The 54,989-nt window shown below is 56.4% G+C and carries 45 protein-coding genes and 1 pseudogene (1 of these 46 running past the window's edge); 6 read left to right on the top strand and 40 right to left on the bottom strand.

All coding sequences use genetic code 11. From position 1 onward, the window contains the following. Positions 1-204: 204 nt before the first annotated feature. A pseudogene (locus ACR0DG_RS19090) lies at positions 205-342 on the top strand (IS6 family transposase); the annotation flags it as partial. A gap of 39 nt (positions 343-381) precedes the next feature. Here the strand turns inward: ACR0DG_RS19090 and ACR0DG_RS19085 are convergent. The 8 genes from ACR0DG_RS19085 to ACR0DG_RS19050 all read right to left on the bottom strand — a co-directional run bounded on the left by ACR0DG_RS19085 (position 382) and on the right by ACR0DG_RS19050 (position 12,032). Then, positions 382-1,581, bottom strand: coding sequence for a pyridoxal phosphate-dependent aminotransferase (locus ACR0DG_RS19085; protein ID WP_480699861.1), 1,200 nt, complete (start codon positions 1,579-1,581; stop codon positions 382-384). Further along, complete coding sequence (locus ACR0DG_RS19080) at positions 1,578-3,212, bottom strand: 5-guanidino-2-oxopentanoate decarboxylase (RefSeq protein WP_480699862.1); 1,635 nt, start codon at positions 3,210-3,212, stop codon at positions 1,578-1,580. The genes ACR0DG_RS19085 and ACR0DG_RS19080 overlap by 4 nt, the downstream gene beginning before the upstream one ends. A gap of 16 nt (positions 3,213-3,228) precedes the next feature. Beyond that, complete coding sequence (locus ACR0DG_RS19075) at positions 3,229-5,262, bottom strand: oxidoreductase (RefSeq protein ID WP_480699863.1); 2,034 nt, start codon at positions 5,260-5,262, stop codon at positions 3,229-3,231. 5 nt (positions 5,263-5,267) lie between these two features. Beyond that, the gene (locus tag ACR0DG_RS19070) at positions 5,268-6,806 is read right to left on the bottom strand and encodes a trimethylamine methyltransferase family protein (RefSeq protein ID WP_480699864.1); all 1,539 of its coding nucleotides are present in this window, start codon (positions 6,804-6,806) and stop codon (positions 5,268-5,270) included. Positions 6,807-6,826: 20 nt separating this feature from the next. Further along, positions 6,827-8,524, bottom strand: coding sequence for an ABC transporter ATP-binding protein (locus ACR0DG_RS19065; protein WP_480699865.1), 1,698 nt, complete (start codon positions 8,522-8,524; stop codon positions 6,827-6,829). After that, on the bottom strand, positions 8,524-9,384 hold the full coding sequence (locus tag ACR0DG_RS19060) for an ABC transporter permease (RefSeq protein ID WP_480699866.1): 861 nt from the start codon (positions 9,382-9,384) through the stop codon (positions 8,524-8,526). Before ACR0DG_RS19060 ends, ACR0DG_RS19065 begins: the two co-directional genes overlap by 1 nt. A 12-nt stretch (positions 9,385-9,396) precedes the next feature. Then, a complete protein-coding gene (locus tag ACR0DG_RS19055; protein ID WP_480699867.1) occupies positions 9,397-10,347 on the bottom strand; it encodes an ABC transporter permease in 951 nt (316 codons plus the stop codon). Positions 10,348-10,412: 65 nt separating this feature from the next. Beyond that, a complete protein-coding gene (locus ACR0DG_RS19050) occupies positions 10,413-12,032 on the bottom strand; it encodes an ABC transporter substrate-binding protein (RefSeq protein ID WP_480699868.1) in 1,620 nt (539 codons plus the stop codon). Positions 12,033-12,135: 103 nt separating this feature from the next. On the opposite strand from ACR0DG_RS19050, the gene ACR0DG_RS19045 reads away from it, so the two are divergent. Further along, positions 12,136-13,050 carry a LysR family transcriptional regulator gene (locus tag ACR0DG_RS19045; protein ID WP_480699869.1) on the top strand — a complete coding sequence of 305 codons (915 nt, stop codon included), beginning with the start codon at positions 12,136-12,138 and terminating at the stop codon, positions 13,048-13,050. A gap of 406 nt (positions 13,051-13,456) precedes the next feature. Here the strand turns inward: ACR0DG_RS19045 and ACR0DG_RS19040 are convergent, their stop codons facing one another. From ACR0DG_RS19040 to ACR0DG_RS19015, 6 genes are all read right to left on the bottom strand, one after another. Further along, positions 13,457-14,797 (bottom strand): IS1182 family transposase, encoded by a 1,341-nt coding sequence (locus ACR0DG_RS19040; protein WP_480699870.1) that lies wholly within the window; start codon positions 14,795-14,797, stop codon positions 13,457-13,459. 107 nt (positions 14,798-14,904) lie between these two features. Next, positions 14,905-15,297, bottom strand: a complete 393-nt coding sequence (locus ACR0DG_RS19035) for a hypothetical protein (RefSeq protein WP_480707271.1) — start codon at positions 15,295-15,297, stop codon at positions 14,905-14,907. A gap of 210 nt (positions 15,298-15,507) precedes the next feature. Then, positions 15,508-16,850, bottom strand: a protein-coding gene (locus ACR0DG_RS19030) for an IS3 family transposase (RefSeq protein WP_480699953.1) whose coding sequence is annotated in 2 segments (ribosomal slippage) — positions 15,508-16,523 and positions 16,523-16,850 — 1,344 coding nt in all. Because the reading frame shifts where the segments join, the coding sequence is not laid out codon by codon here. A gap of 787 nt (positions 16,851-17,637) precedes the next feature. Further along, positions 17,638-17,838: a hypothetical protein gene (locus ACR0DG_RS19025; protein WP_480699872.1), complete on the bottom strand. Its 201-nt coding sequence runs from the start codon at positions 17,836-17,838 to the stop codon at positions 17,638-17,640. Next, positions 17,835-19,037 carry an IS91 family transposase gene (locus ACR0DG_RS19020; protein WP_480699873.1) on the bottom strand — a complete coding sequence of 401 codons (1,203 nt, stop codon included), beginning with the start codon at positions 19,035-19,037 and terminating at the stop codon, positions 17,835-17,837. Before ACR0DG_RS19020 ends, ACR0DG_RS19025 begins: the two co-directional genes overlap by 4 nt. Positions 19,038-19,047: 10 nt before the next feature. Continuing rightward, positions 19,048-19,920, bottom strand: coding sequence for a tyrosine-type recombinase/integrase (locus ACR0DG_RS19015; protein ID WP_480699874.1), 873 nt, complete (start codon positions 19,918-19,920; stop codon positions 19,048-19,050). A 220-nt stretch (positions 19,921-20,140) separates the two neighbouring features. Here ACR0DG_RS19015 and ACR0DG_RS19010 point away from each other — a divergent pair, with 220 nt between their 5' ends. After that, a complete protein-coding gene (locus tag ACR0DG_RS19010) occupies positions 20,141-21,040 on the top strand; it encodes a hypothetical protein (protein ID WP_480699875.1) in 900 nt (299 codons plus the stop codon). A 251-nt stretch (positions 21,041-21,291) separates the two neighbouring features. On the opposite strand, the gene ACR0DG_RS19005 is transcribed toward ACR0DG_RS19010, so the two are convergent. From ACR0DG_RS19005 to ACR0DG_RS18985, 5 genes are all read right to left on the bottom strand, one after another. Beyond that, positions 21,292-22,116 carry an EamA family transporter gene (locus ACR0DG_RS19005; RefSeq protein ID WP_480707269.1) on the bottom strand — a complete coding sequence of 275 codons (825 nt, stop codon included), beginning with the start codon at positions 22,114-22,116 and terminating at the stop codon, positions 21,292-21,294. Positions 22,117-22,127: 11 nt separating this feature from the next. Then, entirely contained in the window at positions 22,128-23,483 is a 1,356-nt protein-coding gene (gene pbfA, locus ACR0DG_RS19000; protein ID WP_480699877.1) for a (R)-1-hydroxy-2-aminoethylphosphonate ammonia-lyase, read from the bottom strand. A 100-nt stretch (positions 23,484-23,583) separates the two neighbouring features. Further along, positions 23,584-25,041 (bottom strand): phosphonoacetaldehyde dehydrogenase, encoded by a 1,458-nt coding sequence (gene phnY, locus ACR0DG_RS18995; RefSeq protein WP_480699878.1) that lies wholly within the window; start codon positions 25,039-25,041, stop codon positions 23,584-23,586. A 3-nt stretch (positions 25,042-25,044) separates the two neighbouring features. Beyond that, complete coding sequence (gene phnA, locus ACR0DG_RS18990) at positions 25,045-26,292, bottom strand: phosphonoacetate hydrolase (protein ID WP_480699879.1); 1,248 nt, start codon at positions 26,290-26,292, stop codon at positions 25,045-25,047. 20 nt (positions 26,293-26,312) lie between these two features. Next, the gene (locus ACR0DG_RS18985; RefSeq protein ID WP_480699880.1) at positions 26,313-27,500 is read right to left on the bottom strand and encodes a 2-aminoethylphosphonate--pyruvate transaminase; all 1,188 of its coding nucleotides are present in this window, start codon (positions 27,498-27,500) and stop codon (positions 26,313-26,315) included. Positions 27,501-27,616: 116 nt separating this feature from the next. On the opposite strand from ACR0DG_RS18985, the gene ACR0DG_RS18980 reads away from it, so the two are divergent. Continuing rightward, complete coding sequence (locus ACR0DG_RS18980) at positions 27,617-28,513, top strand: LysR substrate-binding domain-containing protein (RefSeq protein ID WP_480699881.1); 897 nt, start codon at positions 27,617-27,619, stop codon at positions 28,511-28,513. A gap of 24 nt (positions 28,514-28,537) precedes the next feature. Here ACR0DG_RS18980 and ACR0DG_RS18975 read toward each other — a convergent pair whose 3' ends face one another. The 5 genes from ACR0DG_RS18975 to ACR0DG_RS18955 all read right to left on the bottom strand — a co-directional run bounded on the left by ACR0DG_RS18975 (position 28,538) and on the right by ACR0DG_RS18955 (position 35,665). Beyond that, a complete protein-coding gene (locus tag ACR0DG_RS18975) occupies positions 28,538-30,547 on the bottom strand; it encodes a putative 2-aminoethylphosphonate ABC transporter permease subunit (protein WP_480699882.1) in 2,010 nt (669 codons plus the stop codon). Further along, on the bottom strand, positions 30,547-31,677 hold the full coding sequence (locus ACR0DG_RS18970) for a putative 2-aminoethylphosphonate ABC transporter ATP-binding protein (protein WP_480699883.1): 1,131 nt from the start codon (positions 31,675-31,677) through the stop codon (positions 30,547-30,549). Before ACR0DG_RS18970 ends, ACR0DG_RS18975 begins: the two co-directional genes overlap by 1 nt. A gap of 136 nt (positions 31,678-31,813) precedes the next feature. Continuing rightward, positions 31,814-32,836 (bottom strand): putative 2-aminoethylphosphonate ABC transporter substrate-binding protein, encoded by a 1,023-nt coding sequence (locus ACR0DG_RS18965; protein ID WP_480699884.1) that lies wholly within the window; start codon positions 32,834-32,836, stop codon positions 31,814-31,816. A gap of 281 nt (positions 32,837-33,117) precedes the next feature. Further along, positions 33,118-34,806: a Na/Pi cotransporter family protein gene (locus ACR0DG_RS18960; RefSeq protein ID WP_480699885.1), complete on the bottom strand. Its 1,689-nt coding sequence runs from the start codon at positions 34,804-34,806 to the stop codon at positions 33,118-33,120. 79 nt (positions 34,807-34,885) lie between these two features. Next, a complete protein-coding gene (locus tag ACR0DG_RS18955) occupies positions 34,886-35,665 on the bottom strand; it encodes a DeoR/GlpR family DNA-binding transcription regulator (RefSeq protein WP_480699886.1) in 780 nt (259 codons plus the stop codon). 255 nt (positions 35,666-35,920) lie between these two features. Here ACR0DG_RS18955 and ACR0DG_RS18950 point away from each other — a divergent pair, with 255 nt between their 5' ends. Further along, positions 35,921-36,403 carry an NUDIX hydrolase gene (locus ACR0DG_RS18950; RefSeq protein WP_480707267.1) on the top strand — a complete coding sequence of 161 codons (483 nt, stop codon included), beginning with the start codon at positions 35,921-35,923 and terminating at the stop codon, positions 36,401-36,403. Positions 36,404-36,700: 297 nt separating this feature from the next. Here ACR0DG_RS18950 and ACR0DG_RS18945 read toward each other — a convergent pair whose 3' ends face one another. Genes ACR0DG_RS18945 through ACR0DG_RS18920 form a run of 6 tightly spaced genes read right to left on the bottom strand, consistent with a single transcriptional unit; the run spans position 36,701 to position 43,668 of the window. Further along, positions 36,701-38,374, bottom strand: coding sequence for an amidohydrolase (locus tag ACR0DG_RS18945; protein ID WP_480699888.1), 1,674 nt, complete (start codon positions 38,372-38,374; stop codon positions 36,701-36,703). A gap of 15 nt (positions 38,375-38,389) precedes the next feature. Continuing rightward, positions 38,390-39,310 carry an oligopeptide/dipeptide ABC transporter ATP-binding protein gene (locus ACR0DG_RS18940; protein ID WP_480699889.1) on the bottom strand — a complete coding sequence of 307 codons (921 nt, stop codon included), beginning with the start codon at positions 39,308-39,310 and terminating at the stop codon, positions 38,390-38,392. Continuing rightward, on the bottom strand, positions 39,307-40,287 hold the full coding sequence (locus ACR0DG_RS18935; RefSeq protein ID WP_480699890.1) for an ABC transporter ATP-binding protein: 981 nt from the start codon (positions 40,285-40,287) through the stop codon (positions 39,307-39,309). Before ACR0DG_RS18935 ends, ACR0DG_RS18940 begins: the two co-directional genes overlap by 4 nt. Next, positions 40,284-41,141: an ABC transporter permease gene (locus ACR0DG_RS18930; protein WP_480699891.1), complete on the bottom strand. Its 858-nt coding sequence runs from the start codon at positions 41,139-41,141 to the stop codon at positions 40,284-40,286. Before ACR0DG_RS18930 ends, ACR0DG_RS18935 begins: the two co-directional genes overlap by 4 nt. A 10-nt stretch (positions 41,142-41,151) precedes the next feature. After that, positions 41,152-42,090 (bottom strand): ABC transporter permease, encoded by a 939-nt coding sequence (locus ACR0DG_RS18925; protein ID WP_480699892.1) that lies wholly within the window; start codon positions 42,088-42,090, stop codon positions 41,152-41,154. A gap of 15 nt (positions 42,091-42,105) precedes the next feature. Next, positions 42,106-43,668 carry an ABC transporter substrate-binding protein gene (locus tag ACR0DG_RS18920; protein WP_480699893.1) on the bottom strand — a complete coding sequence of 521 codons (1,563 nt, stop codon included), beginning with the start codon at positions 43,666-43,668 and terminating at the stop codon, positions 42,106-42,108. Positions 43,669-43,892: 224 nt separating this feature from the next. Between ACR0DG_RS18920 and ACR0DG_RS18915 the strand changes: the two genes are divergently transcribed. Next, entirely contained in the window at positions 43,893-44,672 is a 780-nt protein-coding gene (locus ACR0DG_RS18915; RefSeq protein ID WP_480699894.1) for a helix-turn-helix domain-containing protein, read from the top strand. A gap of 991 nt (positions 44,673-45,663) precedes the next feature. On the opposite strand, the gene ACR0DG_RS18910 is transcribed toward ACR0DG_RS18915, so the two are convergent. From ACR0DG_RS18910 to ACR0DG_RS18865, 10 genes are all read right to left on the bottom strand, one after another. Beyond that, on the bottom strand, positions 45,664-46,389 hold the full coding sequence (locus ACR0DG_RS18910) for an SDR family oxidoreductase (RefSeq protein ID WP_480699895.1): 726 nt from the start codon (positions 46,387-46,389) through the stop codon (positions 45,664-45,666). Positions 46,390-46,450: 61 nt separating this feature from the next. Continuing rightward, positions 46,451-47,440 (bottom strand): sugar ABC transporter substrate-binding protein, encoded by a 990-nt coding sequence (locus ACR0DG_RS18905; protein WP_480699896.1) that lies wholly within the window; start codon positions 47,438-47,440, stop codon positions 46,451-46,453. 45 nt (positions 47,441-47,485) lie between these two features. Beyond that, positions 47,486-48,478: an ABC transporter permease gene (locus tag ACR0DG_RS18900; protein ID WP_480699897.1), complete on the bottom strand. Its 993-nt coding sequence runs from the start codon at positions 48,476-48,478 to the stop codon at positions 47,486-47,488. Then, entirely contained in the window at positions 48,462-49,997 is a 1,536-nt protein-coding gene (locus ACR0DG_RS18895) for a sugar ABC transporter ATP-binding protein (RefSeq protein ID WP_480699898.1), read from the bottom strand. The genes ACR0DG_RS18900 and ACR0DG_RS18895 overlap by 17 nt, the downstream gene beginning before the upstream one ends. After that, the gene (locus ACR0DG_RS18890; protein ID WP_480699899.1) at positions 49,994-50,959 is read right to left on the bottom strand and encodes an ABC transporter permease; all 966 of its coding nucleotides are present in this window, start codon (positions 50,957-50,959) and stop codon (positions 49,994-49,996) included. Before ACR0DG_RS18890 ends, ACR0DG_RS18895 begins: the two co-directional genes overlap by 4 nt. After that, positions 50,956-51,978 carry a LacI family DNA-binding transcriptional regulator gene (locus tag ACR0DG_RS18885; RefSeq protein WP_480699900.1) on the bottom strand — a complete coding sequence of 341 codons (1,023 nt, stop codon included), beginning with the start codon at positions 51,976-51,978 and terminating at the stop codon, positions 50,956-50,958. The genes ACR0DG_RS18890 and ACR0DG_RS18885 overlap by 4 nt, the downstream gene beginning before the upstream one ends. Before the next feature lie 159 nt (positions 51,979-52,137). After that, positions 52,138-52,449, bottom strand: a complete 312-nt coding sequence (locus tag ACR0DG_RS18880; RefSeq protein WP_480699901.1) for a putative quinol monooxygenase — start codon at positions 52,447-52,449, stop codon at positions 52,138-52,140. 48 nt (positions 52,450-52,497) lie between these two features. Beyond that, positions 52,498-53,355: a shikimate dehydrogenase gene (gene aroE / locus ACR0DG_RS18875; RefSeq protein ID WP_480699902.1), complete on the bottom strand. Its 858-nt coding sequence runs from the start codon at positions 53,353-53,355 to the stop codon at positions 52,498-52,500. A 27-nt stretch (positions 53,356-53,382) separates the two neighbouring features. After that, positions 53,383-54,438, bottom strand: coding sequence for an ABC transporter permease (locus ACR0DG_RS18870; RefSeq protein WP_480699903.1), 1,056 nt, complete (start codon positions 54,436-54,438; stop codon positions 53,383-53,385). Then, on the bottom strand, positions 54,435-54,989 hold the end of the coding sequence (locus tag ACR0DG_RS18865; RefSeq protein WP_480699904.1) for a sugar ABC transporter ATP-binding protein. Its footprint extends 1,068 nt past the window's final position; 555 of the gene's 1,623 nt are visible here — the last part of the coding sequence; its start codon lies off the right edge, out of view; the stop codon is at positions 54,435-54,437. The genes ACR0DG_RS18870 and ACR0DG_RS18865 overlap by 4 nt, the downstream gene beginning before the upstream one ends.

The following is a 54,989-nucleotide window of genomic DNA, read 5'->3' as shown; positions in this document are numbered from 1 at the left end:
TATGAAGCGCCGAAGCAGCCTATTCCAGGCAACATCGCGAGCTTCATCAGGCCAACGCCGCCTTTGTTCAGGGCGGCATAACCCCACAGTTTTGAACGGTCTCATGGTAATTGGCGGTACAATATGAAAATTAAGAGTACAAACCACCATTGATTTTGCAGGACAATTTCAGACAAGATTCTGATTTATTAGGGTACAGTGACAAGATCCCTGCGAACGGCTAAGGCGACCCTGAGCGGATTAGAAACCATCCGGACGATCAAACGAGGCCACATTCATCACAAACAACCAGGCGTTCTCGGTGAGGTTCAATTTATTGCCAAGCTGTTCGAAACCGCGTAACTCATCGAAGCGCGTCAGTAAAAATCCGAACCAAAGCGATTAATGCAACAGTCCCGCATGAACCGTGTTTGGCACTGGTATCTGGTCCGAGAAAAACCTGCAAATACGGCCAAGACCTTCCCTCAATTCGTTTTCTTCCAAGGCGAACGTGACCCGAACCATGTCCTTGAGTTGCGGGCCGAACAGTTCAGCATTCAGCACCGATACGCCAGTTTCCCGATAAAGTTTGCGGACAAATTCATCCCCGCTCAGACCGGTCGCCGCAACAGGCAGCAATATGAACATACCAGATTCCGGCACCATCACCCGGACATTGCTCTCACGAACGAGGGTTTCAACAGCAATATCCCGCAGATGGCGGTAATGATCCTTTAAACCGCCAGGGTTAATTCCAAGAGCTTTGACGCCAGCCAACTGGATGAACCCGGGAAGGCCATAGGTCATAGCCAGCGACAGCGCTGACGCCCTGTTGCTGAAGGTCTCTGGTCCACAAGCCCAACCGATACGCCAGCCCGACATCGAATGCGACTTAGAGAGACTTCCGATTGTGATGCAGCGTTCAGCCATTCCGGGCAGCGACATCATCGGCACGGGATCATCGTCAAAGGCAATCAGGCGGTAAACTTCGTCGGCGACAACCCATAGATCATGTTTAACCGCGACATTGGCAATTTCTTCCAGAACTACGCGGGAAAACACAGTGCCGGTTGGATTAACCGGGGAGGCAAAGAAGATTGCCTTTGTTCTGTCGGTAACAAGTGCGTCGAGTTGGACGATATCGGGTTGAAACCCCAGTTCTGCTGGGCATGGCAGACAAACAATTTGGGCACCGAAGGCACCGAGTGTCGCACCGTAGGTGACGTACATCGGATCAGCTACTATGACTTCGTCATCGGCCTCTAGCAAAAGAGCACTCGCTATGAACAGTGCATTTTGGGTGCCTGCGGTAATCGTGACGCTATTGGCTTTACACTCAACACCCGACGCGATTGAGAGATGCTCTGCCACGGCTTTTCGGAGAGGAAAAATTCCCCTTGGTTCGACGTAGTGGGTAGCTCCGTTCTGCATTGCTGAGCAGGCCGTTTCCACGATTGCCGGATCGGTGTCGATGTCATTGTCGCCCACGCTCATGATAATCACGTCTTCGCCGTTTGCTTTCGCGCGCTTGGCTTGCAAATGGATATCCCAAGCAGCTGAACCCTGGTTCGCGACAAGATCGGCAAGTTTTGAAAGTTTCATGCCTCGATGTCCCCGGTCTTTGACAGGGCCTCGATATAGATCGCTTCGGGAATTTCGATCAGCGAAGGGCTATTCGCATTCAGCGCAGCGCGCAGAAGATTGGGTACTTCCGACGCATGGTCAGCCCGTGTTGCCTTCCAGCCAAAAGATCTGGCAAGCGCCGGAAAATCGGGCGGCTTGGCCTCAACGCCCACAGGCGCGACATCAGCGCCGATCATGTCATCGCGGATTTGTCCCAGTGCGGCGTTGTTCCAGATGATGTAAATGACCGGCAGATCGTCTTGCACCGCTGTTGCCATCTCCTGAATTGTAAACATCGCCCCATAGTCGCCAGCTATGGCGACTATGGGGCGGTCGGGAGCTGCGACCCGGGCGCCAAGGGCAGCGGGCAACGCATATCCGAGTGTGCCGTAGCCTGTCGGCTGCAAGTAGCATCCAGGACTGTCGAACGGCAGATAGCGGTTTGCTGTATAGACGACCTGCGCCATGTCTCCGGCTACGATAGCGGCGTCAGGCAACGCTTCGCGCAGATGTTTCAGAAAGGCCAGATGCGCACGCTGTTTATCCGTCAGGGCATCCATTTGCTTTTGCAGACAGAGGGCAACTCGCTCGGTCACATCCGGATTTAAGGCACCAGATCGCGGGACACTCAAAGTGTCGGCCAGATGGGCCGCCACTTGCCCGGCATCCCCCTGGAGCGCAATATCCGCGCCGTAGTTGTCTGCAAGCTCGTTTGGATCAATATCTGCGCGGATCAGTGTCCCTTTGAACGCGAAATTATCATTCCAGATGTCCGTTTGCGCCAGATCGCTGCCAAGCACCAGGATCGCATCACTCTCATTCAGTAAGTCCTGCGTTTGGTGTACCGACAATGTGCTACCGAGGCTGAGCGGGTGTGCATCAGGGATCACCCCTTTGGCTGCGATGGTGGTGACAACAGGCGCAGACAGGGCCTCTGCCAGTCGCAGAATGTCATGTTCGGCGGATTTCGCACCGCCGCCCACGATAACGGCTGGGCGCATAGCATCTCTAAGGCATGAGACCGCCTTATCCATATCTGTCCGCCCTACCATGGCGAGGGCAGCAGGCGCATCGGCGCGCCAGTGATCATTTATAGTCCGGGCAAAGACATCCAGCGGAATCTCGATATGGGCAGGACGTGGGCGCTGGCTCTGAAACATCCTTATCGCATCCGCGACCAGCCGTGGAATGACAGTGGGGTCCAACGCCGTTCCACCCGTCGCGGTTATTGGTCGGGACAGAGCCCGCTGATCAGTCGTTTCATGCAGCCGCCCCCAGTTTTTGCCCAGTGACCAGCTTTCGTTGACGGAGCTGACGACAAGCATCGGAACAGAATCCGAATACGCCTGCGCTATTGCGGTGGAGGCATTTGTCAGCCCCGGTCCGGTGATCAGAAAGCACAGGCCCGGCTTACCGCTGATGCGCGCATACCCATCGGCCATAAAGCCCGCCCCTTGTTCGTGGCGCGCAAGGATATGGCGCATCCTGCCGTCTTGCAGACCGCGATAAAGTTCCACCGCATGGGTGCCAGGAATACCGAACACCGTATCAAAACCATAGTCCGCAAGCAAATCAACCAGCGCCTCACCGCAAGTCAAAGGTGTCGTCATAGATTGGGCCTTGTTCTTAGAGTGTCAGGCTGATGCGCATGGCATCCAGCATGGCAGTGTGGATGTCGCGGCATGAAACCGCATCGCCGATCGCAAACAGTTGAAACCCGCCGTCATTGTCTGCGCCTGGTTGCTCGGTTGCCGAAACGGCGCTGTCGATATGGGTCACTCCGCGATTGGCCGACTGCTCTCTCAATTCTACGAATAGGTCATCATTCGGGAATGTACCGTTTTCGATGATCAGATGGTCAGCGCTAAATTCACAAGTGCGTCCCACCAGCGTGTTTTCAAACAGGGCGGTGATCCGATTGCCATCCCGCCTGGCGCTGATCAGGCGCTGATCTACGGTAATCCGTACCTTGTTGTGATAGAGGCGCTCCATGAAATGCGGGCGTTCGACCTTACCGGTTTCATAGGCGGCAGCGGAATCGGGCGTTACCAAATGGACATTAACGCCACGCGATCCAAGGTGATCAGCACAGGATGACGCATGCTGCCGCCCCAGATTATCGACAATCAACACGCTGCCAGACACCGTTTTTGGGTTGGCAAGCACATCCCAGGTCGACAGAACAGGTGCGGAGATATCGGCAGCGCTTTCCGCAGGTATCCCTCCGGTTGCGATAAACACCACATCCGGGTTTTCAGCGAGGATGTCAGCAGTTTCCGCAAAAAAGTTCAAACGCTGATCGACACCCAGCCTGTCGATTTCGGCAGCCAGCCAATCCGTGATCCCGATCAGGTCGCGTCGCCAGGATGCTTTGGAAGCAAGCTGAACCTGACCGCCCAACCGATCTGCCGCCTCGAACAAAACCACATCATGTCCGCGCTCGGCAGACACGCGGGATGCTTCCATCCCACCGGGGCCGCCGCCGACAACAACAACCTTTTTCTTGCGCCCTGCGCTTAGCGGAACATCATGTGGTATGATTTTTTCTCGCCCGGTGGCGACGTTGTGGATGCATTGGCGATATGTGGAACAATAGGTTGCCCCGACACAGGGACGAATGCGATCTTCCTGCCCTGCTTCAATCTTCTTTACGATGTTGGGATCGGCAATATGGCCACGGGTAATTCCGACAAGATCAATCAGGCCATCGCGGACGGCATAGCGCGCCGTGGCGATGTCATTGATCCGGGTCGCATGAAACACCGGCATATCAACTTCACGCCGGAATGTTCCCGCCATTTCAAGGAACGGAGCAAGGGCGCGCGCCATACCGGGCATGTAGTCCGCCAAACCCTTATGGGTGTCCAGATGCCCGTGAACAACACCCAGGATATCAACCAGCCCGGCATCGCGGTAGAGGCACGCGATCTCCAGGCACTCATCCTGGGTCAGGCCACCCTCAAAACCCTCTTCCATCGGCATTCGCAGGCTGATGACAAAATCGTTCCCTGTGCGTCGGCGCATCTCTTCGAGAACAAGCTGGCCAAACCGCGCCCGGTTTTTGACCGAGCCGCCGAAATCGTCTGTGCGTAGGTTTATCTGAGGTGACCAGAACTGATCTACAAGATGCCCCGTCGCCAACAATTCGCAGCCATCAAGGCCGCCTTCTTTGCAACGCCATGCCGCATCGCCATAAGCCTTGACCACACGGTCAATGTCTTCTGTCGTCATTTCCCTGGCGAAGGTCCGGCTCATCTCCTCGCGACTTCGCGACGGTGCGATGGTCGGCAACCAGTTACCGCCAAAGGACGACGTGCGGCGGCCCATATGGGTGATCTGACACATGAGTGCAGTCCCATGTGCGTGCATACGTTCCGCAAAGCGTTGAAAATCTGGGATAACAGCGTCGTTTGACAAGTCGAGTTGGCCGAACATTGGCGGTGAATCAGGCGCGATATTCGAGGCACCTCCAAACATCGACAGCGCCACGCCCCCCTTGGCTTTCGCTTCGTGGTACAGTTGATAGCGTTCACGCGGTCGTCCGTTTTCGGCATAGGAAATCGCGTGGCTTGTCGAAATGATCCGATTTCTTAGGGTAAGATGTCCAAGCTGCATTGGCTTGAGCAACGGATCGCGCGTCATGACCTTTTCCTGTTTCATGGCGTTCATTCCATCGCTGCTGGAATTTCGGATTTACGGCGCGTGATGAATTCACAAAGTGCTTCATCCACAGCCGGATCAAGGGGAGGTGCCTCATATTCGTTCAACATGGATTTCCACACCCCATTGGCACGAGTCGCGGCGTCTTGCCCGCCCTCGTCAGACCATTGCTCGAATGATTGTGAATCTGAAATCGAAGACTCAAGAAACACATCCTTGTACCGCGCCAACGTGTGCGCCGAACCAAGGAAGTGGTTACCTATGCCCACTTCACGAAAAGCGTCGAGCCCTAACTCTTCATCGTCGATCTTGATGCCTGCCAACATGCGTTGAAGAATGCTGGCGTTGTCCGCATCCATAACAAACTTCTCATATGACGTGCATAATCCGCCTTCATAGGAACCGGCTGCATGGATGACAAAATTTGCGCCAGCCTGCGCCGAAGCCATGAGAAAGCTCATTGCCTCCTGACCGGATTGGGCATCCGGCAGCTTGGATGTTGAATAGGAACCTCCACCCCTCATTGGTATGCCAAGCCTACGAAACAGCTGCGCGATGCCTGCAATGGCCAGCATCGGCTCAGGTCCGCGTGACGGTGCACCTGAACGCATGTTCATGGCTGATGACAGAAATCCGGCCAAAACCGGTGTGCCAGGGTTTATCAGTTGCGTAAGTGCGGCACTCGCCATCGACTCTGCCAGCCCTTGCACGAGATTGGCGGCAATCGTGGACGGCCCCGTCGCCCCCGCGATCAGAAAGGGCGTGATTGCAACCGCCTGCCCGGCACGTGCATAAATCTTCAGCGCCGCAAGCATGGTGTCGTCCATAACTAGGGGAGAGTTCACGTTGATGATGCTGGTGAGGTAGCATTTGCCTGTGTCGAATCCCTCGCCATGAAGGATTTTGATCATTTCTAGGCTATCTTCGGCCCTGCTTCCGGCGGTCACTGCCCCCATAAAAGCTTTGTCCGAATACTTCACATGCGCATAGAGGGTATCAAGATGGCGATGAGACACCGGAATGTCGGTCGGCTCACAAATCACGCCACCCGAGTGGTGTAAGGACGGGGACATATACGCGAGTTTGACGAAATTCTGTAAATCCTTGATCTGCGCGTACCGGCGCGGTTCGTCCTGGGACATGACGAAAGGCGGCCCATAACAGGGTACAAAAACCGTGTTCTTGCCACCGATCCGGACGGATTTCTCGGGATTTCGGGCCTGTTGAACGAACTCTCGCGGGGCCGTGGCCTGAATAAGACCACGAAGCATGCACTTTGGAAACCGAACCCTCTCGCCATCGACTTCGGCCCCGGCGGTCTTCCAGATGTTCAGGACTTCGGCATCGCCCCGGAATTCGATGCCGATTTCCCACAAGAGGGTGTCAGCGGCCTCTTCGATACGCGAAAGCGCTTCATTGTCCAGGATGTCCCAATAGGGTGTTTTGCGCGCAATAAATGCGGCGGCTTTCTGCACCTGAGCTTTCAGGTTACCGTTTCCTCGCCCTCGACGCGATTTTCTTCGTTGCTGGGTTTGACTGTTCATCTCATAACTCGGTCTGATAGTTAGTCCGCGATCTCAAGGTCTTTGGCTGTTGCCAGGATGGCGCTTCTCTCTTCGATCGCCTCTTCCAGCCAACCGGGCCGGAGACGCGGCACCGACGCCATGAGAACTTTGGTGTAAGGATGTTGAGGATCGTGAAGGATATCAGCCGTCACGCCTGCTTCGACAATCTCGCCGAGATACATCACGACCACTTCTTCGCAGAGAGCGGCGACGGTTGAAATGTCGTGCGTAACGAACATGAATGACAGGCCAAGGCGCGCACTCAATTCGCGGATCAGCTCAATCACGGATTCCCGAACGACGGCATCCAAGGCCGAGGTGACTTCGTCGCAAAGCACGATCTCGGGTTTGGCAGCCAGCGCGCGCGCGAGGTTTATCCGCTGTTTCTGGCCACCCGATAGCTCACCCGGTTTTCGATCAGCGAAACCGGGCGGCAGTTGGACAAGTTCCAGTAACTCTTCAACGGCCTTGCGGTTGGCACTGCCTTTAAGCCCCTGAAAATACGAAATCGGGCGGCCAAGAATCTTGCCGATCGTATGGTTCGGGTTCAGTGAAACATCCGCTGACTGGAACACCATCTGGATTTTGCGCAACTCGTCCAGACTGCGCTCCTGGACGGTTTTTTGCAGAGACACACCGTTCAGCTTCATGTCACCCTGCGCCCAGGGCAGCAGACCTGCCAACGAGCGGGCCAGCGTGGTTTTCCCCGAACCGCTTTCGCCGATGACACCGACGACCGACCCTTTACGGATGCCGAGATTTATATCGTTCAAAACCGGAATGTGGGGCAGACCGTTTGAACCAATTTTGCCATATCCGGCAATAACATCAGTGATTTCGACCAGGGTTTCGCTTTTGGGTTCTGCCTGCCTTGTCTCGGCTTTGTCTTTTCGTCTACTCAGAGACAATTCCGGGTCGGCCGCACTCATCAGGACTTTGGTATAGTCATCCTGCGGATTGAGCAGAACGTCCCCGACAGGCCCCTGCTCCTGGATTTCGCCGTTCAGCAACACAACGACGCGGTCGGCAATCTGGGCCACCACGGCCAGATCGTGACTAACATAGATCGCCGCTGACCCGCTTTGCCGAATGAGGTTTTTGAAGGACTTCAAAACCTCGATCTGGGTCGTGACATCAAGCGCCGTGGTCGGTTCGTCCAGCAGGATCAGTTCTGGTCCGCTGCACATCGCCATTGCTGCCATCAGGCGTTGCAACTGCCCGCCGGAAACCTGGTGGGGATAGCGTTGGCCTATCGTGTCTGCATGGGGCAGATTCAATTGCTGATAGAGATCAAACGCGCGCTCCCCTGCCGCTACCGGTGACATCTTGTCGTGCTCAAGAACCGGTTCAATGACCTGATCAGTAATCATCATCGCCGGGTTGAAACCGGCCGCCGCGCTTTGTGCCACATAACACACCCGGTCACCGCGCAGTTCCCGAAGGGCCTGACCCTGCAACGCGCGGATATCCGTATCTGCCAGAGTGATCGTTCCCTTCGAGATTTTCAGGCCCGGCTTGGTGTACCCCATCGCCGACAGGGAAACTGTCGTCTTGCCAGACCCGGATTCACCGACCAGCGCCACGACCTCGCCAGGCATGACGTCCAGATCAATGTTTTGGACGATCGGCTCGATATCTGGTCGGGCAGGCTTTTCGACCTCGATCTGAAGCCCGCGAATTTTGAGTAATGGGTCCATCAGATCATCCTCTTGGCGAAGCCGCGTCCGCCGCCTGCGGCGTAGTCATCAACGATCAGATTGAGGCCAATGGTTAATGAAGCGATGGCAAATGCGGGAAACACCGGGGTCCAGCCGCCTGCATTCAACGCGCCCATGTTTTCTCGAACCATTCCTCCCCAGTCCGCCAGCGGAGGCTGTACGCCTAAGCCAAGAAAACTGAGGCCGCTCATGAACAGGATGGCAAATGACAGACGAATGCCGAAATCCACGACCATGGGCACGATGATGCTTGGGAGGATTTCGTGGAACAATAACCACGACGTGCTTTCGCCCCTGGCACGCGCAACTTCGATGTAGTCCAGTTGATTGACATCCATCGCCAGCGCCCGAGCGATCCGGTACACGCTGGAGGCATAGATCACACCTGTTGCTCCAATCAGTATTGTGACCGAAGAGCCAAGCGCGGCGATCAGAACCAGCCCCATCATAATGGTTGGGAAAGACAAGAGCGCGTCGTTGATCCGGCTGATTATCGCATCTGTCCAGCCCCCTTTGACCACCGCGAACACACCCAGAGAGGTTCCAAGGAACGATGCCAGAAGCGTCGCGGCAAAGGCCATTCCCAAGGTCAGGCGTGTGCCATGGATCACCCTTGAAAGCACATCGCGCCCCAGATAATCGGTGCCGAACCAGTATTCGGATGTCGGGTTTAGGTAGCTGTCATATGACGGAAAATCGTTTGGATCATATGGGGCAATAAAGTCAGCGAAAATTGCAACGAACACCCAGAAAACCACGACAGACACGCCAGCCCAGCCCATCAATGTCAGTTCAAATCTTCGTTTGGGGAGAGCATCTCCACGCGCGGCATTGGCCATGAAAACCTCCTATTATGTTTTTGGGTTGCGAAGCCGGGGATTTGAGACAATCGCAATGATGTCGGCCAGCAACATGAAGATGATGTAGGCGGCGCAAAACACCATGGCGCAGGCCTGAACCACCGGGAAATCCCGTGTCGCGACCGCATCGACGATCAGCTTGGCCAAGCCCGGATAGGCAAATATTGTCTCGGTAATGACCACACCGCTTATCAGATAAGCGAGGTTCAGTGCGACGACATTGGCGATGGGGCCAATCGCATTGCGTAGCGAGTGGACAAAGATCATTCGCCAGCGGCGGACCCCTTTGAGAAGCGCCATTTCAATGTAGCTGGAGCCAAGGATATTGACGATTGTGGCCCGCGTCATCCGCGTCATCTGAGCGGTCAGGGCGGCTGCCAGGGTCAGAATTGGTAGCGCCATTGTGTTGAAGAAATGGCCAAGTGACTTGAACTCTGTGACGTAAGCCACTGCGGGAAACCACTGTAATTTGACCGCGAAAAAGATGACCAACAGGGTCCCCAAAAGAAATTCAGGGGTCGCGACAAGAAACAGCGTGCCAACCGAAATGAACCTGTCGAACAAGCTTTCGGGATACATAGCCGCCAACAGCCCGAGACAGACCGAAACGGGTACAACAATGATCGCGGCCACACCCGCCAGCAGCAGAGTATTTTGCAACCTTTCGGCAATCAGAAAGGAAATATCGGCACCGCTGGCAAGCGATGTTCCCATATTGCCTGTGACGAAGCCGCCAAGCCAATCGAAGTAGCGAACATATGCCGGTCGGTCGAGACCAAGTGTTTCGCGCAGCCCCGCAAGCGTTTCCGGCGTAGCAGATTGTCCGAGAATGGCCTGAGCAACGTCACCCGGAAGGATTTCCGTTCCAAGAAAAACAAGAACTGTAACCAGCCACAGAGTGAGAATCCCAACGCCTACGCGCCTTAGAATCATGTTTGGCATTTTGGCTCCCTATTCGAGGTTAAAAAGGGGGCCTTCTCGCAAAGTCCCCCAAGTCACAGGGAGGTTTAGTCTTCCAGCCAGACTGAATCGGCAAAGTTAAAGCCGCCCATGCCGCCGGTCGGCACCGGAGTCAGGCCTTTCATTTTGCTGGAATGCGCATCCAGATAGTCAATGAACATCGGAATTGCGTTGCCGCCATCTTCCGAGATGATCTTCTGGATGTCGCCATAAATTTGCTTCCGCTTCGCGGCATCGACTGCCACACGACCTTCGGCAATCAGGCCGTCCAGTTGCGGGTTCTGAAGCTTGGCCTCATTCCATTTGGCGTCAGAGGTCCATGCCAGTGACAGAAGCATATCGTAGGTTGGACGTGCATTCCACTCGCCGCCATAGAAACCACGGCTGAGCCAGATATTGCTCCAGTAGCCATCTTTCGGCTCGCGCTTGAGGTCAATGTTCAACCCGATACGGGCGGCTTCGCGTTGGAGGAACTGCCCGGTTTCGACTGAATTTGCAGCAGCCTCGCTGACATGCAGTTCCAGCGTCGCGCCGTCCATGCCTGCTTCTTTCAGATGGAACTTTGCCTTGTCATGATCGAGCATGTGCTGCTCGATTTCGCTATTGTAAAGCGGGCTCGACGGCGCAATCGGATGGTCGTTGCCAAGCTGACCATACCCCTGAGCAACAGTTGTCAGCAGGCGTTCCCGGTCGATCAGATACTTGATGGCCAGACGGAGATGTTTGTTGTCCATCGGAGCAATCGAGTTATCCATGACCAATTGCGAAAACCGAGGGGCACCGGTCCGGAATACTTCGACCCCGTCGCGCGCTTCGATTTCTTTTGCAGCGGTCGCCTTGATCGAGCTGATCATATGCACATCACCGGTGTAAAGCGCATTGATGCGCGCGCTGTCATCCGCGATGCCGAAGAACTCGATTTCATCAACGTAGGGGCGGTTCTCCTTGAAGTAGTTTTCGTTGCGCAAGGCAATCGAACGTACCCCGGGTGTGAATTCTCCGACGGTGAACGGTCCGGTGCCGATGGCGGTTGCAAATTCTGCGGTGCCGTCGGGAATGATCATGAAGTGGAATGTCCCCAGCATGACCGGCAGATCGCCGTTCGGTGCATTGAGGCGGACAATCACTTTGTTTGGGCCATCGGCGACCACCTCGGAAATCTGATCGGCCAGCGCTTTGGCCCCGGAACCAACGGCTTCGTCCTTGTGGCGCATGATTGAGAAAATCACGTCGTCAGTTGTGACGGACTTTCCATTGTGGAATGTCAGGCCATCACGAAGGGTGAATATCCATTCACTGGCATCCTTACCTGGTTCGAAGGACTCGGCCAGCTCAGGTTGAGCTTCGGCGTTCCCGTCAATTCGGGTCAGCCCGTTGTAGAACATGTGCGCTCGGGCATAATCGGTGCTCAGATTGAGATGCGCGGGGTTTAGTGTGTCCTTGGCGCTGGTCGAATGGCCCGCAACCCGGAGACGCCCGCCTCTTTGTGGGGTTGCTGCCAAAGCGCGCCCGGCAGTGGAAACCAACAGTCCGGCACTGGCCGCGCTGATTCCCATTGCGCCGAGCCAACTCATCGCTGTGCGACGCGACATCTGGCCCTCTTCTGCCAGAATTTTCTTAACAACAGCTTCTTCTGCTGAGTTTAGTGTTACTTTATCGGAACCCATCTTAATCCTCCTGTTGAGTGAGCATGTCCTGCTTATGACGCAGTTAAAATAAGGAAAAGAGGCACTGTTTGCGAAAATATCAACTCCACAAATGATTAGCCTGATGTTAAAAAAAGTTATGATACACTCTTTCCAGAAGATTCCGTCAGGGAACCAGCTGCGTACATTTGCAGCGGCCGCCACTTTTGAAAATTTCTCTGAAGCTGCTGAGCACTTGGGTGTCACTCAGGCAGCAGTTAGCCGATTGGTCAAAAAAACCGAGCAATTGCTGGCTCTTGAACTGTTCAAGCGCTCACCCAAAGGTGTTGTCCTTACAGAACAAGGGCAACGGCTCTTCGCCGTTGTGAACAAAAGCTTCGATGACATCGTCGAGACGATTGAAGATATCCATCGAGACATGCAGGGCCAACAAGTCGTTTTGTTGTCGATTTCTTCAGCCTTCGTTACGCATTGGCTTATTCCCAGGATCGGCAACTTGGCATCGAAACACCCTGAAATTGAACTCCGGTTCCAATTGTTGGGCGGAGAGCCAATTGGCGAACTTGGGCCTGCTGACCTAGGCGTTCGCCTACAGGGAACAAGCGGCGCGATACCGGTGATAGAGGAATTTGCAAGAGAAGTTATACTGCCCGTCTGCTCGCCCAAGTACCATGCAAATCTTAGTCAACCTGACGGAACCCTCGCTCATCGCAATCAAACACTGATCAATTTCGCAAATCCGCGTGTGTCTTGGGGTGACTATCAGCGGAAGGTGGGTCTGAAACTCCATCCGGTCGACCGGGAAATTACATTCAGCGATTACGCCGTCGTTTTGCAAGCGGCCCTTGCCGGAGAAGGCGTTGCGCTAGGGTGGGAACATATCGTTCAGAAACTCTTGGATCGCGAATTACTTGTGCAAGCATTTCCGGAAAAAATCGCAACCGGTAACTTTTATCAGCTTTTAAAAAATAGAAGCGCAAGCAATAACGATGCACTGGAAAAAGTCATCGACTGGTTCGCTGATGAAATGCAACAGTAACCCGGCACGGATCGCCGACCGTATATCAATTATGCTCTACGAAGAGTGTAAACTGCGGAGCAATACTCGACCACAGTAGCGGCGGCATTGCGTTGTCGCGGGTGGTGTAAAAGTCGTCCGCTTTTGCCCTTTCGGTTTTCGGGAGGGCTTGAGGGCATATACCGTGGACTTGTATATAAAGGTGCTTCTGACTCAATTCCATGATGGATTGAGCGGTCGGAAGATAGCCCGCTTTTCAGTACAACGGACATCTCCTGTCAGAACTCGTGCGCCAAAAACGGTCGATATTGGTGAAAAACCCTTCCTACTACATCTTGTGTTTGCGATGGTCGTTTCCTCCCAACCCGCTGTCATTGCGGGTAAAAGCAGTGTTTTTGTCTATCGGTGGTTGGTGCCGTTTCTACCCTCAGTTCGGAACCATTTTGGCCATACGTTTTAGGTTCTGGGCGGTGGCGGCGAGAAGGAATTCTTCGTTGGCTCCCTTAAGGCCTCGGAGCCGGAGGCGCTTGAAGCCGAGATGCCGTTTCAGATGGGCGAACAGCATCTCGACTTTCTTTCGCCGTTTTCGGCTTCGTTCATATTGCCAGGTGTGTTTCAGTTCCCGGACCGTTTGCCGAGCATCTTCATCCATGTGTCGGGTGACGGTTCGAAACGGCGCGTCGGTGCAGGCCTTTCGGATCGGGCAGGTTCCACAGGTTTCCTTGCCCGCGTAGTAGTTCTTGACCAGCGTACTTTCCTTGATCCGACGCACAGGCATCTCGTGACCTTCAAGACAGGTGTAGCTGTCGCGTTCAGCATCATACTGGAAATAGCCAATGTCATACTTGCCCTTGGTCTGGTATTGGCGATCCAGTACCGGGACATGCGGGTTAAATTCGCGTTTTAGAAGCCACGCCAGGAAAGTGCCGGTGCCATATGATCCGTCTGCTGCGATCCGATCTGGCCGGAAGTCATGCCGCCGGGCACTGCGTTCCAGCATCACCTTTGCGGAAATGATCTCCTGGCTGAGCCGCGCGGGAGTGGCCTCAACATCCATGATGATGCCGTGATCGGTATCGACCAGATAGTTGGTCTCATAGCTGAAGCGACCCGGGCCATCTTTCAGAGACCAGGCCGCCTCAGGATCAGTCTCGGAAATGTATTTGGGCGGTTTCTTTTTGGCGCTGCCCTTCGATTCCTGATCCGTGTCAGCCAATTTGGCCAGATACTCGGCCACCGGACGCTGAACTTGCTCTTTCCGGGACCAGAGCTTTTCGATCTCTTGCATTGACCCTTTGCGATCCTTGCAGGCATCCGCCTCGATGGTGCTGCCATCAACGGCGACATCGGTCCCGCCGACCAATCCGAAGGCAACACATTTCTCGACAACACTTTCGAACAGGCGGCGCAGGATATCACCATCGGCAAACCGGCCATGCCGGTTCTTCGAGAAGGTCGAACGATCCGGCACGCTGCCTTCCAGCCCGAGCTTGCAAAACCACCGATACGCAAGGTTCAGATGGACCTCCTCGACCAAACGGCGCTCAGACCGGATGCCATAGAGATAGCCGATCAGCAGGATGCGAAGCATCAGCTCAGGATCGACGGACGGTCGGCCGATGTGGCTGTAGAGATCGGCCAGCTCCACGCGGATCGCATCAAAGTCCAGCAGCCAGTCGATCTTGCGAAGCATGTGGGTCGACGGGACATGATCTTCAATCCGGAACCGATAAAACAGGTTTTCTTGTACCTCCAGCCGTCCCATCATCACCTGATCCTCCCTTTCTTGAGGCCGATTGAATCAGATGATCGAAAACCGATCTAGGCCTGGGAATCTCCGGTGCATCAAGTTGAAACACCTGCGGTCGCTTGAATCTATTGAGGCGTAGGCTTCGATCTTGAATTTGCAAAAGTAACTATCAGAGCAGCGCTCGTAATCGCAAAAACTCCTAAGAAACCCAAAGTTCCTGGCACGACCGAGAACAGCACGAGATCGAAGCCTAACGCCCATATCAGACCTGTAAAATCAAACGGGGCGAGTGCGCTAACTGGCGCTCGGGCCACGGCCTCGTTTGCCACGATATGCCCAACACCTCCAATCAAACCAGCCAGTGCAAGCCAACCAAATGACACCCAGTCCAGAGCGGCCCAACCGAAAGGCAGCGTCGCCAGTCCAATCAGGGCCGAGACAATTGCAAAATAAAATGCAATGGAACTAGAGCTTTCTGTGAGTGTCATCGTTTTGGTGTGAACGCGAACAAACGCCATCGTCAGGGCGTATGCCAATCCAGCGGCGACACCGATTACAGCACCATCTCCAGGCAGCTCGAAGGCCTCCCATAGCAACAGAACAACACCCGAAAACCCCAAAAAGATTGCAATGAACACAGTGACGGTAAGCTTCTGTCCGTCGTCAGAGTTTGTGGAACCAAAGGCGGCCTGAACTAAGAGAGAGTTTGGCTCATCTGTTTGGCTTGATTATGCGGCGTGTTTGCGGTGATGCAAGCGTCGCGCTTCGAATGTCTTTTGTTTGATCCTTTCCCTTTGTTTCAGAATGTCTTTGTCGCGCCCGAAGTAGACGTCGGCGGGTGTGACGTTGTTGATGCTCTCGTGATAGCGCTGGTGGTTGTAGTGATCGACAAAGGCTTCGATCTGAGCTTCGAGATCACCCGGCAAGAAGTAGTTTTCCAGCAGGATGCGGTTCTTCAGGGTTTGATGCCATCGTTCGATTTTGCCCTGCGTTTGTGGATGATATGGCGCGCCGCGCGAGTGCTTCATGCCCTTGTCCTGCAGCCACTCAGCCAGATCCCCTGAGACGTAACTTGATCCGTTATCGCTCAGCAAACGTGGCTTGTGAACGACATGCACCTGGTCGCAGCCGGATGCCTGCAATGCCAAGTCCAGCGTGTCGGTCACATCTTCAGCCCACATGGTCGTGCAGAGCTTCCAGGAGACGATGTAGCGGCTGTAATCGTCGAGGACCGTGCTGAGATAGAACCAGCCCCAGCCGATTACCTTAATATAGGTGAAGTCGGTCTGCCAAAGCTGGTTGATGGCCGTCGTCTTGTGCTGGAACTCATTGGCAGCCTTGAGCACGATGAAGGCCGGGCTGGTGATCAGATCATGCGCCTTGAGCGTGCGATATACTGTGGATTCCGAGACAAAGTAGCGTTCTTGATCGGTGAACGCCACGGCCAGCTCGCGTGGTGACAGTTCCGTCTCCTGCAGTGCCAGATCGACAACCTTGCGCTTCACTTCGACGGGAACGCGGTTCCAAACGTGATTGGGCTTGGGAGATCGATCCTGCAAACCAGCCTCACCACGCTGCAGATACCGGTCGTACCAGCGGTAGAATGTGGTGCGGGGGATGCCCAGTTTAGCCAGTGTCCGACGCGCTGACAGATGGCTTTCCTCGACCATGCGAATGATCTCCAGATTCTCAGATGCAGCATACCTCATTCGTGGCCGTCCCCATCCCCGAGCATGCTTTTTTTGAGAAGACGCAGCTCGAGCGTCTGTTCAGCAACGACCTCTTTGAGATCCTTGGCTTCACGGCGCAGTTCCTTCACTTCGTCTGTGTTCGCAGCCCGCGCAGTATCGCCAGCCAGACGCTTCTTGCCGGCTTCCATAATGTCCTTCGACCACTTGTAGTACAGACCCTGGGATATGCCCTCCCGGCGGCACAGCTCTGCAATGCTGTCCTCGCCGCGCAGCCCATCCAGCACGATCCGGATCTTCTCTTCCGCTGAATATTGCTTGCGTGTCGCGCGCTTGATGTCTTTGACGATCTTCTCGCCGGGGCTCTTCGTTGGCTTTCTCATCTTCCACTCCTCGGTGGTGACGATGAGCGACAAACAATCTCTTAGCAAATGACCCTATGTGGACCCATAAGGGCTGACGTCAGACACTAGCAGGTACCCCGTATCCTTGTAAGTGTTCACTACAAGCGTTCTACGATCCCAAACAAACCCGCGTCAAAGCATAGCACCTATGCGAGCGATACCTGATCAACCGATTCAGGCTATTTCGGGTAGGATGGCTTTTGTGCTGCGTTGCCGACAATAACCTTTGATGGTGCGGAGAGAATTATCGCGGCGCTCCGGCAAATAGGTCACATAGGCATTTGTGACGTGTGTAACAAGATAATCCAAGTCGCGCGCATCCCGGGTAGTGCTTTCCACATATTGATCCGAAATAGCTCTGCGGATAGCACGCTGCCGAACATCCAGATTGCGTTGTAGGCAATCGATTTGGAAGTTGTTTCCGGCTCGGAGCAGGATAGGACGTTAAGGCCGGATTCAGTCTCTTGGGTCGAGTTCAGGTTTCGTTTTAGGTGAGATAGCGGTACGTGGTGACCTTTGAGAGGCTGTATTCAAACCTAAGGTCTTTGAACAGGGTGTTGCTCTCGCGTTTTTCGTGAAGTGCTTCGATCTGTTCATTCTTAAGCGCGGGGCGTTTTTCGACGCTTTCGTGAGTTGTATTGCAGACCAAGTAAGTTCTGAGGATCGCTGCCCGGCGGCAACTTTGTCTAAGGTTTGTGGCTGCTGTCAGCGTGAGCTGCAGCGGCGATAAATCTGACAAGGAGGAAAGCGCGGGCGGATTTCGGAGCTATGGGGATAGTGGCTCGACGCTTGGTCGGCCTATGGCCTGACGTTCGAAGTTGACTACGCCGATCAGTGTGTACCGATGGCGTGAGGCGGTCATTTTTCTGTTGCTTTTAGCCTGCTGCAACGAGGGGTGCAGATGAGTGTCCGCAACGATTTGTCCGGTGCCTTCGGATGACAGGACCGGTTGTGATCGACGGATCATGCGGCCTCCTCCCATGGCGGGGCGCGGGATTTTGGTATTTGTCCGCGGAGGAAGGTTTCGATGATACGCATTGGGCCGTCGCATTTTGGGCAGGGCTGAGGCTGGTCTCGTTCACCGGTATCGGTGTGATGATCCTCGTCGGCCAACTGATCAGGCTCCGGTTCCCGATCGAGCAAGCGCCTGATCTTTTCGATCCTGTCACGACGGATGCCATTGGCGAGGAACCCCGCGTGGCGGATGCGGTGGAAGCCCGACGGCAGGACGTGGATCAGGAAGCGGCGGATGAACTCATCCGTGGGCAGGCGCATAACCTTCATCCGGTCGCCACGCTTGATCCGATAGTCTTTCCAGCGGAAGGCCACGGTGTCCGCGTCGGCGCTGACCAGGCGGTGGTTCGAGATGGCGACGCGGTGGGTATAGCGGCTGAGATAGGCCAGCACGGCTTCGGGTCCGCCGAAGGGTGGTTTTGCGTAGACGACCCAGTCGGTTTTGCGCAACGGCGCGAGATGGGCCGAGAAGGCGTCGGGGTCGGCCAGTCCCACCAGATCGCCGAATAAGCGCAGCTTGCCTGTCCGGTGCAACCTGATCAGCCCTTCGAGGAACAGGCGCCGGAACAGCCGTGACAGGGCTTTCACGGGCAAGAAGAACCCGGAGCGGCAACGTATCCAGCGGGCGCCATCCGCCGACAGCCCGCCACCCGGCACGATAACGTGCACATGCGGATGGTGCGTCATCGCCGAACCCCAGGTGTGCAGCACCGATGTCATGCCGATCCTGGCGCCGAGATGCTTCGGATCGGCGGCGATGGTCAGGAGCGTCTGTGCCGACGCCCTGAACAGCAAACCGTAGACCACCGCCTTGTTCTGGTAGGCGATGTCGGCGATATGAGCCGGCAAGGTGAAGACCACGTGGAAGTACTCGGCCGGCAACAGGTCATCCATGCGTGCCTGCATCCAGTCCCGCGCCGTAGAACCCTGGCACTTCGGGCAATGCCGGTTGCGGCAGGAGTTGTAGGCAATGTGCTCATGGCCGCACTTGGTGCAGGCCGCCACATGCCCGCCGAGAGCAGCGGTGCGGCAAGTCTCGATGGCGGACATCACCTTCAATTGGGGAAGGTTCAGATGCCCGTCATGTTGCCGTCGATATGTAGCACCATGGGCGCGGAAGATATCCGCAACCTCCAGCTTCGGGCGGGGCATGGGACTGGGATCAGCCGGGTGCCGCCTCTCGTCTCACCAGCAGATCGAGCGGACTGGTCACATCCCGGATCGTTTTGGTCGCCACCTTGGTATAGACCGTCGTAGTCTCCAGCTTGGCGTGGCCGAGCAAGACCTGGATGACCCGGATGTCCGTCCCGCCCTCAAGCAGATGGGTGGCAAAGCTGTGCCGCAATGTGTGCGGAGATACCCTCTTCTTGATCTCAGCGAAGTCGCAGGCGACGCCAAAGGCCCGGTTGAACTGACGCGTCGAGATCGGATCGACCCGGTTGCGGCCAGGAAAGAGCCAGCCTGCGGGCCGGGCTTCGCGGTAGTAGTCCCGCAGAAGTTCCAGAAGCGACGGTGACAGCATCACATCGCGGTCCTTGCGGCCTTTGCCCTGATCGATGCGGATCAACATGCGGTCACTATCGATATCGCCAACCTTCAGGTGGGTCACTTCGCTGGCGCGCAGACCACCACCATACGCCACACTGAACGCCGCCCTGTATCTCAGCCCGGGCCCCGGCGCGGCTTCGAGAATGCGCGCGACCTCTTCGGCGCTCAGCACGACAGGTATCTTCTTGGCTGCCCGCTGATACCGCATGTGCCGCTTCATCTCCGGGCGCGGACAGGTCGTGGCAAAGAAAAAGCTCAACACCGTCAGCCGATTATTGAAGGTCGGCGCGCCCACACCGCGCTCCTTCATGTCGAGTTGAAAGGCGCGCAGTTCCTCCGGCGTCGCGGCATCGGGCGAGTGCCCCAGGAACCGCGTGAAGTCGCGCATCGCCCGCAGATACATCGTCTGGGTCTTGGGCTGCAGTCCCTTGATCCGCATGTCTTCGAGAAAGCGTTGGCGCAATGGCGGCACGTATTGATCGGTCATCAGACCCTCCTGTCATCAGATTGAGAAGGTCCCAATCGTCAGGCAGGTGCGTCAGTTCGCAAAATTCACACCGCTCACATCAGCCCAAAACATCGACGTAAGCGCCAATACCGCGAGAGCGGTTTCGTCCTCGTCCCGCAAATCAGACTTTAAAGGACTTGAACCGCTTGTCTAGGAATGGCAACCCAAAGTGAAGCCAGCTTCACGTAGGAAATGTCATTTGAAAAACCTTGTTCTAATGTGCTGCTTCGAAACTGTTTCACTAGGGTTTACGGCGTTTCCCTCTGTTGCACAGCCTCGGCTAGGTTGGGCGTACCAGATTGATGGGCTTGCCGCGTTTCAAGGGGATGCGGATTTGAGCGACGGTGGTGAGTTCTCTACCAGTCGAACATTTCTACGTGTCACCGCGCTTTACAATCTGGAGGAAGGAAACTCTGTTGGGCTTTCTACCAGCTTTGGCAAGCTGGACTATGATTTCAGCCAACCGAACAACCAGCCATGGGAAAACATCCGCGACCTTCGCATTGCTATTCCTGCCCGGTTTCGTGTGGGTGATACGGCTACGGTTTTTGTGTCGCCGCAGATCAGGTGGGACTATCAAAGCGGGGTCTCCTCGTCTGACGGCAGAACCTATGGTGTTTTTGCTGGTGTTGCTTGGCAACTGAGCCAGCGCCTGACGATAGGCCCGGCCTTTGGTGCATTTTCTCAATTTGACGATGACAGCACTGATTTTTTCCCGGCTTTGTTGATCGACTGGGACATAAATGATCGCTGGAATTTGAACACTGGCTCTGGTGTAGGAGCGACGCAAGGCCCCGGATTAACACTGAGTTACGCTTTGAATGACACGATAGACTTTTCGTTGACCGCGCGATCGGAAAGGATCCGATTCAGATTAGATGGGGATGGCCTTGCTCCGGATGGAGTAGGCGAAGATAAGAGTATTCCTGTAGTTCTTTCTGTTGGGTACAACCCGAATCCTGGTGTTTCAGTGAGCGTATTTGCAGGCGCGGAATTTGAAGGTCGCCTGACGCTAGATGATGTGTATGGAGCGGAAATTAGTCGTCAGAGCTATGAAACAGCACCCTTGGTTGGGCTGGCGTTTAGGGTCAGATTCTAATCGTAGCATTGAGCCAGCTTGCCAGATGAATGCTGAGATTTTCTTGCGGCTGAGTTCATACTTCTGTTTTGTCCGTATCTCACAAGTTCGAGCATCGTGCAGTGAAGGGTCGTTATGTGGTTAAACGAGGCTGAAAATTCTAAACTCCCTATTCCACACTTAGCCGGAGTCGACCCCGAGAAGGGTCGATGCGTAACGAGCGCTTTCGTGGCAGCGAAAGGCAAACGTCTCGCCAATCTATTACCCCGACTTCATCTTGCACTCGCTAGTATCACAATCCCACCCACCACAGTAATGGCCGCGACTAGCCTGTTGGTTTTTGGACCCTCGCCAAACCACAACACGCCGATAATAGAAGCAAAGATAACAGAACTCTCGCGTAGCGCAGAAACCACGCCCAGAGGCGCGATGGTTTTAGCGTACAGGACCAACCCGTAAGCAAGACCAGAGATAACTCCCCCCATCAAGCCGGCCCAGACATAACGCCTTGGCAAAACAACAAGTCGCTGCCAGCGTGTGGTGAAAATAAATGCGACGACAAATATCTCAGCAACAAATAATAGCGCGATATAGCCCAGCGTGTTTTCGGACAGTCTTATGCCAATGCCATCGACAATCGAATAAAACGCAATCATCAGACCGGTGCCGAGCGCTGCTGCGATTGCGACCAAATTGGTATGTTTGCCCAACCCGGCAAGGGCCAGAAATCCGATACCGAGCGAGATGCACAGAATTCCAATCCATGCTCCGGTCGACAGAAACTCCTTAGCGAAGAAGATCGCGCCCAACGCAACCAGAATCGGCGTTATTCCGCGTGAAATCGGATATACAACCGACAGATCGCCATGCTTGTAGGCCGCGTTCAGAAACCAGTAATACCCCCAATGAATCAGGGTTGAGGCGACGATGAAAGGAAATGCGGCCCAAACCGGCAACCCTATAAAGGGCAACGCAAACAAAGCTGGGATTGCATGGCCAAGTGCCACCAATCCCAGAACGACAACTTTGTCCGGTGCGCCTTTTACAATCGCGTTCCAGGACGCATGCAGAAGCGCCGCGGTCAGAACAATAAGCACGATTGAGAGCGTCAAACCTGTGCTCTGATTGCAGCAATGACTATATCCAATGCCCGATCCAGATTACCCTTCGCGATCGTCAACGGCGGAGACAGCGTCAGTACACAGCCCTGGCTGATCTTGAAGCTCAGCCCGCTATTCAGGCAGTCATAGTAGATGCGTTCGGCGCAGGCATTGCCTGCCTCGCGGGTGCTGCGGCTTTTGACAATCTCGACTCCTAACATCAGACCGCGTCCGCGGATATCTCCGACGATTTCAACCTGCGCCAACGCGTCTTGCAGGCGATCCATCGCGTGCGCCCCCAGCTTGGCGGCGCGCTCAACCAAACCTTCATCCTCGATGATCTGAATTGTGGTCAGCGCGGCACGCGCGGTCACGGGGTTCTTTTCGTGGGTGTAATGCCCGATGGCAAAGTCTCCGCATACGTCCAGATCGCGGCGCGCGACACAGGCGGCGATGGGCAGGATGCCTCCGCCCAAAGCTTTGCCCAAGGTCACGATATCCGGTACGATCTCATCATGCTCAAAGGCGAACATCTTGCCGGTCTTGCCCAAACCGGTCGGGATCTCATCCATGATCAACAGTGCGCCATGCCGGTTGCAGGCCTCACGCACCGATTTCCAGAACCCCGCCGGGGGCACATAGGGCACCGCGCGCATAGGTTCTGCAATTACGGCCGCCACATCGCCCTCACGCTCCAAAGCGAATTCAACCATTTTGGCGCAGGCCAAACCGCAGGTTTCGGGCCCGGCGTGGTTGTAGGGGCAGCGAAAGCAGGCAAACGGCGCGACATGTTCGGCCCCCGGTATCAGAGGCCCGGCGATATGGCTGCGGAATGTCGCCTCTCCGCCCACCGAAGCTGCGCCAAAACCCGCCCCGTGGAACGCATCCCAGAAGCTGACGGTCTTGAACCGGCCCGTAGCGGCGCGCGCGATCTTCAGCGCCACTTCGTTGGCGTCCGACCCGCCAGTGGTGAACAAGGTCTTGCCCAAATCACCGGGAGCAATCTCGGCCAGCTTCTCGGCCAGTTCCACCGCCGGATCATTGGTGAAGCGGCGCGGCGCGAACGGTAGATCATCCAGCTGCGCTTTGATCGCTTCGACCAGACGCGGATGGCCATAGCCGATGTGATGGACCGAGTTACCATGGAAATCCATGTAACGGCGGCCATCCATATCCTCGATCCAGATGCCTTCAGCCTTGGCGATGGTGCTGACACAAGGGCTGGACAGACTTTGATGCAAAAACGCGTCTGAATCCCGTTTCAGCAACGGCGCAGACCGTGGGCCAATCGACGACTTCAACCACGATTTGCGCGCGTCCGAGGTGTTGGACTCGCCTTCGGTGTGGGTGATGCTGACTGACATATGATCCTCGATTCTGGCTTGCATCCGCTGAAATCAAAACCGCGAGGCCCCATTAAGGACCCCGCGAGTTGGGGAGAAATCCAGGTGTCTCTCCTCCCGCTCACCTTGGCCATGGTAGGGAGTATGTTTTGACGTTAGTGAAGAACTTGATGGCTTCGATGACGCCTTCTTTGACGCCGTTTCCGGAGTCTTTGATGCCGCCGAAGGGGGACATTTCGATGCGGTATCCGGGTTGTTCCCAGATGTTGCAGGTGCCCACGTTGAGGCCGTTGATATAGGCGATGGCGCGGTTCAGGTCGTTGGTACAGACGCCCGAGCTGAGGCCGAACTCGGTGGAGTTCGAGATAGCCATCACCTCTTCGTCATTATCCGGCACGCGGACGATGGGGATGATGGGGCCGAAGGTTTCTTCCATCACCAGCTCGCTGTCATGGGGCACCTTGTCGACCACGATGGGTGGCAGCAGCGCACCCTGACGACCGGGGTGGTAGAGGATTTCTGCGCCCTCTTTTTCGGCCATGTAAACACGGTTCTCAAACAGCTCCGCCGCCTTGTCGTGGATCACGCAGCCCAGCTCGGTCTCGGGGTCCTGCGGGTCGCCGAACTTGATCTTCTTGGCCTTCTCCAGCACCAGCGGCACGAAGGTGTCGGCCACGCTCTCCTGCACCAGAATGCGCTTGATCGCGGTGCAGCGCTGGCCCGAGTTGCCGGTGGCTCCGGCTACGGCAATGGTGGCCGCCTTGTCCAGATCGGCATCGGACAGGTCGTTCAGAACGATCAGCGGGTCATTGCCCCCTAGTTCCAGCGCCTGACGTTTATAGACCGCCTTGGCCGCAATCATCTTGCCCACCGGCACACCGCCGGTGAAGGTGATGATGTCGATCTTGTCATTAACGATCATTTCTTCGCCAATGTCCTGCGGCCAGCCGGTGACGACCTGGAACATCTCGGGCGGCAGGCCAGCCTCATAGAGAATATCCGCCAGCGTCAGGGCCGTCAGCGGTGTCAGCTCGGTCGGTTTGCAGACCATGCAATTGTTAGACGCAATCGACGGCGCGATCTTGTGGCTGACCATGTTCAGCGGGTGGTTGAAGGGCGTGATCGCACTGATCGCGCCCACCGGTTCGCGGGTGGTGAAGATCTTGCGGTCCTTGCCATTGTGGGTCAGGTCGCAGGAAAAGATCTCACCATCATCTTTCAGCGCCTCAGCGGCGGCGAACTGATAGACATCCTGCGCACGCTTGGTCTCGTAGATCGCGTGCTGGTGGCAGATGCCCAGCTCCAGCACCAGCCATTTGGCGAGGTACTCGCGGCGCTCGCCGATCAGTTCACCTGCGCGTTGCAGGATCTGACTGCGCTCGTAGCGCGTCAGCTTGGGTTTGTAGGCCGCCGCAAACTCGAACGCCTTGCGGGCGTGCTCGGCCTTGCCCGCAGGGACATGGCCGATCACTTCGTTGGTGTAGGGATAGAGAACCGGCACCGTCTCGTCGGTAAAGACGATCTCGCCGCCGATGCGCATCCCCTCGTTTCTGATCTCAGACACGGTCTGGTCCTTCATGGCTTACTGCGCCGCCGCTGTTGTGGCGTAGAAAAACGCATCAAAGTTGCGCAGATCGGGCGCGTTGCCCAGATCGATCACCCGGTTGACGATGAAGGGCACCTCCTGCTCGGTCAAGCCGCCATGGCTGCGCAGCGGCTCACCCAAGGCAGCCAGATCATGGCGATCCTCGGAGGTGCCGATGGTCATCTCGCCGGTGCAGACCATGGTCAGGTCACCGATGCGGTCGGCGGGCAGCTCGTATTTGGCAACCGCTTCTTCCTTGGTCAGCACTTCCAGCATCTCGGGCAGCGCCGCAACCTTGGCCTTGACCTCATCGCGGTTAGCGCCTTCGGGCAGGTAAACCGTGGCAAACGAGCCAAGCGCGCCGTGGTGGACCACGTAAGGATCGGTGATCGGCAGGATCACGCGGGCCTTGCCCTCGCCCAGCCAATCGTCAAACACGTCCTGCATGTAGATGACCGACGGCTCTTTCGAGGTCGGCTCGTGCTTGGCTTTCATGCCATGGTCGGCGGTGACGACGATGGCGGCACCCATTTCATCCAGCTGCGCCAGGTACTTGTCGAACATGGCGTAGAAATCCAGCGCGCCCTGTTCTTCGGGGGCGAACTTGTGCTGCACATAGTCGGTGGTCGACAGGTACATCACATCCGGGCGCATTTCTTTCAGCAGTTTCACACCGGCGGCAAAGACAAATTCCGACAGTTCGGCGGAGTAGACTTCCGGAACCGGCATCCCCAGCCAGGCGCTGGCGTTGTCGATGCCATGTTCGGCTTTGGTGGTCTCGCCCGAGCGTTCGGCTGACAACGCCACCGCGCGGTCGTCGTCGAACTTTAGCCCCGCACCCAGCAGTGCGCGCAGCTTGTCCTTGGCGGTGACCATGGCGACGCGATAGCCGGCCTCGTAGAATTGCGAGAAGATGGTCGGCGCACGCAGGAAGCGCACATCGTTCATCATCACCTCTTCTCCGGTTTCCGGGTCATAGAGGAAGTTGCCGCAGATGCCGTGTACGATCGGCGGACGACCGGTGGCAATGCTGAGGTTGTTGGGGTTGGTGAAGCTGGGGATCACCGAATGCGCCAGACGGTCGGTGCCGGTCTCGCGGATGCGCTTGAGCGTCGGCATCAGGCCCTTGGCGATGGCCACTTCCAGATATTCCGGCTCGCAGCCGTCCAGACAGATGGCAATGGCGGGCACTTTGGGGGCCGGGTAGACGCGCTCATTCGCGGTCACGGGAGTGTGGATGGTCATTTGGGGGTGTCCTTCGTTTCTTATGCGGCCAGTTTGGCGCGTTCTTCCAACGCAAGAGCCGGAGGCGCCGCGCTGGCGACCCCCATCTCGGCCAGGGTTTCCTTGGCGGCAGATACAACCTGCCGCATCACATGCTCATCCATCTGCCCGATGCAGCCGACGCGGAAACTGTCCACAACCGTCAGCTTGCCCGGATAGATGATAAAGCCTTTGTCCTTCATCAGATCGTAAAAGCGCGAGAACACGAACTTCTCGTCCGCGGGGCAGAAAAACGTCACGATGATCGGGCTCAACCAGCGGTTCTGCAGCAGCGTCTCGAACCCCAGCTCGCGCATGCCCGCAACCATCACGTCGCGATTGCGGGTGTAACGCGCGCCGCGCCCCGCAACACCGCCTTCGGCCTCATGCGCCTTCAGCGCTTCGAGGAAGGCCGCAGCCACATGGGTCGGCGGCGTGAACCGCCACTGGCCGGTCTTTTCCATATACGCCCATTGCGCATGTACATCCAGCGACAGCGAGTGGCTGTTGCCCTTGGCCGCCTCAAGCTCATCCTTGCGGGCGATGATGAAGCCAAAGCCCGGCACGCCCTCGATGCATTTATTGGCCGAGGACACCATCGCCTCATACCGGATGTCCGAGGGTTTCAGTTCAATCGCGCCAAAGGCCGACATCGAGTCAATCAGTAGCTTGCGCCCCGCCCCGTAGACAGCCTCGGAAATCTCCTCAACCGGGTTCAGAATGCCCGAAGACGTCTCGCAATGGATCGCAACCACATGGGTGATCGCAGGGTCCTTGGCCAGAATCTCGGCCACTTCCGACCCGCGCGGCGGCAGGTAATCGCCCTTGTCCAGCACCAAATGATCGCGCCCAAGGTATTCCAGCGTCTGCGCTGAACGCTGCCCATAGGCCCCGTTCGCTAGCACCAACGCCTTGCCGTCCTTCGGGATAAACGAGGCCAGCATCGCCTCAACCGCAAAACTGCCCGAGCCCTGCATCGGAACACAGTCAAAGTCTTCCGCCCCCTCACCCAGCAACTCCAGCAGCCGCGACCGCATATCCCGCGTCATCGCACGAAAATCATCATCCCAGCTGCCCCAGTCCCGCAACATCGCCTTTTTTACCGCATAAGATGTCGTCAAGGGCCCTGGCGTCAGAAGGTACGGTTCACCCAGGCGAGGGACCTCGATTGCGGGATCAGGTTGTGTCATTTCAAAGCTCCGATTACGCATTTCAACAACAGATGTGCATTACGCGAAACCATATGTAAAATTGCAAAAATCAATCTTATTATAAGGTTGCCCTATGAATAAAAACAGGATGAAAAATGCGCCACAGCCAGTTGAAAGCCTTCCATCATGTTGCACTAAATGGCGGGTTTTCCCGTGCAGCCGAAGCATTGTTTCTAACCCAACCAGCGGTTTCGGAGCAGGTGCGAAAGCTAGAACAGGATCATGACCTTCTGCTATTTCAACGTGAACGCAAGCGTGTATTCCTGACCCCTCAGGGTGAGCAACTATTCCGCTTTACCAAGCAGTATTTCGAGATTGAAAGCCAGATCGAAGACTTTCTGTCAGAGTCCAAAGCGGCTGTGGAGGGAGAGCTAAGGATAATAGCAGACTCAGCACACCATTTGACCGACTTTCTCGGACCATTCCGAGCAGCATTTCCGCATATCACAGTGGTTGTTAGATCGGGTAATACGAACGAGATTCTAGAAGAACTACGCGCTTATAATGCCGAAATTGGAATCGTTGGCAGTCCCTCTCCGGGCAAAGATATGACTCTTCAGGACTTGGGCGAAACCGGGATCGTTGCCTTTGTGAGCCGCGAGCTGTTGCCTAAAGCGACGACCTCTTTGACTTTCAACTTGTTGCAAGATCTTCCGTTAATTTTCAGGGAAGAAGGGTCAAAAACACGTCAGAAACTGGAAGAAGAGGCCAATCGAAGGGGTATCATTCTTAAGCCAGCCATCGTTGCCGAAGGGCGCGAGGCTGTGCGCGAGCTGGTTGCGTCAGGGGCGGGTATTGGGTTTGTGTCGCGGGCCGAATTCGGGCGCGATGATCGGTTGCGCGAGATCGAGCTGAAAGATACTGACCTGCGCATGGGCGAAAGTATGATCCATCTTACGCAGCGTCGCGAGGTCAAAGTAATCCGAGTCTTTATGGATCTTGTTAACGATGTTTTAATGCAGAAAGGCAAACAGAGCTCCGCGCTCAGCTGAATACGAAGCCAGTTGTTCTTTCATTTATCGTGTCCGCCAAGCTTGGGTACGCCTCAGAATTCCCTTCGACGCAATCAGGTGCAAAATCCGCGCCGCCGCATTGGTGTAGAAGATCATCATCCCCATCGCCGCAGCCGGTGCGATATCACCTGCATCGTCCATGTTCAGCACCGCAATCGAGGCCAACGTGGTCTTAGGTGAATACAGGAAAACGACCGCAGACACCGTCGTCATCGCGTTGACGAACAGGTAGATCGAGATATCCAGCACTGCGGGTAGGCAGACTGGCACGGTGACCCTGGCGAACAGCTTCATTGTCGGCTGTTTGAGTGAGGCGGAAACAGACTCAAACTCTCGGTCCATTTGCTTGAGCGCCGTCACGGCGGTCAAATGCGACACGGTGTAGAAGTGTGTCACCGAGCAGATCACAAGAATGGCCATGGTACCATAGATCGCGTTCAGCGGGTTGGCAGGGTTGTTGAAGAAGAAGATATAGGCCAGGCCCAGCACCATTCCGGGGATCGCCATAGGCAGCATGGCAAACATCTGGAACAAAGCGCGCCCGGTTTTGAACCCGTTTGACTTTTCAACAAGATAGGCGCCGAAAAACACGACCGATGTGCCGATCACTGCAGTCAGCAGCGCCATCCTGATCGAGTTAAAATACGACGCCCAACCGCCGCCATCCATGCGGTTGAAGTCATAGTTGCGCACGCTCAAGCTTAGGTCATAGGGCCAGAACTTGATCAGTGCAGCGAACTGACAAACCGCCAGAATTCCAACAATGAACAGGGCGACCAGGCTGCAATAGATCAGCATGATACGATCCGTTTTTGGGTTCGGATTCGGCTGATACGGCACGGAACGCGCCGACAGCAGCGCCACCTGTTTCGACTGCACCAACCGGTCAATGGCAAAGGCCAGGATCGCCGGCACCACCAGAACAACGGACACAACAGCGCCCATTTCAAAGTTCTGCTGACCGATCACCTGCTTGAAGATGTCGACTGCCAGAACGTTGAACTGTCCCCCAATAACCTTGGGAAGACCAAAATCCGTGATCACCAGGTTGAACACCACGAAGGCAGCAGAGATCAGACCATAGCGGACGCCGGGGATGGTCACGGTCCAGAAGGTCCGCCAGGGGGTTGAGCGCAGACTGGCCGCAGCCTCGTACAGCCGCGCGTCGGAAATGGCCAAAGCTGTCGAGATGATGATGAAAGCATGTGGAAAGGTGAAGAAGACCGAACCTATGATTATCCCGATAGGCCCGTAGATACTGGCACCAAACAACAGTTCCTTGATCATACCCTGATTGCCGAAGAGATACACCAAAGCGATCCCCGGCAAGAGCGACGGCACAAGAATTGGGGCCATCGCAACCAGACGAAACAGGCCTTTGAAGCGCATACAGCTTCGGTTCAGCGCATAAGCAAACCAGAAGGCCAGCGTCACAGTAATAACCGTAACAACGACTGAAATCCAAAGTGAGTTCTTGATCGAGTTGAACAGTGCCGGGGTTGAGAAGTAGCTGACGAAGTTGTCCACGCCCGTCGACTTGACCGGCCGCAACTGAACCCTGCGGAACGTGTTCGAGTCCAGCTCGACCCAGTCAGTGCCTGTTTGCAGATTGGACCCGATCAGAAACCGCCCATCTGGCACGGTATTGCGGATCTGGTACATCACCGGGCTGCGGAAACTGAAACCCGGAAAAAACGGAGTGACAGACAGCCGTCCGTCCGAGCCGGTCGACAAGTCTTGTTCGCTATAAGCCCCGGTTTCGGCATTCAGCTGAGCACCATTCAGTACGGTGCCGCTGAATACGCCATTGTCGTCGCTGACCTGAAACTCGTATTGCGACAATTCCATACGAAAGGTTGAAAACGATTTGGACAGCATCGCCCAAAGCGGGAACGCCAGCGTCACAACCAGATACAAGGCGATGATGATCATGCCACCGCGCATAATGATGTCGTCGCGGCTCAGCTTGCCCTTGATGATCGGGCCGGCGGGCAGAGAGGTGGTATCGGTCATCAGCCCTCCTCCGCCGGGGTGAAGGCCATCAGGCGGTTGCGGGGCAGCTCGATCATCATCTGACCACCCGCTTCAAGGCCCAGACGACGCACAGCGTTAATCGAGAAATCTGCAATCAGTTCTTCGTCACCAAAAATCTGATGCGACAGGCGGCAGCGCCAGAACGAGCCAAGGAACTCCATCTCGGTGATCGACACCTCGAACGCGTTTTCCGGTGTGGTGATCACATCCGGCGCACCGGGCGAGCGTGCGCCTTCGCCATGTGGAATGATATCCTCGGGGCGCACCGCCGCCACGATCCTGCTGCTTTTCTGCAGGCTGTGCGGTTCGCATTTCAGAACTGAACCGCCCAGTTCCAGCGTTTCGGTATCACCGGCGACTGCGGGCAGCTGGTTCATCTCGCCGATGAAGTCGGCCACAAAAAGGTTGGCCGGGTGGCGGTAAATCTCGGTGGGCGTACCGACCTGTTCGATTACGCCGTGGTTCATGACCACGATCCGGTCGGCCATGGCCAGCGCCTCTTCCTGATCGTGGGTCACCATCACAGTCGTCACGCCCAGCTTGCGCTGCAATTCCTTGATTTCATGCCGCAAATGTACGCGCACCTTGGCGTCCAGCGCCGACAGCGGCTCGTCCAGCAGCAGCAGGCCGGGATTGGTGGCAATGGCGCGCGCAAGAGCGATCCGCTGTTGCTGACCACCCGACAGTTGGGCGGGATATTTGCTGCCCTGATCCGGCAGGCCCACCAGTTTCAGCAGCTCGGCTACACGCACGGCGATCTCGGATTTGCTGCGGCCTGTGTTTTCCAGGCCGAAAGCAACGTTCTTTTCGATCGTCAGGTTCGGGAACAGCGCGTAAGACTGGAACACGATCCCGAAATCACGCTCGGACGGGGGCAGGTTCGAGACATCCTTGCCATCCTGCATGACCGTCCCCTTGGTCTGCAGGTCCAGCCCCGCGATGGCGCGCAACAGCGTGGTCTTGCCGCACCCCGAAGGTCCCAGAAAACAGATGAATTCGCCTTCGTTGATGTCCAGCGAGATATCCCGGAGAGCCAGAAAATCACCGAACGCCTTCCAGAGGTCTTGGATACTCAGATAGAGATCACCGGGAGAGGTTTTCTTAAGCACGGGGAGTGGTCCTTGAGCTTTGCGCAGCAGCCATGGCGGAAGAGTGGCCAGAAATTCGCCGCACCGTTCACATGAATTGTAGGGGGAAGCTTATCCAAAGGCCGGAGGGGCGTTAAGCCCCTCCGGCCCGAGTGGTTTATTCTTTGGGTTCGGACTTGCCGTCGTAACGCTCTTGCCATTCCGCAAGGATGGCAGCGCGGTTATTGGCGGCGAATTCGAAGTCATTTTCGATCATCGCGTCCAACAGGCCATCGGGGAAGTGCTCAACGGGTTTGGCAACACCGGGCATCGCGACAACTGCATAGCCTACGTTATACATCTCGTTGGCTTCTTTGGTGACCGAGAAATCAACCAGCTTCTGTGCGGCCTCCAGATTTGCCGTTCCGGCAACAATCGCCGTCGCTTCCATGTCCCAGCCGACGCCTTCGCTTGGAACAATGATGTCAAGCGGGGCACCATCGGCCTTGGATTTTGCGCCGCGGAACGCAAATGAGATACCGATCGGAATCTCACCAGCGGCAGCCAGCTTACAAGGCTTGGAACCAGAGTGGGTATAGCGTGCAATGTTCTCGTGCAGCGCGTCCATGTATTCCCAGCCGCCTTCTTCACCAAACATCTGCAGCCAGCTGGACACATCCAGGAAACCGGTCCCTGACGAGTTCGGGTTCGGCATGATGACATGACCCTGGTATTGTGCGTCGGTCAGATCTTTCCACGACGTCGGCGGTGTTAGACCCAGCTTTTCAGCTTCGACGGTGTTGTAGCAGATCGAAGCGACCCAGGCGTCCATGCCGACCCAGCTGGGTACATCGCCACTGTCCACGAATTTAGGATCCAGTTTTTCAACGCCAACCGGCGCGTAAGGCTCTAGCATGTCTTCGGATTTGAGTAGTAGCAGCGAGGTCGCAGCCAACCCCCAGACAACGTCAGCTTGCGGGTTGTCGCGTTCGGCAAGCAGTTTCGCGGTAATGATACCGGTTGAATCCCGAACCCAGTTTATCTTTATGTCAGGATGGACATCATTGAATTGTTCAGCGTAACGAGCCAAATCTTCGGCCTCGACCGCTGTGTAAACAGTCAACTCAGTTTCTGCAGCAGATGCAGTGGCCATCACTGTCCCGGCAACTATCGCGGCAAATTTGGAAGAGATTTTTTTCATGTTTTCCTCTGTTGGGTTAGTTTTTGCACATACGCCATTCTGTTGCGGCGCTTCGGCTATTGATTTTTTGATGACAGTAATTTGACAGAATGCTGTTCTAAGAAAAATCGATAATTTCTACTACATTATAAGTTTTTCCTATGATTTTCTAACACAGTGAAAACTACGCAGAAATGCGTTTCTTCTGCTCACTTTTTACGCGGCAAAAGAAACTTTTGCCTGTTAGAACCTCATTTACTAACTGTAACACTTTGTTTTTGAATGACCCGGCTATAGTGCGGTCACGCCTTTGCCTCATGGCCGTGGTGCGGCAGGTCTTCAATCAAGCGCGTTTCCAGCAATTGCCCGTTCGCATATAGGATCGGAGTGGAAATCGCCGCGATGTGACTGTTGAACTCACGCAGAGCCCGCAAGGTTTCAAGATGCACGTCGCTGGTTTCAAAACTGTCGATCATACCGCTTTGCAACCTGCGGAAATGGCGCTTTCGACTGTCACGTTCAGCGCGTTTAATCTCGGTTTTTTCCAGATTCAAAAGGCGCGCGCTCTCCAGATCGTCCGAGATGATCACGTTGGTTGCTAACTTCAGATTGGCCATAATTTTCTCATGCATCTGCTGCACTTCCGACCAACCTTCGGGCGAAAACTGCCTTCCTGTCTCGCGCAATTCAGCCGCCAGTACAGTCAGTCGCTTAGCTACGACGTCACCTGCTGTTTCAAGACGGATAGCGTATTCCAAAACATCACGCGCTTCATCCGTGCTTTTGGCATCCATCTTTTCTGCTGGCAGTGCGGCGACAAAGGTCCGGATATCACTCAGACATTGGTTCACATCCAAATCAATAGACTGAACCGCCTTGATCTGCTGGTCATCCCCGGTTTTGTAAAGGTCGAGTAAAGGGCTGAACATCATCAAAACAAGATCGGCCATCCGCAACAGTTCGAGCTTTAACGAAGACACGGCCAGTGCCGGTGTCTCTGCCATATCCGGGTCCAGCGCACTGGCTGGCCGAGCCAGCGGATCAATCTTGGCCTCGGCCGTGGCATCTGGAAACAGTCGTTCAGCCGGAGATTGAAGCAAGCCACAGAACGGGAGCGATAGGACCAGGAGCGAGGCGTTGAACGCAAGATGTGCATTAACCAGCATCTGCCCCTGATATTCCCCGCTGAACATCCCAGCGCGCAGGGCCATGTTCGCCGCAAACAAACACAGTAAGGCCCAAACACCCCGCAGCGCTAAGTTGGCAAAAGGTATACGTCGCGCGCGGACCTCCATCCCTCGGGTAAGCCAGACCGGAATCATTGCGCTGCCTAAATTGGCCCCCAAAACCAGCGAGAGACCCGCCGAAAATGGCAACGCTCCAATCTGTACCAATGTAACACACATCAAAATTGCAGCGACGGAGCTGTGCATAACGAAGGCGAGCGCACCGCCGACAATAAATGCCGTTACATAATCGCGCACCAAGTAGTCCGCGATGGCAGGAAGGAATGCACTGTCTCGGATCGGGTCCATCGCCTCGCGCAGGAAACGCAGCGAAATCAGAATAAAGGCCACACCCATCAAGATGCGCCCGATTTGACGGGGCTTCTTACGCTCAGTCTTGACAAACAGCCAGCCGCCGACCGCCAATAGCAACGGCACCAGCCAGTCCAGCCGGAATGAAAGAATCTGGATCACCAGCGCCGATCCCAAATCCCCGCCCAGCACAATCGCCAGACCTGCGGAAAAGGCCAGATACCCACCGGCGGCGAAGCCCGAAGCCAGCAACGCAACTGCGGCCGAGCTTTGCAATACGACAGCCAACAACATACCAGTGAGGCTTGAACCCACTATGCTGTTGTTTCGGGTCAATACCCGCTGGAATGAAGCGCCATAGCTACGCTCAATTCCGGTGCGAACCATACGGACCGCAAACAGCAACAGCATCGTGGCACCCGCCAATTGCGTTAAAAATATAAGAATTGCCATTACTACACGGCCCTTTTTTCTTTGGCTCGCTTGCTGCGCAAAGCAATCTGCCCAGAATGTCTTAAGCAATAACGCTGCTTCATTTTGAAACCGTTAGAATCTCGATTTGCCAATGCGCAAGCCTGGCCGCCAGCTTTTTGCCGGGAGGCTTGTCCGCGACCAATTGATCAACGGCCTGTGGTTCGAAGCTCTGATGCGGCCCGGATGTTTCAAACTTTTGATGTACCATCGCAACGACGGTTTGCCGCGCCCGCTCGATGACAACGGATGCCAACTCCGCCTCGGCCAGATTTTGGTACAAAAACCCGAACTTCGAATCCAAGGCATCGGGGCTAAGGATAGCTATGTCATAGATGTGTCTGCGCGCCTGTTTCTCAGCGACAAATCCAAACGAGCCCATTTCATCCTTTCGTACTTCGCCACCTAGCAAGAAAACCCGATTATTATTATGCTCCAAAAGCTTATGCGCGACATTGGTAGAGTTTGTAATGATTGTGAGGTTTTTCTTGGCACGCAACGCCTCAGCAGCGAAGGCTGTTGTACTTCCAACGTCCAGAAAAAGTGTCGCGCCGTCCTGAACCTGAGCGGCGACCATTTGCGCCACCTTCGTTTTTTCCTGCGTGAACTCGCCTAAACGTTGAAAGAACCCAATCTCGGGCTGCGCATCCAGCAAACGGACGACACCGTGATTGCGCTCAGCAATCCCAAGCTTGGACAAAGATTTGATCGTGCGACGGATCGTTTCGTCGGACACGCTCAAGACTTCGGCTATTTCGGTGTTTCGGGCTTGCCCGCCTAACTGCCGCAAGGCTTCAGTGACCTGCAACTCCCGTGGAGAAAGTGAATTACGCGATGACATGTTCCCACTTTTTGCTTTTCTAGAATAGAAATCGCATCAATTCCCACAAAAATCCACACTTTTGTTGTTTTTTGTTTTTTGTTTCCTTATTTTTGAGTAAAACTTGTCACAAAGCAAGCAGCCAAAGAACTCTGATAGGGCACGTGGTCTCATGCCATTCACCGTGTTCTTGTGCCTAGCCCATAGAGTTAAAGAAGGTGAACTTGGGGAGCCGTGACAGGTATTGAGATTGGGAAAAACCTACAAGGACACAAAATGAGCTGTAATGAAATAGCCCTCCAGGTTGCAGCGCTTCCGATCCGGTGGGACAAGGCTAACCAGCCAAACGTTTTGTTAATCACCTCGCGTGATACTGGGCGTTGGGTTATTCCAAAAGGTTGGTTAATGGAGGGTAAGACACCACCACGTGCTGCTGAAATCGAAGCGCTGGAAGAGGCAGGCGTGATCGGTACTATTTCGAATTACCCTATTGGTCAGTACTGCTATGAAAAGCGGTACGAAGAGAAGGAAAGCGTTCACTGCCGTGTAACTCTTTATCCTATGGTCGTCCAAAAGCTCAAAAGGCGTTGGAAAGAAGAAAATGAGAGAACACGCCGCTGGTTTTCACCAAAAAAAGCGGCGAAACTTGTGCACGAAGAAGAACTGTCAAAGTTGTTGATGACGTTGAATAACAACAAAGAAATTCAAACCTTAGCAGATAATTCACCAGAAACTGCTGCAAGAAATAATGATAAATAAAAGTAACACCTTCAGAAATTGGCTTTGTTCAGCGTCTTAAATGTATGTCACAAGTGAATGTTTACGGTATGCAACGGCATTGAAACCTAGATTTTTGGGTACAATTCAAATGAATGATTCAAAGTCAGGAACACTGCGAAAAGGGAGCTTATTGCTTAAACCATCACTTGGACTAGTGGAATTGGCCTTTCGAATTTTTAGTTCTCAATCATCATCCCAATATCAAGCGCCGCTAAATACTGCAAAAAATGCAATATTTACCAGTAAGTTACAGGGTTTCATCCTATAAGACTTGACTTAAGCAGTTTCCGGAGATTGCAATTCCAATCGCAGTTCATATGCAAAATCTCGTTCAAAAACCAGTTTTCCACACCTATAAGTCTTGGTGACTGAAATCTCTTTCAACCGATCTGGTGCCAATAGCGGATTCTGGGACAAAACCGCCAGATCGGCCACCTTGCCGGGTTCAAGCGAACCCCGTTCATCTTCAAGAAAGACCTGCCAGGCCGCATCAATTGTTTGCGCCTTAAGTGCCGACATTACCGAAATCTTCTGGTCAGCGCCCAGCAAACGACCGGACGCTGTTACACGATTTACCGCGCAATGTGCCAAATGTAAGGGTCGAGTTGGTGTGACCGAGGCGTCGTTGTGTAGGGTGAAACGCACACCAAACCGCTCGGCTGATCCAGCCGGGGTCAAGCGATTAGCGCGTTTCGGGCCCATGATCGTGTCGTAGTGCCGGTCACCCCAGAAATGCACGTGAGCCGAAAAAAAACTGACCGTTATGCCAAGCAGGGCCATGCGCTGTAGCTGATCGTCACGCAAGATTTGCCCATGGATGACGGTGTGCCGATGATTGTCGCGTGGGGTGTCCTGCAGCGCGGCCTCGACGGCATCGATGAACATTTCGGCCCCCGCGTCGCCGTTGCAGTGACAGTGGACCTGAAACCCAAGTTTGTGTAGGCGAATGACCTCGGACCGGAAAAGGTCCGGGTCCAAATAGGGCATGCCATTTGGACATTCCGGCTTACGAACCGCATGATAGGGTTCGCTCAGGTATGCAGTCTGAAGCTGAAACGACCCATCCGAGAAAAGCTTTCGCGGTCCCGTGCGGATATGCGGGGTGTCCTGCCAGTTCACTTCGGCCTGTCCCTCAGACAGTGCGGGTTCGAGTTCCGCAATGGGCAAAAGCATCAGACCGATGCCTGGATCCCCTTGCGCGGCCAGCGCAGCGAAATGCTCCAGTAACTCGGCGTTGACCCAGGCATTCTGGGCAAACGTCACACCATGCTGCAGATATTCGTCGCGGGCGGCGGCGCATCCTTGCAGGAACCGAGTGCGGTCGATTAGGAAACAGGTTTCGCCCAAAGGCCCCATCGCAGACAGACCTTCGATCAGGCCGGTCAGTTCTCCGGTTTCGGGGTCGCGATCAAAACGCCCTCCGACTGGATCCGGTGTGTTCGCATCGGCCCCCAGAAACGCCAGCGCGGCCGAATTCGCAACGCCGTTGTGGCCCGAGGCGTGGATGACCCACACCGGATGATCGCGTGACACCGCATCCAGCTCGGCGCGGGTGGGCATCCGGCGGTCGGCAATGGCGGTGTTGTCGAACAGAACGCCCATGATCCACTCGCCCTTCGGGGTCTGACGGGCGCGGTTGGCCAAACGGCGCAGGGCAGTGGGAATATCCAGACAGTCGCCGCGTGGCGGTGCGGACAGATCCACCCGGAACAGTTCGACAAAGCCGGAATCCGGGAAATGCCCGTGCGGATCGATAAAGGCGGGCATCAGGGTTTGTCCCTGCAGATCAACCTCTTGCGTATCCGCAGGCATCCGGGCGCGCAAGTCCGCCTCGGACCCGACCGCAGCGATCTGCCCGCCCCGTGTCAGCACAGCCTCACACTCCGGGTTCTGCGCATCCATGGTCAGGATCGGCCCGTTAAAAAACAGTTTGGCGTCCGGGTTGGTCATTGGGGTCTCGTCATTTCAAAATGGTTTCAGACAGCGCAAACCGTGGCCATCGGTCTGTTCCCAGACGGGGGTCTGCATGCAGATATCGGCGGCCACCGGGCAGCGCTCGCGGAACTCGCAGCCCGAGGGGCGCTTGAGCAGGCTGGGCGGTTCGCCTTTCAGCGCAATTCGCTCCAGCCGCGCGTCGGGGTCGGGTTCGGGATTGGCCGACAACAGGCAGCGGGTATAGGGGTGGCGGGGGGTGTCAAAGATCGCCTCGGTCGTGCCTTCCTCGACCAGTCGGCCCAGATACATGATGCCCATACGGTCCGCCACATGGCGCACCACGTTCAGGTTGTGGGTGATGATCACCATCGCCAGACCCAACCGTTCGCGCAGGTCGTTCAGCAGGTTCAGCAATTCGCCCTGAACCGACACATCCAGCCCTGCGGTGGGTTCGTCGGCAAGGATCAGGCGCGGTTCCAACGCCAGCGCGCGGGCCACACCAACACGCCGCGCCTGCCCGCCCGACAGCTGGTAAGGGTAGCGATCCGCAAAATCCGCAGGCAGGTTGACCATTTCCAGCAGTCGCCGCGCCTCGGCCCGCAGATCACCGTCTTTCAGGCCCTGAATGCGGTAGGGTTCGGTGATCAAACTGCCGATGGTCAGGCGCGGCGATAAGCTGCCAACCGGGTCCTGAAACATCATCGCGATGTCCTTGCGCAGCGGACGCAGCGCCCGTTCCGGCAGGCCGCGTATTTCCAGCTCGTCAAAACGGACATTGCCCGCCTGTGCCGGGGCCAGCCCTGCAATCGCGCGGATCACCGTGGTCTTGCCCGAGCCGCTTTCGCCCACCAGCGCATAGGTTTCGCCCTGATCCACGCGAAAGCTGACCCCGGCCAGCACATTGACGCGGCCATAGCTGGTTTGCAGGTTTTCGACCTCAAGCAGGCTCATGTCGCGGTCTCCGCATGGTTCAGCCAGCAGGCGGCCAGATGGCCTTGCTGCACTTGTTCAAGCGGCGGGACGTCGCTGGCGCAGCGTGACATGGCCTGATCGCAGCGGTCACGGAAAATGCAGCCGCCGGGCAGATTGGCCAGATCGGGCACCTCGCCCGGAATGGTCGGCAACACGCGCGCTCGGGTCTTGATATGCCCCGGATCGCAGTCGATCATACGGCGGGTATAAGGGTGTTTCGGGTGGTGGAAAATCTCACGTACCTCGCCGCTCTCCACAACGGCGCCTGCGTACATCACCACCACCCGATCACACAGCTCTGCGATCACCCCGAGATGGTGCGAGATGAACAGGATCGCGCAGCCGAAATCCTGTTGCAGGTCTTTCAGCCGCTCAATGATCTGCACCTCAAGCGTGGCGTCCAGTGCTGTTGTAGGTTCATCGGCAATCAGAAGATCGGGTTCCGACATCAGCGCCATGGCAATGGCGATGCGCTGCCGCATCCCGCCCGAGAACTCATGCGGGAACTGCGCCAGCCGGGCCCCGGGGTCCGGAATACCGACGGCACCCAGCATCTTTGCGGCCCGCGCGCGTTTTTCGGATTTCGACGCGCCCGAGCGGTGCTGGATGTCCAGCATCTGCTGCCCGATGGATAGCACCGGGTTGTGGGTCTGCATCGGGTCCTGAAACACGATCGAGATATCGTCGCCCCGCAACGCCCGCATCTGGCGTTCGGATAGCGACAGCAGGTTTTGCCCTTTGAACCGGATTTCGCCCTGCCGGAACCGCGTGTTCGGCGCGGTCAGGCGCAAGATCGAAGAAATCAGCGTGGACTTGCCGCAGCCGGATTCGCCGACGATGCCGACAATCTCACCCGGTTTGATGTCGAACGAGATGTCGCGCAGGGCTTTCAGATCACCCCGGACCGTTTCGTAGTCGACACTGAGGCCGTCAATTTCCAGCAAAGGGGTGCTCATCGCTGTTTCCTCAGTTTGGGATCCACCACATCGCGCAGGGACTCGCCCAGAAAGGTAAAGCCCAGCGTGGCCAGAATGATTGGCAGACCACCGGCGACCACCAGCCATGGCGTCTGCCGGATCAATGCATACCCGTCCTTCAGCAGCGATCCCCAGCTTGGCGTCGGTGGTTTGACCCCCAGACCCAGAAAGGAAAGCCCCGCCTCAAGCGCGATCACGGTGGGGATGTCCATCGCCGCCAGAACGGCCAACACACCAATGATATTGGGTAGCATATGCACCCCGAGGATGCGGAAGATGCTGGCGCCCATCGACCGCTCGGCCAGAATGAACTCGGAATTGCGCAAGGTCAGCGTCTGCGTGCGCGCCACCCGGCCATAGGTGGGGATCGAGGTCGCCATGACCACAAACACCACCGTTTGTAGGCTCGGCCCGACCAGCGCGACCACCGCCAGCGCGAACATGACCGTCGGGAACGAGCGGATGGTATCAAAGAACAGCATCAGCAGGTTGTCCAACCACTTCGGCCCGTAACCCGCGATCATTCCCAGTGTCAGCCCGATCACCATCGCGCCGAATACCGCAGGCAAGGCCACTTTCAGAGCCACCTGCCCGCCCATGATCACCCGGCTGAACGTATCGCGGCCCAGCTGGTCGGTGCCCAGCAAATGCTCGGCCGAAGGGCCTTGCAACCGGTGGGTCACGTTCAGGGCGACCGGGTCATAGGGCACGATCCAGTCTGCAAACAGGGCACAGAACACAATGGTTCCGACGATGATCAACCCCGCCAGTCCCAGCGGATCACGAGCCACACCGCGCAAAATGGTGGACAGTTCCGATCTTGGTTTGCTCATCCCTGCCCCCTCAACCCGCTGTCCGCGCCCGGGGGTCCAGCCAGGCATTGACCAGATCCGCCAGAGCGGTCGACAGAACAAACAGCGCGGTCGACACCAGGACCGAGCCCATGACGATCGGATAGTTCCGCGTGGTAATGGAATCGATCACCAGCTTGCCCAACCCGGGGCGGGCAAACACGATCTCGGCAAAGACGGCCGAACTCAGCAGGAAGCCCATTCCCACGCCGATCACGGTGACAACCGGCAGGATCGCGATACGCAGGGCATAGACCATAACGATCCGCCGCTCGCGCAGGCCAAAGGCGCGCGCGGTGCGGATATGGCTTTCGCCCAGCACCTCAAGCATCGAGGCGCGCACCAGCCGTGCGATATAGCCGACCCAGCTAAGCCCGATGGCAAAAGCCGGGAGGGCACCGTGGTAAAGCCTGTCGACAAAGCCGTCACCCACTCCGATGGCCGGAAACCACTGTAGATGGACAGCGAAGACCAGCAACGACAACAAAGCGATCACAAAGGACGGGGCCGCCACGAAGCTGACCGAGACCGCCGCCGCGATCCGGTCAACTAAGGTGTTGGGATGCGCCGCCGCGTAGGCCCCCATTGCAATCCCCAACACTGCAGACCACAGGATCGAGGCAAAGATCAGTTCCAGCGTGAATGGTAATTGCTGAAACACGATCTGGGTGACGGGACGGCCCGAGAATACGTCAACGCCCAGATCTCCATGCAGCAGGTTGCCATAGAAAATCAGCAACTGGTTCCAGATCGGCTGGTCCAGCCCCAACTCGGCTGTCAGCCGCGCCTGAAGCTCGGGCGTGGCACGCGGGCCCAGCATGATCTGGACCGGGTCGCCGGGCACCGCGCGGATCATCAGAAACATCGCGGTGACGGCAACCACAAGGATCAGGGCCGCAAGGGCGAACCGTCTGAGGACATAAAACGCCATTGCGGCCCAACCTGATCAGGATTTGCCGAAATACCGCAGCAACGTCGTCCCATCGGGCCGCAATGCAGGCACAATCCGCGAGGTGTGGATGATCGGTGTCGCCTCATGGGTGATGAACCGATACGCACCGCTTTCCTCCATCAGATCCTGCGCGCGCTGGTACATCTCGGCGCGCTTGGCCAGATCGGTCTCGCGAAAGGCGGCGTCGTGAACGGCATCGAACTCTTCGCTGCGGAAGCGTTCCCAGTTCCAGACACCTGCCTGCTCGGTCGTGAACCATGCGGTCGCGTAATAGGGGTCGGGGGTCATCGAGAACCGGTTCAGGATCAGTTGCAGATTCTCGTTGTCACCACTGGCCCAGAACGCACCGGATTCCAGCACATTCACCTCAACCGTGATGCCGATCTGGCCCAAGGTGGCCTGAATGATCTGCGCAATGGTGCTGTAGGTGGTCTTGTTGAGGATATCCAGCGTCAGGGTCACGTTGGTTTCACCGGATTCCGCCAGCAATTCAGCCGCTTTGGCAAAATCGGCCTGCGGTGGCACCAGACTGTTAGTGCGGTTGCCGGTCAGCCCCGGCGCGATGATCCCGGTTGATGGCTCTGCCGCCCCGAAATACGCCGCCTCAAGAATAGTCGGCACATCGATGGCATGCTGGATCGCCTGCCGCAGCTTCTTGTTCTGCAGCTTGGGGTGATCCATGTTCATGCCCAGCCAGACATAGTACAGCGACGGGTTCTCGATCAGCGTTCCGCCATTGGGCACCCCTGCCCGATAACGTTCGACCGAACCCAGCGACACTCGTGTCAAATCCAGTTCACCGGCTTCAAAGGCGATCTCGGCGGTATTTTCATCGTCGATCGGCAGGATTTCTATTGTATCCCAGGCCGGAGCATCCCCTTTCCAATCGGGGTTGCGGGTCAGAACCGTCTTTTCCTTCGGGTTCCAGGCCGACCGCAGATAAGGGCCAGACTCTGCCACCGGATCGGTGCCGATACGCCCACCCGCAGCCTCAACCGCCGCTTTCGACACTATATTGCCGGTGATATAGGGCAGAGCAATGGACCAGAGCGGCGCAAACGGATCGTTCAGAACGATGGTCCCTTCGCGTTCGCCTGTCACTTCTACATGGCTAAGAGGGCCCATATCCGGCTTGTTCGGGCTGCCGGTGGCCTCGTCAATGATCCGCTCGAACGAGAACTTCACGTCCTCTGCCGTCATTGCGCCGAAACCGTTGGTAAATCCGATATCATCGCGCAGCGCGAATTTGATATGGGTCGGGTCAGCCTGTTCGATCATGGCCGCAGCATCCAGTTGCCAATCCCATTCGGTGCCAGGTTTATACTGGATCAGTTTGTTATAGATCGGGGCCTGAATCTGTTCATCGCTCTGGCCTTCGGAGTGCGCCGGGTCCAGCGTCTGCATGTCACGATACGAACGGATGCGCAGAAACCCGTCTTCTGCCGCGATCGCCCGCCCCGGCCAAACGCCAGTAAGCGCCGAGCTTGCACCCAATGCGGCGGCCGTTTTCAGAAATCCGCGCCGATCCAGCGGCGCCTGCATCCATTTCATTTTCATGTCGTTCTCCCTTTGGCTTTCCGGGCCGTGCTGTGTGCAGCGTGGGACCAAACCCCGCATCCGCCATTCTGCCGCTTTCTGATTGCATACGCATGACACCCGGCCTCATGCGCAGCTTTAGGGCAAATAACCACGATCGAGGGGCATGTTGAAAGTAAGCGAGTTTATGCTAGTGTATGTATGTTTACGCACAAATGCAGCAACCAGTGTAAGAAGCAAGACCAATGGCCGAGGATTTTTCAAAAAACCTGCGGGCGCTTTGCGCGCGATTTGCCAGCATATCAGCCGTCTGCCGCGAGATTGGAATCAACCGCCAGCAGTTTAACCGATATTTGAATGGTGGCGGGCTGCCTTCGGCCTTTAACTTGCGCCGCATCGCCGGGTTTTTCAGCATTGCCGAGGCAGAGCTACTGCTGCCTCATGACACGTTTCATGCAAGACACATCCGTCAAAACAAGGTTACGCGCCGGGTTCCGGAACAACTGATAGGTGACGTGTTTCGGGATCAGGCCCGAGGCCTGCGCCGATATCTGGGATTCTATCACGGGCATTTTCGTACTCCCACGTGGGAAGGTGGCATCCTGCGAACCCTGATCTGGCTGCGTGAACAGGACGGATATGTCGTCACTCACAGTTTTGAACGCGCCACGGATGCCAATGGCAACATCCGACAGCGGACACGTTACTCAGGTCTGGCAGCCTATCGCGGTAACCGCATCTACATTTTCGAACGCGCTTTCAGCGATGACGGTTTTTTGTCCGAGACCATTCTTTATCCGGCCCATCGCCAACAGATTGTTCATATAAAAGGGCTGACAACCGGTGTTGCGACCAAGCCTAGACTGGCACCGTTTTCTTCACCCGTCATTTGGAAACGAATTAGCAACGCGTCTTCAGCACGGGATGTGATTGGTAAAACTGGTGTGTTTTCGATGTCCAGCTCCAAGATTGAACCCCAGATACGACGATTTCTGGCAGAGATTGAAGGCGTAGTTTTGAAGTAAAGCTGATCCTTTGCACACCTTGGAAAGGGCAATACTGTGACATTTTGGCAAAACCCGCAAGCTTGCCGAGTGCCGGTTCGTTTCCAGAGCTTAATCCCTAAAAAAATAAGTTGGTTTGGTTGGCAGGCTGCCTCTTTGCTGGCCCTGCCAACAAGGAGCACCTAAAACAACAAGGAGCATCCGAAACACGTGATGCACAACTATGAAGGCCACGTCTGCCCCGACGGCCAGTTGGGCCTCACGATCTGGAGCAAGATTACAGATGATCGCGAACTCGACCAGTACGAATGTCAATGCGATAAAAGCGATCAAAATCACGCTGTCCGCGCTCAACAAGTCGCTTCGCGGGGACATGCAAATCGATTTGAAACACATCCAGCCAGTGATCTGAATAACCTCAGCCTTAGTGACACGCGATCAGGAAGAGGCACTGGCCCTCTTGGATATAACCGTCATTCTGAAAAAAGGTGCAATGATTCAAGCTGACCCTCTCCGTGACGTTTGCAACAACCCTGTCGATCTCTTCGCCCGCGATCAGGATATCCCGGACTTACCCGAAGGCGGTCAAATCTGCCTAAGTAGGAGACCAGAACACACCGTAGATGTCTCCACTAGTCTCCCTCTAATAAATGGAACCCAAGTTCTTTGCCGAACTATCCTTGAGGCGATCATGTATTGTTCGAAAGGCTAGAGACCAAAATAACACGGTTCCATGGGTTGGTTTTCATTTCAAAAACTTCCGAAATCTGTTCAGACGTCAGTAATCAAGATCAGCGGCTCACCCCGAGTTTTACTGTTTTCGAGCATCCTGACCGTAAAACTTATCCGCAGTAAAAGTTACTACCATTTAGGTGCCAGTTAGCATTACCGTTTTGCGCGACAGCCTGATGCAGATCTCGGCGTTATCGTTTGTTGCCCAGTTACTCGAACGACTTACCTTAGCTTAGTGGTTGAGTTCGGCAAGCCGAACCAGATATGTTCAGAAAAGCTCTCAAATATCCTGCGCCTGTGGCAGCACAATCAATTCTCGGACCGAAACATTCGCAGGTTGCCGCAAAGAAAATCCGATCAGATTGGCGATGTCTTGCGGAGTCAGCGTTTCGCCCTGGGCGACCTGTTGGGCGATGCGGTCGGGGTCGGGCGTGCCCCACAACTCTGTCGCAACCGTTCCGGGAGAGACGGACTGGACGCGAATACTGTCCCCGGCCACCTGCCGCCGGAGCGAGCCCGTAAACGCCCGTAGCCCATGTTTTGTGGCCGAATAGACGGCCTCATCCCGCATATCAGCTGACCCTGCGATCGAGCCTATCATCAGGATATCGCCGGTCTTGCGCGCCTGCATATGCGGCAGCACCGCACCGGTCAGAACCATGATTGAACTCAGGTTGACCATCACCATCCGTGTGATTTCTTCTGCCGACATCTCAACGAACGGCCGATTGTCGAAGATTCCTGCATTAGCAACCAGAATATCCAACTGGCCAAATGTTTCGATCGCGCGGGCACCAAGGCTCTGAACATCCTGCGGGTCCTCAAGGTCGGCTGCCACGATAACGGCATCGGTCCCAACCTCGGCCCTGATCGCCTCAAGTCGGGTCTGGTCGCGCCCGGACAAAACCAGCCGACATCCCAAACTCGCCAGATGCCGCGCGGTTTCACGACCGATCCCTGAACTTGCCCCGGTGATAAGGGCGACTTTTCCTGCCAAATCCTGCATTGAACTCTCCGATAGAATTGAGACCCGGGCGGTTAGATGTCCGCCCGGGAAGGTCTTTTGCTTAGTAGTTTCTGGCCCAGTAATCCTGCATTTCACCAACATTTTCAGGCGTCGCAAGCGTGCCCTTGGCCAGGCAACCATTTTCACCGCAACCGGGATCCTGATCGCGCAGAATAGCCATCATAACGCGTACTGCTTCTTTGGCATGGGCTTCCGCGTCCCAGGTGACAGCAGCGTCGATATAGCCTTCTTCCATTGCGCCAACCGCAGCGGTCAGCAGGTCATTCGACGCGATCCACATGTGTTTCTCGTGGCCGGTCGGGTGCCATTTGTCGACAGCTTCCAGAGCGGCCTGAACCGATGTGATCGCCCAGTCGCTTCCCAGCAGCAGACAGTTCGCTTCGGGATGTGCGGGCAGAGCATCGTTCAAGCCCGCAAGGACTTTGTTCGGGTCCCATTCCGACGGGATCTGCGCCACAATTTCCAGACGGTCGCTGCTGGCCGCCGCGGCTGCGAATTCGTCTCTGCGGTTAATGGCGTTGATATCGGCAAGCGAGCCCAGAACTTCGATGCATTTGCCATGCACATCTTTTTCTTCGAAAATTCTAATCAGCTCGGCTGCCGCAACGCGCGCCTGATACCCGCTGTCGCCGCCTGCATGAGCTGTCGGTTGACGGCCCGAGGACGCGCGGTCAAAAGTGACAAAGGGCGTTCCCGCCGCTTCGGCTCGACGGATTGAGCTGCCGATGGCAGCAGCATCCAAAGCGCGCGAGATGATGATGTCGACATCGCGGTTGATGAGGTCCTCGATATTGGCGGCCTGACGCGAACTGTCATTGTTGGCCATGTTGACCACCCACTCGAATTCGACGCCTTCGGCTTCGCTGATACGGGCCGTTTCGGCCTTCATATAGTCCTCCCACGCCTGGTTCAGCGCGCTTTCGCGGGCATCCCAGGACAAACCGATGGTGTAGGACTCGGCCGCCAGCGGCGCAGCCAGACCAACAGCGGCCAGAACCCCGGCCAGTGATGCTAGTTTGAAACGTTTCATTTTTTCCTCCACTTTAGTTTACAGTTGCTGTTTAATTCCTTCAGATCAGTCGTTTCGCTTCAAAGCGTCCACATACATGGCCAAAAAGATGATGACCCCTTCGACCAGTCGGAATGAATAGGGTGATGCATCGGAATGTTGCAGACCACTGCGGATCATCTGAAACGCAAGGGCACCCAGGAACACGGCGCGCAGAATATGGCCGCGCCCGCCAAACAGGCTGACGCCGCCGATGACGATGATGGCGATGGCAATGAACTCCATCCCTTCACCGATCTTTGCGGTATTGACGCCCACCTTCATCGTGAACACGACGCCCCCCAGTGCACCGAGAAAGCCGGACAGGACAAACGCGGCGAACAGGCGTTTTGCGACGGGAATACCCAAGCGGCGCGCGGTTTCATCGCTGTTGCCGATTGCGGTAATCTGCCGTCCGAAATTTGTCCGCTGATGCAGCAGGTGCACCAGAACCAGAACGACGATGGCCAGCAGCGTCGTGAGGTAAATCAGGACCCCTTCCGGCGCGCCGGGCACCGGCAGCGAGATGCTGGCCTGACCCACCTCGCGCGTCTGGGCCGTCAGGTTGACCAGCCCGCCATCCGTCATCAGCAGGCCAATGCCCCGGAATGAAATCATGGTGCCCAGAGTAGCCACCAGCGCATTGACCCGCAGCCCCACGACGATCAGCGCATTCACGATGCCAAGGCATACGCCCGCCCCAAGAGCCAGCAGCACTCCGGCAGTCAGAGAAAGCCCGTACTGGCTGGTGGTGATCGCAACGATCGCAGACGCGACATAGGCGGTGGAGCCGACAGAGATATCCAGTTGTCCGCCGATCACGACAAAAGCCATGCCAGCGGCAATAATCAGGTTGGGCGCGATGGCGTTCAGGATCCCGGCGAAGTTCGACAGCCCGAAAAAGCTGGGGGCCATAATCGAGAAGCCACAATAGATGGCGATCAGAACCAGCACGAAGCCCTGATTGCGGGCGACCCGGTTCAGGGAAGACTGCGATACTGGATCAGCCATTGACGACATGACGAGCCTCCGCTGGCTGGTGTGTGTCGGACACGGCTTCAAGCAAGGTCGCCCGATCCGTTGTTCCCAGCAATTCATGTGTGATACGGCCCTGCGATATCACAAGGTACCGGTCGCAGACGCGCATCAGCTCTTCCAGTTCCGAGCTGACGATCAGAACCGACGTGCCCTTCTCGGACAATTCGTGGATCAGGTGCAGGATTTCGGTCTTCGCGTTGACGTCCAGCCCGCGCGTCGGTTCATCCAACAGAAAAACCTCGGGGTTTTGTGCCAGCCAGCGGGCAAAGACAACCTTTTGCTGATTGCCCCCACTCAGCGTCCCAACGCGTTGGGAAATGCCGTTCACCACAATGCTCAACCGATCCACCATCGTGCGGGCCAACGCATTGCGGCGCGCCCGGCTGACAACACCCGTCGACGCGCTGATGGATGGAAGGTTCGGCAAAGCCACGTTGTCCGCCACATCGCGGGGCAGCAACAGGCCTTCGCCCCGGCGGTCTTCGGTCACAAAGCCGACGCGACGGCGCAGGCCGACGGGCGTTATGTCATTGGCGCTGCCATCCTCGTTGTGCCACCGCATGTCTGCCGTGTCGCAACTGTCCAGCCCGGTCATGCCGCGTAGCACCTCCGTCCGGCCCGACCCGAGCAGGCCCCAAAGCCCTAGAATCTCACCGGCTTTCAACTCGAAGCGGATGTCGTTCAGGACATGGCCCCGCTCAAGCGCTCGAACGGTCAGCCGGGGTGCGGAAAACGCCCGGTCAAACGGAGTGATGCGGTCCTCGTTGCCCACCTCGCCCATCATCTGCAGGACTATTTCGGCCTGATTGGTGTCGGCGATGGCGGATTCGTACACGGTACGCCCGTTTCGCAGCACGCAGACCCGGTCGCAGACGCGGAAAATCTCTTCCATGAAATGCGTGATATAGATCACGGCGACGCCGTCCTTTCGGATCGTCTGAACCACATCGAACAGGCGTTCCCTTTCACTGCGCGACAGCGAGGATGTGGGTTCGTCAAAGATCAGCACCCGGGGGTTTCGATGAAGGGCACGGGCGATCTCGACCAATTGCCGGTCGCCGGTGCTGAGCCGGGACATCGGCGTGCGCGGATCACCGGTAAAGCCCAGAGGAGCCAGCAGTTTTGCCGCCTGTGACTCGGCTGCCGCGAAATCCACCAGACCGAATGTCTTCAAAGGCATCCCGTCGGCAAAGATGTTCTCGGCCACGCTCATCGTGGGCAGCGAATTTAGCTCTTGCGAGACAAATGCAATGCCGTGCTGGATCGAGGCGGCCGGCGACGGGAACTGAACCTGCCGACCGTCCAGCAGGATTTCCCCGTCCGTGGGGGCGAACACACCACCAAGGATGTTCATCAGCGTTGATTTGCCCGCGCCGTTTGCCCCCATCAGGGCGACGCATTCCCCCTGATTGACATGAAAATCCACATGATCCAGCGCGACGACGCCGGGAAAGCGTTTGCCGATGCCGTGTACTGCAAGTGTGGGCGTTTTCTTGGTCATGCCCTGGCCCTCGCTGCCATCTGGTCGAATGCGATGAAGGCCACGATGATGCCCCCGCGCGCGATCTGGTTGACAAACAGCGAAACCTCCAATGCGTTCAGAACATTGTTCAGAAGCGTCATGAAAAATGCACCGAAGACGGCCCCCAGAACACGGCCTTGCCCGCCATAGATGCTGATGCCGCCGACGATGCAGGCGCTGATGACATCCAGCACCAATATAGGGCTGGCTAGATTTGCCGAGGCTGAAGCGAGCCGTCCTGTCATCATGATTGCCGCGATCCCGGCCAGGACTCCTGCCATCACGTAGCTGAGCATCAGAACCCGGCCCACATTGATCCCCGCCACCCGCGCCGCATCAGCATTGATGCCAACCGCATAGAGACGGCTGCCAAAGATCGTGCGTCCGATCACAAACGCGGCGACCAGCGATACGACAATTGCGATATGCACATTCAGCGGCAAACCCGCGTACCGGGTAAAGAACGGGTCAACAAACGCATCGGGGATCTGCGAAATGCTCAGCGAATTGGTCAGCCAGACCGCGACCCCGTTTGTGACGGTCATCATCGCCAACGTCACCACGAACGGGATCATACCCAGCACGCCGACAGCCAAACCGTTGAAGGCACCGATTCCGATACCGCTCAGGATCATGATGGCCATGCCACCGATCGGATCACCGGTCGCGCGCATATACATCGCCCCGAGCACCGCGCTGAGCGCGGCGTTGAAAGGCAGTGACAAGTCAATCCCGCCGCCGATCAGCACCACGGCCATGCCCGCTGCCAGGCAAGACAGGATCGCGGTTTGGCTGAGGATGTTCAGAAGGTTGTTTTTGGACAGGAAGTTCGGAGACAGAAAGGTCAGGGCGACAAAAACGGCCAGAACCAGGCCAGCAACGATCAATTGCCGCGCGCTGGGGCGCAGACCCTCAGGCAGGCGCTGAGTCAGAACGGTCATTTCTGTGCCTCCGACTCTATCTTGGGTGTTGAGCCCCGCACGATCAGTTCCGGCGGCAAAAGTGCGTTTTCGCCTACATCCTCTCCGTCGATCAGCGACATGAGCTTTTGCCAGGCCTGACCTGCAATCTGTGCCGCAGGTTGACTGACGACCGAAATACCAGGCTGCACCATCGTCAGAGCCTCAAAATCATCCATCGCCAGAAAGCGGATATCGCCAGGGATCGACCAACCCTTTGACTGCAGCGTCGGCAGCACGCTTTTCGAAGCAAGGTTCGAGGCCGCAAAAATCGCCTGCGGTGGTTGTGCCAGCGTGTTCAACGCGGCCAGTGCCTGCTCTTTCCCTTCGGACACATCCAGCGATAGATTGAATGATCTGATCGACACATGCGCAGATTGATCGGCCAATGCGGCATGAAACCCGTCTTTCCGCTGGTTCAGGATCCAGAAATCCGGACGCGCATGTCCGAAATAGACGATATCCTGCGCTCCGATTTCCAACAGATGCCGACCGGCAAGATAACCAGCGCCATAGTGATCGACCGAAACCGACGGGAACGGGTTTTTCTGCGAAATCCGGTCTGCAACAACGATGGGAATGCCATACCGCTCAAGCTCGGTCAGGGCGGGCTGATAGTCGAAAGCGGGTACGATAATCAACCCGTCCACACGCCGCGAAATGATCGCCTGAAGATGCCGCCGGGTACGCGCTTCGTCTTCGCCGGTGGTCATGAACATGACGCTTTTCTCGCTGTCCAGCGCAAGGTTTTCGATTTCCTGCAGCACTTCGGAAAAGAACGCGTTTTCGATGTTGGGCACAACAAAGGCGATAACACCGGTTCGGCTGCTGCGTAGACTGGCGGCCAGCGTATTGCGGTTGTAGCCAAGCTCGGCTGCGGCGGCTTCGACCCGCTCGACCAGAGCTTTGGAAACAACGGGGCGCCGATTTAATACGTTAGAAGCTGTGCCGATCGAAACAGAGGCATGACGTGCAATATCGACGATCGTTGGATTCTTCATCAGCCCCTCCCAAAGCAGAATCATATTTTAAAACGTTTCAAATTTAATTGAAAGGTTTCAAATTTGGGTTTCTATGGTCTTGCATTGACAACAGATTTCTCGCGGTATCTGGTATTTTGCCTGCCGATCCGGACGCAATCAAAGCGCCGGGTCAGCAGATCACCGGCTGGACTCGGGGGTTGAGATCATCGACATGAGGCGCAGTTTGTGAAGTTCGAACACCGAGTCCCTGGCATCGGTCAGCGCCACAAGATGCGGCGAAACGTTATGCTTGTCCCACTCGGCGCGGCTGGCCCAGTTTTCATAATATAGAAATTCGGCCGGATCCTCGTTGTCCTGATGCAACCAATATTCAATGCACCCCGATTCCTGACGGGTCGGTTCTAACAGACCCATCAGGATAGACCTGGTTTCTTCAATCTGACCGTCAATGGCCCGGATATGCGCGACGACCGTTAGCTGTTCCGACATGTTTTTCTCCTGCTCGAAATCGTAACGTTGAATAGTTTGGGATAGCCGTTACAGAACCTGTTCCAAGCGGTCCCGCATGGGGGCCTTGTCGGGACTGACACCGGTCCAAAGCTCGATGCCATAGCGCCCCTGTTCGATCAGCATGTCCAGCCCGTCGATGGTGCGGCACCCAAGGTCTGCGGCGCGTTTCAGCAAAGGCGTCTGCGGCGGATTGGGCACAACATCAATCACCAGCGCCGAGGACGGAAGGCTGTCGAAATCAAGCGGAACAAGCGCCACGGCATCCGGGTACATGCCAATCGAGGTGGCATTGACGAAAACATCCGTGTCCGTGTCCAGTTGGATGGCGCTGTTCAGCGGTCTGAATTCGGCAGTGAACCCCTTGGTCTGTGCGGTCAGTTCATCGGATTGCACCCGGGCCAGCAGGTCCTGCCCCCGCGCTGTGTCCCGGTTCACGACCGTCAAGTGCCGCACACCGGCCAAGGCCAGTTCCACCGCGATGGCACGGGCTGCGCCGCCTGCGCCCAGCATCGTAACCTTCAGCCCCTGCGGTGACACCACATCCTGCAACGCCCGAACCAAACCGCGCCCGTCGGTGTTTTCGCCAATCAGGCGATCCCCCTTGCGCACAACGCAGTTGACCGCACCGATCAACGATGCAGACGGAGCAATTTCGTCCAGATAATCCATCACGGCGATCTTGTGCGGCATGGTGCAGTTGAACCCAGCAAACCCCATGGCGCGCAGCCCCTGAACCGCAGCGGCCAGCCCGTGTTCATCGACCTCCAGCGTCAGATAGCGCCACGGCAGGCCGTGATGGTCAAAGGCCGCCTGCACCATCGGTTCGCTGGGATTGTCCCAAACCGGTTTACCGATCACGCCGACAAGGTCTGTTTTGAACTTCATGCTTCTCTGGCTTTCCGGTTGGCGCGATCAGCTGCTGCGGCTGCGCGATTTGATGTATGTGTCAAAGGCAACGGCGGCGACGATGATGATGCCGATCACGATCTGCTGCCAGAACGGTTTGACGTTCAGCATCACCAGCCCGTTGAGCAAAACCCCGATCAGCAACGCCCCCGCCGCCGTCCCCAGAACCGAGCCGATGCCGCCAAACAAACTTGTGCCGCCGATGACTACCGAGGCGATCACGCGCAGTTCGAAGCCGACGCCCGCCACGGCTTCGGCCGAGTTCAGGCGCGCGGACAGGACAAATCCGGCCAGCCCGGCGCAAAAGCCGGTGATCGTGTAGACACTCGCGATGACGAACTTGACGTTGATTCCAGACAACCGCGCCGCCTCGGGGTTTGCGCCCACGGCGTAGATACTGCGCCCATAGCGGGTGTAATTCAGGACATACCACGCCAGAATCGTGCCGCTGACGAACAGGATCACTGGAACGGGAACGCCGGCAATATCGCCCCTACCCCACCAGCGATATCCTGCGTCAAAGCCGCTGATCGGTCCGCCATCGCCCACCAACAGGGTAATTCCCCGGAACAACGACATGCCGCCCAATGTCACAACAAAGGGCGGCACGTTGAAAACGGTGGTCGTGACCCCTTGCAACAGCCCCGCAAGCGTTCCGACAATGATGGCCGCCGAAAAAGCCCAGAACCACCACAGCGCCTCCTGATCTCCGCCGCCGAGGGAAAAGGATTCCGTTTGCCCTCCGGTCACAAGCGCCGCGCCGACAATCCCCGCGGCGGCCAGGGTCGAGCCGACCGACAGGTCGATCCCGGCGGTCAGGATCACGAAGGTCATACCAATGGCCAGCAGGCCAAAAATGGACACTTCGGTCAGGATGTTCAGGATGTTCCGGGTCGACAGGAACCGCTCATTGTACGAGGTAAAGACGATCACCAGCAGCACCAGAAAGATCAGCGGGGCCAGTTTCGCCAGCACACCCGCCCAGTCAATCGGCCGGGCCTGCGTTTCCTGCTGAACGGCCGCCTTTGCACCGGTCTCTCCTTGTCTGGTGTTGTCGCTCATGGCCGGGCTCCTGCGGAATTTGGGGGCTCACCCGGCAGGGTCTGCACGGGCGTCATGCTTTGCATCAGGGTTTCTTCGGTCGCATTCTCGCGCCGGAACTCACCGGTGATCCGGCCCTCAGACATGGTCAGAATCCGGTCCGAGACGGTCAGGATTTCCGGCAGTTCCGAGGAAATCACGATAACCGCCGTGCCCCGATCGGCAAGGTCGAACAGAATGTCATGCACCTGCGCCTTGGATCGCACATCAATCCCGCGGGTCGGCTCATCTACGATCAGGATTTTTGGGGCCTTGGCCAGCCAGCGGGCGATCAGGGCCTTTTGCTGATTGCCGCCGGACAGTTTGCCAATCGCCTGCCGCGCGCCCGAGACTTTGATGTCCAGCTTGTCCCGGCTTTCTTCGAACAACCGGTTTTCCGCACCCAGATCAAGGCGACCTAGGCCGCGGGACAATTCCATCAGCGAGGCGACCGAGATATTCTGATCGACCGGCAGATCCAGAAAACAGCCCTGTTTCTTTCGGTCTTCCGTCACCAAGCCCAAGCCCGCATT

The organism is Ruegeria sp. BG8 (genome assembly GCF_056538325.1).
This window is presented reverse-complemented; position numbering and strand designations above follow the sequence as displayed.

Excerpts from the sequence above, each read along its gene's own strand:
- ACR0DG_RS18955 (WP_480699886.1), bottom strand. The coding sequence starts at position 35,665 with ATGTCATCGCGTAATTCACTTTCTCCACGGGAGTTGCAGGTCACTGAA.
- aroE (WP_480699902.1), bottom strand. The coding sequence starts at position 53,355 with ATGAAGTTCAAAACAGACCTTGTCGGCGTGATCGGTAAACCGGTTTGG.
- ACR0DG_RS18985 (WP_480699880.1), bottom strand. The coding sequence starts at position 27,500 with ATGACACAACCTGATCCCGCAATCGAGGTCCCTCGCCTGGGTGAACCG.
- ACR0DG_RS18950 (WP_480707267.1), top strand. The coding sequence starts at position 35,921 with ATGAGCTGTAATGAAATAGCCCTCCAGGTTGCAGCGCTTCCGATCCGG.
- phnY (WP_480699878.1), bottom strand. The coding sequence starts at position 25,041 with ATGAAGGACCAGACCGTGTCTGAGATCAGAAACGAGGGGATGCGCATC.
- ACR0DG_RS18925 (WP_480699892.1), bottom strand. The coding sequence starts at position 42,090 with ATGGCGTTTTATGTCCTCAGACGGTTCGCCCTTGCGGCCCTGATCCTT.
- ACR0DG_RS18965 (WP_480699884.1), bottom strand. The coding sequence starts at position 32,836 with ATGAAAAAAATCTCTTCCAAATTTGCCGCGATAGTTGCCGGGACAGTG.
- ACR0DG_RS18930 (WP_480699891.1), bottom strand. The coding sequence starts at position 41,141 with ATGAGCAAACCAAGATCGGAACTGTCCACCATTTTGCGCGGTGTGGCT.
- ACR0DG_RS19075 (WP_480699863.1), bottom strand. The coding sequence starts at position 5,262 with ATGAAACAGGAAAAGGTCATGACGCGCGATCCGTTGCTCAAGCCAATG.
- ACR0DG_RS18920 (WP_480699893.1), bottom strand. The coding sequence starts at position 43,668 with ATGAAAATGAAATGGATGCAGGCGCCGCTGGATCGGCGCGGATTTCTG.
- ACR0DG_RS19055 (WP_480699867.1), bottom strand. The coding sequence starts at position 10,347 with ATGCCAAACATGATTCTAAGGCGCGTAGGCGTTGGGATTCTCACTCTG.
- ACR0DG_RS18940 (WP_480699889.1), bottom strand. The coding sequence starts at position 39,310 with ATGAGCCTGCTTGAGGTCGAAAACCTGCAAACCAGCTATGGCCGCGTC.
- ACR0DG_RS18915 (WP_480699894.1), top strand. The coding sequence starts at position 43,893 with ATGGCCGAGGATTTTTCAAAAAACCTGCGGGCGCTTTGCGCGCGATTT.
- ACR0DG_RS19045 (WP_480699869.1), top strand. The coding sequence starts at position 12,136 with ATGTTAAAAAAAGTTATGATACACTCTTTCCAGAAGATTCCGTCAGGG.
- ACR0DG_RS18880 (WP_480699901.1), bottom strand. The coding sequence starts at position 52,449 with ATGTCGGAACAGCTAACGGTCGTCGCGCATATCCGGGCCATTGACGGT.
- ACR0DG_RS18935 (WP_480699890.1), bottom strand. The coding sequence starts at position 40,287 with ATGAGCACCCCTTTGCTGGAAATTGACGGCCTCAGTGTCGACTACGAA.
- ACR0DG_RS18910 (WP_480699895.1), bottom strand. The coding sequence starts at position 46,389 with ATGCAGGATTTGGCAGGAAAAGTCGCCCTTATCACCGGGGCAAGTTCA.
- ACR0DG_RS18870 (WP_480699903.1), bottom strand. The coding sequence starts at position 54,438 with ATGAGCGACAACACCAGACAAGGAGAGACCGGTGCAAAGGCGGCCGTT.
- ACR0DG_RS18890 (WP_480699899.1), bottom strand. The coding sequence starts at position 50,959 with ATGACCGTTCTGACTCAGCGCCTGCCTGAGGGTCTGCGCCCCAGCGCG.
- ACR0DG_RS19035 (WP_480707271.1), bottom strand. The coding sequence starts at position 15,297 with ATGGCGTTTGTTCGCGTTCACACCAAAACGATGACACTCACAGAAAGC.
- ACR0DG_RS18905 (WP_480699896.1), bottom strand. The coding sequence starts at position 47,440 with ATGAAACGTTTCAAACTAGCATCACTGGCCGGGGTTCTGGCCGCTGTT.
- ACR0DG_RS19015 (WP_480699874.1), bottom strand. The coding sequence starts at position 19,920 with ATGACCGATCAATACGTGCCGCCATTGCGCCAACGCTTTCTCGAAGAC.
- ACR0DG_RS18945 (WP_480699888.1), bottom strand. The coding sequence starts at position 38,374 with ATGACCAACCCGGACGCCAAACTGTTTTTTAACGGGCCGATCCTGACC.
- ACR0DG_RS19065 (WP_480699865.1), bottom strand. The coding sequence starts at position 8,524 with ATGGACCCATTACTCAAAATTCGCGGGCTTCAGATCGAGGTCGAAAAG.
- ACR0DG_RS18900 (WP_480699897.1), bottom strand. The coding sequence starts at position 48,478 with ATGTCGTCAATGGCTGATCCAGTATCGCAGTCTTCCCTGAACCGGGTC.
- ACR0DG_RS18980 (WP_480699881.1), top strand. The coding sequence starts at position 27,617 with ATGCGCCACAGCCAGTTGAAAGCCTTCCATCATGTTGCACTAAATGGC.
- ACR0DG_RS18960 (WP_480699885.1), bottom strand. The coding sequence starts at position 34,806 with ATGGCAATTCTTATATTTTTAACGCAATTGGCGGGTGCCACGATGCTG.
- ACR0DG_RS19070 (WP_480699864.1), bottom strand. The coding sequence starts at position 6,806 with ATGAACAGTCAAACCCAGCAACGAAGAAAATCGCGTCGAGGGCGAGGA.
- ACR0DG_RS19050 (WP_480699868.1), bottom strand. The coding sequence starts at position 12,032 with ATGGGTTCCGATAAAGTAACACTAAACTCAGCAGAAGAAGCTGTTGTT.
- ACR0DG_RS19080 (WP_480699862.1), bottom strand. The coding sequence starts at position 3,212 with ATGACGACACCTTTGACTTGCGGTGAGGCGCTGGTTGATTTGCTTGCG.
- ACR0DG_RS18895 (WP_480699898.1), bottom strand. The coding sequence starts at position 49,997 with ATGACCAAGAAAACGCCCACACTTGCAGTACACGGCATCGGCAAACGC.
- ACR0DG_RS19040 (WP_480699870.1), bottom strand. The coding sequence starts at position 14,797 with ATGATGGGACGGCTGGAGGTACAAGAAAACCTGTTTTATCGGTTCCGG.
- ACR0DG_RS19085 (WP_480699861.1), bottom strand. The coding sequence starts at position 1,581 with ATGAAACTTTCAAAACTTGCCGATCTTGTCGCGAACCAGGGTTCAGCT.
- phnA (WP_480699879.1), bottom strand. The coding sequence starts at position 26,292 with ATGACCATCCACACTCCCGTGACCGCGAATGAGCGCGTCTACCCGGCC.
- ACR0DG_RS19025 (WP_480699872.1), bottom strand. The coding sequence starts at position 17,838 with ATGATCCGTCGATCACAACCGGTCCTGTCATCCGAAGGCACCGGACAA.
- pbfA (WP_480699877.1), bottom strand. The coding sequence starts at position 23,483 with ATGTCAGTCAGCATCACCCACACCGAAGGCGAGTCCAACACCTCGGAC.
- ACR0DG_RS19020 (WP_480699873.1), bottom strand. The coding sequence starts at position 19,037 with ATGCCCCGCCCGAAGCTGGAGGTTGCGGATATCTTCCGCGCCCATGGT.
- ACR0DG_RS19060 (WP_480699866.1), bottom strand. The coding sequence starts at position 9,384 with ATGGCCAATGCCGCGCGTGGAGATGCTCTCCCCAAACGAAGATTTGAA.
- ACR0DG_RS18885 (WP_480699900.1), bottom strand. The coding sequence starts at position 51,978 with ATGAAGAATCCAACGATCGTCGATATTGCACGTCATGCCTCTGTTTCG.
- ACR0DG_RS18975 (WP_480699882.1), bottom strand. The coding sequence starts at position 30,547 with ATGACCGATACCACCTCTCTGCCCGCCGGCCCGATCATCAAGGGCAAG.